47 protein-coding genes (1 of these 47 running past the window's edge) are annotated in these 57,671 nt (G+C 69.5%); 41 read left to right on the top strand and 6 right to left on the bottom strand.

Annotation, left to right across the window (positions count from 1 at the left end; translation table 11 throughout):
* The 8 genes from murD to VGJ96_01880 all read left to right on the top strand — a co-directional run.
* Positions 1-1,152 carry the 3' portion of a UDP-N-acetylmuramoyl-L-alanine--D-glutamate ligase gene (murD, locus tag VGJ96_01915; protein HEY3285858.1) on the top strand. Its footprint begins 222 nt before the window's first position, so only the last 1,152 of its 1,374 coding nucleotides appear in the window; its start codon lies off the left edge, out of view; its stop codon occupies positions 1,150-1,152.
* Between the two features lie 11 nt (positions 1,153-1,163).
* Complete coding sequence (locus tag VGJ96_01910) at positions 1,164-2,354, top strand: putative peptidoglycan glycosyltransferase FtsW (protein HEY3285857.1); 1,191 nt, start codon at positions 1,164-1,166, stop codon at positions 2,352-2,354.
* A complete protein-coding gene (locus VGJ96_01905; GenBank protein ID HEY3285856.1) occupies positions 2,351-3,457 on the top strand; it encodes a UDP-N-acetylglucosamine--N-acetylmuramyl-(pentapeptide) pyrophosphoryl-undecaprenol N-acetylglucosamine transferase in 1,107 nt (368 codons plus the stop codon). Before VGJ96_01910 ends, VGJ96_01905 begins: the two co-directional genes overlap by 4 nt.
* Positions 3,458-3,460: 3 nt before the next feature.
* Entirely contained in the window at positions 3,461-4,837 is a 1,377-nt protein-coding gene (gene murC / locus VGJ96_01900; protein HEY3285855.1) for a UDP-N-acetylmuramate--L-alanine ligase, read from the top strand.
* 46 nt (positions 4,838-4,883) lie between these two features.
* Positions 4,884-5,594 carry an FtsQ-type POTRA domain-containing protein gene (locus VGJ96_01895; protein HEY3285854.1) on the top strand — a complete coding sequence of 237 codons (711 nt, stop codon included), beginning with the start codon at positions 4,884-4,886 and terminating at the stop codon, positions 5,592-5,594.
* Positions 5,591-6,856 carry a cell division protein FtsA gene (ftsA, locus tag VGJ96_01890; protein HEY3285853.1) on the top strand — a complete coding sequence of 422 codons (1,266 nt, stop codon included), beginning with the start codon at positions 5,591-5,593 and terminating at the stop codon, positions 6,854-6,856. The genes VGJ96_01895 and ftsA overlap by 4 nt, the downstream gene beginning before the upstream one ends.
* Before the next feature lie 305 nt (positions 6,857-7,161).
* Complete coding sequence (gene ftsZ / locus VGJ96_01885) at positions 7,162-8,349, top strand: cell division protein FtsZ (GenBank protein HEY3285852.1); 1,188 nt, start codon at positions 7,162-7,164, stop codon at positions 8,347-8,349.
* Positions 8,346-9,614 carry a M23 family metallopeptidase gene (locus VGJ96_01880; protein HEY3285851.1) on the top strand — a complete coding sequence of 423 codons (1,269 nt, stop codon included), beginning with the start codon at positions 8,346-8,348 and terminating at the stop codon, positions 9,612-9,614. The genes ftsZ and VGJ96_01880 overlap by 4 nt, the downstream gene beginning before the upstream one ends.
* 12 nt (positions 9,615-9,626) lie before the next feature.
* Here the strand turns inward: VGJ96_01880 and VGJ96_01875 are convergent, their stop codons facing one another.
* Both VGJ96_01875 and VGJ96_01870 read right to left on the bottom strand, forming a co-directional pair.
* The gene (locus tag VGJ96_01875) at positions 9,627-10,247 is read right to left on the bottom strand and encodes a hypothetical protein (GenBank protein HEY3285850.1); all 621 of its coding nucleotides are present in this window, start codon (positions 10,245-10,247) and stop codon (positions 9,627-9,629) included.
* Complete coding sequence (locus tag VGJ96_01870; protein HEY3285849.1) at positions 10,244-11,815, bottom strand: cytochrome b N-terminal domain-containing protein; 1,572 nt, start codon at positions 11,813-11,815, stop codon at positions 10,244-10,246. The genes VGJ96_01875 and VGJ96_01870 overlap by 4 nt, the downstream gene beginning before the upstream one ends.
* Before the next feature lie 97 nt (positions 11,816-11,912).
* Between VGJ96_01870 and VGJ96_01865 the strand changes: the two genes are divergently transcribed.
* The 7 genes from VGJ96_01865 (at position 11,913) to VGJ96_01835 (ending at position 18,207) form a co-directional block, all read left to right on the top strand.
* Positions 11,913-12,389, top strand: coding sequence for an Rrf2 family transcriptional regulator (locus VGJ96_01865; GenBank protein ID HEY3285848.1), 477 nt, complete (start codon positions 11,913-11,915; stop codon positions 12,387-12,389).
* Between the two features lie 26 nt (positions 12,390-12,415).
* Positions 12,416-12,583 (top strand): hypothetical protein, encoded by a 168-nt coding sequence (locus VGJ96_01860; GenBank protein HEY3285847.1) that lies wholly within the window; start codon positions 12,416-12,418, stop codon positions 12,581-12,583.
* Positions 12,584-12,590: 7 nt separating this feature from the next.
* Entirely contained in the window at positions 12,591-13,196 is a 606-nt protein-coding gene (locus VGJ96_01855; protein ID HEY3285846.1) for a hypothetical protein, read from the top strand.
* Positions 13,193-14,938 (top strand): cbb3-type cytochrome c oxidase subunit I, encoded by a 1,746-nt coding sequence (locus VGJ96_01850; protein ID HEY3285845.1) that lies wholly within the window; start codon positions 13,193-13,195, stop codon positions 14,936-14,938. Before VGJ96_01855 ends, VGJ96_01850 begins: the two co-directional genes overlap by 4 nt.
* Positions 14,939-14,941: 3 nt before the next feature.
* Entirely contained in the window at positions 14,942-15,835 is an 894-nt protein-coding gene (locus tag VGJ96_01845) for an SCO family protein (protein HEY3285844.1), read from the top strand.
* Between the two features lie 55 nt (positions 15,836-15,890).
* Positions 15,891-16,343, top strand: a complete 453-nt coding sequence (locus VGJ96_01840) for a hypothetical protein (GenBank protein ID HEY3285843.1) — start codon at positions 15,891-15,893, stop codon at positions 16,341-16,343.
* 67 nt (positions 16,344-16,410) lie between these two features.
* Complete coding sequence (locus tag VGJ96_01835) at positions 16,411-18,207, top strand: hypothetical protein (GenBank protein ID HEY3285842.1); 1,797 nt, start codon at positions 16,411-16,413, stop codon at positions 18,205-18,207.
* 3 nt (positions 18,208-18,210) lie between these two features.
* On the opposite strand, the gene VGJ96_01830 is transcribed toward VGJ96_01835, so the two are convergent.
* Positions 18,211-19,326, bottom strand: coding sequence for a glycosyl hydrolase 53 family protein (locus VGJ96_01830; protein ID HEY3285841.1), 1,116 nt, complete (start codon positions 19,324-19,326; stop codon positions 18,211-18,213).
* Positions 19,327-19,576: 250 nt separating this feature from the next.
* Between VGJ96_01830 and VGJ96_01825 the strand changes: the two genes are divergently transcribed.
* Genes VGJ96_01825 through VGJ96_01800 form a run of 6 tightly spaced genes read left to right on the top strand, consistent with a single transcriptional unit; the run spans position 19,577 to position 25,486 of the window.
* Positions 19,577-21,439 carry an NAD(P)H-dependent oxidoreductase subunit E gene (locus tag VGJ96_01825; GenBank protein HEY3285840.1) on the top strand — a complete coding sequence of 621 codons (1,863 nt, stop codon included), beginning with the start codon at positions 19,577-19,579 and terminating at the stop codon, positions 21,437-21,439.
* Positions 21,440-21,449: 10 nt separating this feature from the next.
* Entirely contained in the window at positions 21,450-22,190 is a 741-nt protein-coding gene (locus tag VGJ96_01820; GenBank protein HEY3285839.1) for a 2Fe-2S iron-sulfur cluster-binding protein, read from the top strand.
* A complete protein-coding gene (locus VGJ96_01815) occupies positions 22,183-22,725 on the top strand; it encodes a hypothetical protein (protein ID HEY3285838.1) in 543 nt (180 codons plus the stop codon). The genes VGJ96_01820 and VGJ96_01815 overlap by 8 nt, the downstream gene beginning before the upstream one ends.
* 13 nt (positions 22,726-22,738) lie before the next feature.
* Positions 22,739-24,235: a Ni/Fe hydrogenase subunit alpha gene (locus VGJ96_01810; protein HEY3285837.1), complete on the top strand. Its 1,497-nt coding sequence runs from the start codon at positions 22,739-22,741 to the stop codon at positions 24,233-24,235.
* Positions 24,232-24,723, top strand: coding sequence for a hydrogenase maturation protease (locus VGJ96_01805; GenBank protein ID HEY3285836.1), 492 nt, complete (start codon positions 24,232-24,234; stop codon positions 24,721-24,723). The genes VGJ96_01810 and VGJ96_01805 overlap by 4 nt, the downstream gene beginning before the upstream one ends.
* Positions 24,724-24,769: 46 nt before the next feature.
* Positions 24,770-25,486: a sulfite exporter TauE/SafE family protein gene (locus tag VGJ96_01800; protein ID HEY3285835.1), complete on the top strand. Its 717-nt coding sequence runs from the start codon at positions 24,770-24,772 to the stop codon at positions 25,484-25,486.
* A 9-nt stretch (positions 25,487-25,495) separates the two neighbouring features.
* Here VGJ96_01800 and VGJ96_01795 read toward each other — a convergent pair whose 3' ends face one another.
* Positions 25,496-27,100, bottom strand: coding sequence for a hypothetical protein (locus VGJ96_01795; protein ID HEY3285834.1), 1,605 nt, complete (start codon positions 27,098-27,100; stop codon positions 25,496-25,498).
* Between the two features lie 197 nt (positions 27,101-27,297).
* On the opposite strand from VGJ96_01795, the gene VGJ96_01790 reads away from it, so the two are divergent.
* Positions 27,298-28,548, top strand: a complete 1,251-nt coding sequence (locus tag VGJ96_01790; GenBank protein HEY3285833.1) for a nucleoside permease — start codon at positions 27,298-27,300, stop codon at positions 28,546-28,548.
* 162 nt (positions 28,549-28,710) lie between these two features.
* Here the strand turns inward: VGJ96_01790 and VGJ96_01785 are convergent, their stop codons facing one another.
* A complete protein-coding gene (locus tag VGJ96_01785; GenBank protein HEY3285832.1) occupies positions 28,711-29,775 on the bottom strand; it encodes a 4Fe-4S binding protein in 1,065 nt (354 codons plus the stop codon).
* A 455-nt stretch (positions 29,776-30,230) separates the two neighbouring features.
* Here VGJ96_01785 and ilvD point away from each other — a divergent pair, with 455 nt between their 5' ends.
* From ilvD to VGJ96_01725, 12 genes are all read left to right on the top strand, one after another.
* On the top strand, positions 30,231-32,000 hold the full coding sequence (gene ilvD, locus VGJ96_01780) for a dihydroxy-acid dehydratase (protein ID HEY3285831.1): 1,770 nt from the start codon (positions 30,231-30,233) through the stop codon (positions 31,998-32,000).
* Positions 31,997-33,697 (top strand): biosynthetic-type acetolactate synthase large subunit, encoded by a 1,701-nt coding sequence (ilvB, locus tag VGJ96_01775; protein ID HEY3285830.1) that lies wholly within the window; start codon positions 31,997-31,999, stop codon positions 33,695-33,697. Before ilvD ends, ilvB begins: the two co-directional genes overlap by 4 nt.
* A 40-nt stretch (positions 33,698-33,737) precedes the next feature.
* Positions 33,738-34,274, top strand: a complete 537-nt coding sequence (ilvN, locus tag VGJ96_01770) for an acetolactate synthase small subunit (protein ID HEY3285829.1) — start codon at positions 33,738-33,740, stop codon at positions 34,272-34,274.
* Entirely contained in the window at positions 34,271-35,296 is a 1,026-nt protein-coding gene (gene ilvC, locus VGJ96_01765; protein HEY3285828.1) for a ketol-acid reductoisomerase, read from the top strand. Before ilvN ends, ilvC begins: the two co-directional genes overlap by 4 nt.
* The gene (locus VGJ96_01760; GenBank protein HEY3285827.1) at positions 35,293-36,957 is read left to right on the top strand and encodes a 2-isopropylmalate synthase; all 1,665 of its coding nucleotides are present in this window, start codon (positions 35,293-35,295) and stop codon (positions 36,955-36,957) included. The genes ilvC and VGJ96_01760 overlap by 4 nt, the downstream gene beginning before the upstream one ends.
* Positions 36,954-38,405 (top strand): 3-isopropylmalate dehydratase large subunit, encoded by a 1,452-nt coding sequence (leuC, locus tag VGJ96_01755; GenBank protein ID HEY3285826.1) that lies wholly within the window; start codon positions 36,954-36,956, stop codon positions 38,403-38,405. The genes VGJ96_01760 and leuC overlap by 4 nt, the downstream gene beginning before the upstream one ends.
* Entirely contained in the window at positions 38,402-39,049 is a 648-nt protein-coding gene (leuD, locus tag VGJ96_01750; protein ID HEY3285825.1) for a 3-isopropylmalate dehydratase small subunit, read from the top strand. The genes leuC and leuD overlap by 4 nt, the downstream gene beginning before the upstream one ends.
* On the top strand, positions 39,046-40,134 hold the full coding sequence (leuB, locus tag VGJ96_01745) for a 3-isopropylmalate dehydrogenase (GenBank protein ID HEY3285824.1): 1,089 nt from the start codon (positions 39,046-39,048) through the stop codon (positions 40,132-40,134). Before leuD ends, leuB begins: the two co-directional genes overlap by 4 nt.
* Positions 40,135-40,334: 200 nt before the next feature.
* Entirely contained in the window at positions 40,335-41,249 is a 915-nt protein-coding gene (ftsY, locus tag VGJ96_01740; GenBank protein HEY3285823.1) for a signal recognition particle-docking protein FtsY, read from the top strand.
* Positions 41,246-43,333, top strand: coding sequence for an ATP-dependent DNA helicase RecG (gene recG, locus VGJ96_01735; protein HEY3285822.1), 2,088 nt, complete (start codon positions 41,246-41,248; stop codon positions 43,331-43,333). The genes ftsY and recG overlap by 4 nt, the downstream gene beginning before the upstream one ends.
* A gap of 293 nt (positions 43,334-43,626) precedes the next feature.
* A complete protein-coding gene (locus tag VGJ96_01730; protein HEY3285821.1) occupies positions 43,627-46,212 on the top strand; it encodes a sodium-translocating pyrophosphatase in 2,586 nt (861 codons plus the stop codon).
* A 170-nt stretch (positions 46,213-46,382) separates the two neighbouring features.
* Positions 46,383-48,863 carry an ATP-binding protein gene (locus tag VGJ96_01725; protein HEY3285820.1) on the top strand — a complete coding sequence of 827 codons (2,481 nt, stop codon included), beginning with the start codon at positions 46,383-46,385 and terminating at the stop codon, positions 48,861-48,863.
* 60 nt (positions 48,864-48,923) lie between these two features.
* On the opposite strand, the gene VGJ96_01720 is transcribed toward VGJ96_01725, so the two are convergent.
* The gene (locus tag VGJ96_01720; GenBank protein ID HEY3285819.1) at positions 48,924-49,337 is read right to left on the bottom strand and encodes a hypothetical protein; all 414 of its coding nucleotides are present in this window, start codon (positions 49,335-49,337) and stop codon (positions 48,924-48,926) included.
* 149 nt (positions 49,338-49,486) lie between these two features.
* On the opposite strand from VGJ96_01720, the gene VGJ96_01715 reads away from it, so the two are divergent.
* From VGJ96_01715 to VGJ96_01685, 7 genes are all read left to right on the top strand, one after another.
* The gene (locus tag VGJ96_01715; GenBank protein ID HEY3285818.1) at positions 49,487-50,794 is read left to right on the top strand and encodes a PQQ-dependent sugar dehydrogenase; all 1,308 of its coding nucleotides are present in this window, start codon (positions 49,487-49,489) and stop codon (positions 50,792-50,794) included.
* A 4-nt stretch (positions 50,795-50,798) separates the two neighbouring features.
* Positions 50,799-52,100 (top strand): asparagine--tRNA ligase, encoded by a 1,302-nt coding sequence (gene asnS, locus VGJ96_01710; GenBank protein HEY3285817.1) that lies wholly within the window; start codon positions 50,799-50,801, stop codon positions 52,098-52,100.
* A gap of 34 nt (positions 52,101-52,134) precedes the next feature.
* Positions 52,135-53,091 (top strand): deoxyribose-phosphate aldolase, encoded by a 957-nt coding sequence (gene deoC / locus VGJ96_01705; GenBank protein HEY3285816.1) that lies wholly within the window; start codon positions 52,135-52,137, stop codon positions 53,089-53,091.
* Positions 53,092-53,096: 5 nt separating this feature from the next.
* Positions 53,097-55,484, top strand: a complete 2,388-nt coding sequence (locus tag VGJ96_01700; GenBank protein HEY3285815.1) for an aldehyde dehydrogenase family protein — start codon at positions 53,097-53,099, stop codon at positions 55,482-55,484.
* An 83-nt stretch (positions 55,485-55,567) separates the two neighbouring features.
* Positions 55,568-56,452: an acyl-CoA thioesterase II gene (gene tesB, locus VGJ96_01695; protein HEY3285814.1), complete on the top strand. Its 885-nt coding sequence runs from the start codon at positions 55,568-55,570 to the stop codon at positions 56,450-56,452.
* 77 nt (positions 56,453-56,529) lie between these two features.
* Complete coding sequence (locus tag VGJ96_01690) at positions 56,530-57,006, top strand: hypothetical protein (protein ID HEY3285813.1); 477 nt, start codon at positions 56,530-56,532, stop codon at positions 57,004-57,006.
* Positions 57,003-57,614 carry a hypothetical protein gene (locus VGJ96_01685; protein HEY3285812.1) on the top strand — a complete coding sequence of 204 codons (612 nt, stop codon included), beginning with the start codon at positions 57,003-57,005 and terminating at the stop codon, positions 57,612-57,614. The genes VGJ96_01690 and VGJ96_01685 overlap by 4 nt, the downstream gene beginning before the upstream one ends.
* Positions 57,615-57,671: the final 57 nt, after the last annotated feature.

Here is a 57,671-nt window from a genome sequence, read left to right as displayed (position 1 = left end):
GTGGTGGCGAGCCCCGGTGTGTCGCCCGAGGCGCCGCCGCTCGCGGCCGCGCGGGAAGCCGGCGTGCAGGTGGTGGGCGAAATGGAAGTCGCGCTTCACGCGCTGCGCGGCGTGCCGTACATCGCGATCACGGGAACCAACGGCAAGAGCACGGTGACCGCGCTGGTGGCGCACCTGCTCGCCGCGCTGGGGCACCGGGCGGTGGCCGCGGGCAACATCGGCCGGGCGCTCAGCGACGTCGCGCTGTCGGGCGATCGCCCCGAGTGGATTGCGCTGGAAGTCTCGTCGTTCCAGCTGCACGACACGCCGAGTCTGCGCCCCACGGTGGGGGTGCTCACGAACCTCAGTCCCGACCACCTCGACCGGTATCCGTCGGTCGAGGCGTATTACGCCGACAAGGCGCTGCTGTACCGCAATGCGGCGCCCGACTCGCGGTGGGTGGTGAACGCCGATGATCCGCTGGCGCGCGCGCTCGCCAGCAGCGTGGCCGGACGGCAATGGGCGTTCTCGCGACGCGACGCGTCGGCGACGGCGCACTGCGATGCCGAACGGGACGCGCTCATCGTGCTGGGCGCGCCGCTCGTGACGCGCGCAGAACTCCCGTTGCTCGGATGGCACAACGTCGAGAACACGCTGGCCGCCCTGCTGGCGGTGCTTGTGGCCGATCCGGCGCACCAGGCGGAGTCGTCGCGCGGCACGCTGGCCGCGGCGGTGCGGGGGTTCCGCGGCCTTCCGCACCGGCTCGAACTGGTGGCCGACGTGAACGGCGTGCGGTGGATCAACGACTCGAAGGCGACCAATGTGTCGTCGGCGCGCGTGGCGATCGAGGCCATGGACCGGCCGACGGTGGTCCTGCTGGGCGGGAAGCACAAGGGCGAGCCCTACACGTCGCTGCTCGAGCCGCTGCGGGCGCACGCCAAGCTGGTGATTGCCTACGGGGCGGCCGAGCCGCTCGTCGTCGACGACCTGCAGGGGCACGTGCCCCTCGAGCGCGGCGGATCGTCCTTTGAGTACGTCATGCAACGCGCGCGCGCGGCGGCCTCGCCGGGCGACGCGGTGTTGCTCGCCCCTGCCTGTTCGAGCTTCGACATGTTCACCAACTACGAGGCGCGCGGCGACACCTTCCGCCAGCTGGCGCAGGCGCTCGCGTGAGCGCGTCCGCAATGCCCCGCGCCTCGGCCACGGGCGGCTCGCGCGAGCGCTGGCGCACGAGCGTCGAGGCGCGCGCGCTCCTGATGTGCACCGCGGCGCTGCTCGCCTTCGGGCTGGCGACGCTCTACAGCGCGAGTGCCATGGTCGCCATGCAATCCGGCTTCGCGAGCACGCACTTCCTCACGCGCCAGCTGACCGGGATCGCGGTGGGGGCGGTGCTTTTCGTGCTCGCGGCCAAGCAGGACGCCGAGTGGTGGCGCACCGTGGCCTGGCCGCTGATGCTCGGCGCGCTGTTCCTGATGCTGCTGTGCGTGCTGCCGTTCACCCGCAGCATCGCGCCGCCGATCCACGGGTCGCGCCGGTTCCTCTTTGGCGGCTCGATCCAGCCGTCGGAGTACGCCAAGCTCGCGGTCATCGCCTGGACCGCGATGCTGACCGTGAAGAAGGGTGACCAGCTGCGGCGGCTCACCAAGGGAATGCTCCCGATTCTCATCGTGGTCGGGGCGCTCGCGGTGCTCGCGGCGCTCGAGCCGGACCTGTCGGTCGCGGTCTACTACCTGCTGTTGATGGGTGTCATCCTGTTCGCGGGCGGCGTGCGCATCGGGCATTTCGTCTTTCTCGGCGTCCTCGCCGTCCCCGTCCTCTGGAGCCAGGTCCAACGGCTCCAGTATGTGCTCGAGCGCCTGCTGGGCTTCACCGACGCGAGCGCCGTGCATCGCGAGGTCAACTTCCAGCTGCAGCAATCGCTCATCGCGGTGGGATCGGGCGGCCTGTTCGGCGTGGGCTACGGCGAGGGCAGGCAGCAGTACGGTTTCCTGCCGTTGCCGTACAATGACTTCATCGGCGGCAACATCGGCGAGGAGTGGGGCTTCATCGGCCTGACCGGCGTCACGCTGCTCTTCGCGGGGTACTGCTGGCTTGGTTTCCGCATCGCGGCGCAGGCGCGCACGCCGTTCCAGCGCCTGCTGGCGATCGGCATCACGTTCACGATGGTGACCACCGCCTATCTCCATCTGGGCGTCGCCATCGGCCTCCTGCCGACGACGGGACTCACGCTGCCATTCATCTCGTACGGCCGCTCCAACCTGCTGCTCTCGCTCCTGATGACCGGCATCCTCGTGAACATCGGGAGCACCAGGGAGCGGGTGTATGGCGAGGCGGCGACCGATCCGATGCGCATGGCGCCCGGGATGGCGGGGTGACCAGCGTCTGGTTCGCGGGCGGTGGCACGGGCGGGCACCTGTACCCGGGGCTCGCGATCGCGCGCGCCCTCGTGCGGTTGCGTCCCGACGTGCAGCCGCACTTCATTGGCGCGCAACGCGGCATCGAGCGGGACGTGCTACCCTCGACCGAGTTCCCGCACACATTGCTTGACCTGCATCCGCTGTACCGGCCGCGCGTCTGGCAGAACTGGCGCACGCTGCGCGGCGCGCTCGGCGCGTGGGGCGCCCTGCGCCAGCTCCGGCGCGAGCAGCAGCCGCGCCTGGTGGTCGGTACGGGTGGCTACGCCTCCGGCGTCACGATGCTCTTTGCGTGGCGTCACGACGTTCCCGTGGTGCAGCACATGGGCGATGCCTATCCGGGCCTGACCGCGCGCCTCAGCGCGCGTTTCACGCGCGAGGCCTACCTGGGCTTTCCCGAAGCGGCGGCGACGCTGCCCAAGGGGCGCTGCGAGTATCTCGACACCGGCAATCCGATTGCGCCGCCGCCCGACATTCACCCCGACGCGCGGCGCGCGCGCGAACGCTGGGGGTTTCCGGCAAGCGCCCGCGTGCTCCTCGTCTTCGGCGGCAGCCAGGGGGCGCGCGCGCTGAACAAGGCGATGGCCGCCTGGGTTGATGCGGGCCTGCCGCGGGATCTCTGCGTGCTGTGGGCCACGGGGAAGGGGCAGTACGAATCGTTTGCGCAGTACGACCGCGCCGATGTGCGCGTGGTGCGCTACCTCGATCCCATCGCCGAGGCGTACGCGGCCTGCGACCTGGCGCTGGTGCGCGCGGGGATGATGGGAACGAGCGAACTCTCGGCGTGGGGCATCCCGATGATTCTCGTGCCGCTGCCGACCGCGGCGGCGGACCATCAGACGAAGAACGCGGAAGCCATCGCGCGGGCCGGGGCCGGCGTGCACCTGCCGCAGTCGGAGCTGACCGTGGAGCGGCTCGACGCCACCGTGCGCGGCCTCCTTGGCGATGCGGCGCGGCTGCGCACGATGTCCGCGGCGGCGCGTGCCCGGGGCCGCCCGCACGCGGCCGACGAGATCGCACGCCGCATCAGCGCATTGCTGGGTGTGCCAGCGGAGGCGAGGTAACGCATGGCCTTGATTGACCGCTCGGACGATCGGCCGGTGCACTTCATCGGCGTGGCCGGCGCCGGAATGAGCGCGCTCGCGGAACTGCTCGTGCGACGCGGGATGCGCGTCTCCGGCTGCGACCAGAACGCCGCTGGCGTTGCCGACCTCGAGCATGCCGGCGTGCAGGTGATGGCCGGCCATGATCCGTCGCACCTGGCCGGCGTCCGCGCCGCCGTGTACACGAGCGCGATGCCGAAGGAGCATCCGGAATTGGTGCGCGCGCGCGAACTCGGCGTGCCGCTGGTGCGTCGCGCCGAGGCGCTGGCCGAGTGTTGCGCGGGCGGCACGCTCATTGGCATCGCCGGGACGCACGGCAAGAGCACGACGACGGTGATGACCACCGAGGCCCTCGCCGCCGCCGGGCTCTCGCCCACCGGCGTCGTGGGCGCGCGCGTGACCGCGTGGGGCGGCAACCTGAAATACGGCGGCGAATCGGCATTTGTCGTCGAGGCCGACGAGTACGACCGCTCGTTCCTCGCGCTGTGGCCGCAGGTGGCGGTGGTGACGAATGTCGAGGCCGACCACCTCGACATCTATGCCGACCTCGACGACATCACGCGCACTTTCACCGAGTTTGTCGGCCGCGCGCGATGGGTGGTGCTGTGCGCCGACGATCCCGGCGCCAACGCGCTTCCTTCGCCGGCCACGGCGGAAGTGATCCGCTACGGGATCACCGGTGCCGACGCCCGGCTGCGCGCGGTGAATCTGCGCGTTGTCGACGGCGGGACGACGTTCGACGTCGTCTTCGACGGCAAGGCTCTGGGGACCGTCGCCCTGTCGCTGCCGGGAGAGCACAACGTGCGCAACGCGCTCGCGGCCCTTGCCGTCGGCATCGGCACGTACGGGCTGAAGGTCGCGCAGATGGCGCCCGGGCTCGCCACGCTGGCCGGCGCCGAGCGGCGCTTTCAGCGGCTGGGTACGGTGCGGGGCGTGGAGATCATCGACGACTACGCGCACCATCCCACCGAAATCCGTGCGACACTTGCCGCTGCCCGGGCCGCATTTGGCGGGCGTCGCCTGGTGGCCTGCTTCCAGCCGCACCTGTTCAGCCGCACGCGCGACTTCGCCCGCGAGTTTGGCGAGGCGCTGGCCGCCGCCGACGCGCTCTTCCTGTGCGACGTCTATCCCGCGCGCGAAAAGCCGCTGCCCGGCGTCACGGCGCAGCTCATCGCGGATGCCGCCGCCAAGGCTGGCCACGCGCCGACCTGGATGGGGGCGCGCACCGACGCCGCCGAGGCGCTGGCCAAGTTCGTGCGGGCGGGCGACGTCGTGCTGACCATCGGGGCGGGGGACATCACCAGGACTGGACCGGAACTGTCAGCGAAGCTGCTCGGCTAGGCCGCGCGGTGTTTCCGCGGGGTGGCCCGGTTCGTCTATAGTTGTCATGGCCGAAGCCGCCGCAGCGCCGTCCACGTTCCGCGTTTACGCGCGGCGCGCCCTGCTTGTCGCAGGGGGGTTGGCCGTCGTCGCGCTTCCGTTCGCCGTGCGCGAAGGCGCCCGTCGCATGGCCTTCTTCCGGGCGCGCAAGGTCGAGATCGAGGGGACGCGTTACATCGCCCCCGACCAGATCGTATCGCGGATGAAGGTGGACACCGCGGCGTCCATCTGGGACGACGCGGACGTCTGGGAACGTCGGATCGGTTCGCATCCGCAGGTGCGCGACGTGCGCATCACGCGGCGGCTGCCGGGCACGCTGGTGGTGCACATCGCGGAAGTCCCGCCGGTGGCCTTCGTGCCGAGCGGGGCGGGGCTGATGCCGTACGACGCGTCGGGGCGGTCACTGCCGATCGATCCCACGGCCGTCGACCTCGACCTCCCCGTGATGCCATCGCGTGACGTGGCGGCGTTGCGGCTGCTGGGCGATGTCCGGGACGCCGAGCCGCAGTTGTACGCGCGCATCAGCGAGGTGCGCCGCCTCCCGCGCGGCGAACTCGCCATGCAGGTGGATTCACTGAACGTACTCGGCGGCCGCGATCTCACCGCGGCGCGCCTGTCGGACATCCTGCCGGTCGAACGCGACCTCGCGCGCCGTGGGCGCCGCGCGGTCGAGATCGACCTGCGCTACCGTGACCAGGTCATCGCCAGACTCCCATGAACCTCGACCGTCTCGTCGCTGGACTCGACATCGGCTCGGCCAAGACCACCGCGGTCATCGCGGAAGTCGTGGGCGACCTGCCCAAGCATCCCACGGTCAACATCCTCGGCGTCGGCCAGGCGCGCACCACCGGCATGCGCCGCGGCGTGGTGGCCGACATCGAGGAGACGACGCGCTGCATCAACAAGGCGCTGGCCGACGCCGAGCAGATGGCGGGCGCCCGGGTGGACAACGTGTTCTGCGGCATCGCCGGCGAGCACGTGCAGGCGGTGACGAGCAAGGGGATTGCCTCGGTGACCGGCGCCGAGATCTCGCGCAATGACGTGGAACGCGCCAACGCCGTCGCGCGGGCGCAACCCATCGCGCAGGACCGCGAGCTGATCCACGCGATCCCGCAGGAGTACACCGTCGACCGGAACCTCGGAATTCGCGATCCCATCGGGATGATCGGCACGCGGCTCGAGACCGAGATGTACCTGGTCACGATCGGGTCGTCGCCCGCGATGAACCTGCGGAAGAGTGTGGAGCGGGCCGGGTACAAGGTGCAGGAACTGGTGCTGGAGCCGCTCGCGGCCGCGCTCAGCGTGCTCACCGAGGACGAGAAGGAACTGGGCGTCGCGCTGGTCGAAGTGGGGGCCGGCACGACGGACCTGGCAGTCTTTCACGAGGGGAAGATCCGTCACCTCGGCACCATCGGGTACGGCGGCAACAACGTCTCGAGCGACATCGTGCACGGGCTGGGCGTGACGCAGACCGACGCCGAGCGCCTGAAGGAGGCGTACGGCTGCGCGTACGAGCCGATGGTGCAGCACGGCGAGATCATCCGGCTGCCGAGCACGGTGGCGCAGGGTGACCGGCAGATTCCGCGCGAACTGCTGGCGCACATCATCCACCAGCGCACGAGCGAGATCTACGAACTCGCGGTGCGGGACATCGAGGACGCCGGCTTCCTCAAGCGGCTCGCGGCCGGCGTGGTGGTGACGGGCGGCGTGGGGGCGATGCCGGGCATGGCCGAGCTGGCGAGCGAGGTGTTCGGCATCGGCGCGCGCATTGGCGTGCCGGGCGAGTTTCTCGGCGGGCTGGCCGACAGCGTGCAGGCGCCGCGCTACGCGACGGCGGTGGGGCTGGTGCAGTACGCGGCCGGCCGGGTGGCGCAGGGCCAGATCTCAGGGAAGGGGAAGCGGCTGAGCATGAGCGACGCGGCGCCGACGTTTGCGGGACTGGCGGGGCGGTTTAAGACCTACTTGCAAGACTTCTTCTAAGAGATACAACAGAGAAGCAACAGACAAACAACAGAGAGACAACAGTTGGGGAAGGGGGGCCGCGGGCGTGGCGCGCAGGGGGCGCGACGCCAGCGGTCCCCTGTTGTTTCTCTGTTGTTTCTCTGTTGTTTGTCTGTTGTATCTCTGGAGAACATCACAAATGTGCGCCACGCCATCTATTGGTGGATTCCGCTCTATTGCCTTTTCTCGCCTTCATTCGTCCAATCATTGGTGCGATACGCGCTTGCGCGTATATTTCCGCGTCCGATCTCGCCCCCTGTACTTCGCTTCGGAGTTGACCTCGCATGCCACTGAACTTCGAACTCGAGACAAGCGCGCCGACCGGCGGCGCCCGCATGAAGGTGGTGGGCGTGGGCGGCGGTGGCGGCAATGCCGTCAATCGCATGATCGAGGAGCAGCTGGAAGGCGTTGAGTTCATCTCCGTCAACACCGACGCCCAGGCGCTGCTCAACTCGAAGTCGGACGTCAAGATCCAGATCGGCAAGAAACTCACCCGCGGACTCGGCGCCGGCGCGCGTCCCGAGATCGGCCGCCAGGCCATCGAGGAGAACCGCGACGAAGTCGCCCGCGTGATGAGCAACAGCGACCTCGTCTTCGTCACCTGCGGCATGGGCGGCGGCACGGGCACCGGCGCGGCGCCCGTCGTCGCGGAACTGGCGCGCGAATCGGGCTCGCTCGTCGTCGGCATCGTCACCAAGCCGTTCCTCTTCGAGGGGCGCAAGCGCATGCGCCAGGCCGAAGAGGGCATCGAGGAGCTCCGCAAGTTCGTCGACACGATGATCGTCGTCCCCAATGAGCGCCTCCTCGCGGTGGTCGGCAAGAACATCCCGTTCCAGGACGCCCTCAAGAAGGCCGATGAAGTGCTGCTGCGCGCCACCGAGGGCATCTCGGGCCTCGTGACGAAGTGCGGCATCATCAACGTGGACTTCGCCGACGTGCGCACCGTCATGAAGGACGGCGGCGCCGCCATCATGGGCACCGGCGTGGGCTCGGGCGAGAATCGCGCGGTCGAGGCGGCGCAGATCGCGCTCTCGAGCCCGCTGCTCGACAACGTCTCCATCGCCGGCGCCACCGGCGTGCTGGTGAACATCACGGGCGGCGACGGCGAACTCAGCTTCACCGACTTCACCACCGTCGGCCAGATCGTGCAGGAAGCGGTGGGCGAGGAGTCGAACATCATCATCGGCGCCGGCGTCGAGCCGGCCATGGTGGGCCAGGTGCGGGTCACGGTGGTCGCCACGGGCTTCGAGCGCGCCAGCGCCGGCCAGCAGCGTTCCATCGGCCGCGCGGGTGCCACGCCGGTCATTCCGATCTCCGAAGCGGGCACGCGCGCGCGTCCGGTCATCGGGGGCGCCTATCAGGGCGGCTCCGCGGTGCCGGCGCAGCGCGCGCGGCCGGCCGCTGAACCGCGCCGGATTGAGGATCTCAGCGACATGGAGATCCCGACGTTCATCCGGAGACAGATGGATTGACGCGGTTTGCGCGGCGGGCCGCCATCGCAGCGGTGGCGGTGGCAGGCGCCGCGCTGGCGCTGATGTACCTCCCGCGAGTCGACCTCGCGGGCCGCAACCCGGCCGAACGTCTCGGCCTCGATCGTTGGCATGCGAGCGACACCCTCGGCCGAGGGGAGTCGCTCGCGGCGCTCTTGGAGCGCCGCGGCCTCGCCTCCGCCGACGCGGCCGCGGCGGTGCAGTCGCTCGAGGGGCTGGTGGACTATCGGCGCATCCCCGCCGGCCTCAAGGTCGAGGTGCATGGCGACAGCGCGAGCGCGAGGGCCACCGACGTCGAACTCCTGCTCAGCGACGACCGGATCATCCGCCTGCACCGCGACGGCGAACTGTGGACCGGCACCGAAACGTCGATCCCGTGGGTGACCGACACGGTGGTCGTGCGCGGGATCGTCCGCTCGAACCTGTACGATGCGCTGGACACGGCGGGCGCCGGCCTGCTCTCGAAGGGGGCGCGCATCTCGCTGGCGTGGGAAGTGGCCGACATCTACGAATACCGCGTGGACATGTCGCGTGAGCTGCAGGACGGCGATCGCGTGCGCGTCCTGTTCGAGCGCAGCACGAATCCCTCAAACGTCAATCGCATCGGTCGCATACTTGCCGCCGGGCTGGAGCGGGGCGGGCAGGAGATCACGGCGGTGCGCTTCGTCCATCCGGACGGCAAGGCCGAGTATTTCGATGAGAAGGGCAAGTCGTTGCGCGCCAGTTTTCTGCGGGCGCCGCTCTCGTTTCGTCGCATCTCGAGCGTCTTCGGGCGGCGCAAGCATCCCATCCTCGGCATCTGGCGCGCCCATCAGGGGACCGACTATTCGGCCGCCTCCGGCACGCCGGTTCGCACCATTGGTGATGGCGTCGTGATCTTCGCCGGCCACAAGGGCGGCTACGGCAACGTGCTCGAGATCCGGCACCGCAACGGCTTTGTCTCGCGCTACGGTCACCTGAAGGGGTTCGCGAAGGGCATCGCGCGCGGCCATTCGGTGACGCAGGGTGAAACGGTGGCCTACGTCGGCGCCACGGGGTTGGCGACCGGTCCCCACCTGCATTTCGAGGTGCTGGTCAACGGCGTGCAGCGCGATCCGCGGAAAGCGCTGCGCCAGTCGGCGGCGGCGGCGCTGGTCGGCGCCGAGCGCCAGCAGTTTGATCGGATGGCGGCCGTGGTGCTTCCGGAGCTCGACCGTCAACCCGGTCCGGTGCCGGCGGCCCCGCGCGTGCCGCCCACGTCACCATAGTCGCGCGCCTGGTTACCGGGCGCCGTTTCGCAATTCGAGTCGGCGCACGGTGCTCGCGTAGGTCACGAGCACGACGCGACCGGCGGCGACGGCGATGGTCGAATCGATGGCGAGGTCGCTCGGCACGGCCTCGGCCCGCCGCACGCGCCGCTCCTGTCCCTCGCGCGTCTCCCGATCGGCGGCCGCCGTGCCCGTGGACGTGTCACCGGCCGCGGCCGTATCGGGCGGCGCGGCGGCGTCAATACGCCGCAACGCGATTGAGAGATTCCGACGACCGGGCGCCAGATCGTACTCCCGGAGCAGATGCATCGGCCGGTCCTGTCGGAGCCCACCGCCGTGCACCGTGTCCGAGGCCACGAGGCGGCCGTCGATGCGCACCGTGAGGAGGTATCGAGCGAACTTCCCTTCGCACTCCCAGCGCAGGCGCATGTGCTGAGGACGCGCCGCGAGCTCGGCATCGCTCAGGCGCCGGCAATGCTCGAGTCGTTCGGGGCGGGCGGACCAGGAGAGGCGCAGTCGCGCGCCGTCGGCCGACGCCGCGCCGAGCGGGGCGAGCGAGGCGGCACGCAGCGCCAGCAGCGCGGCCGCCACGGCGAGAACGCCTGGAAGCCGGCGCAGGAGGACGGCGCTCATCGATCCTCCCGGGCGAGCGGCACCGGTTCGCATTCCGCGCCCACGGGTTCATCAACGGCGCGCGGCACCGTCACCGGGCGTGCGCGCAGCCTCGTCGCGAACTGCGACCAGCGCTCGAGGGTTCCCTGCAAGTCCCCGGGGGCCATGACGCCGGTGCCGACCCTCGCGCGGTCGACGCGCGCCTGCAGCTCGGCCTCGCGTTCGTTGAACAGCCGCTCGTGCAGCCACTTCGGCCCCTCGCGCCCGCGGCAGTCGCGTGGGGCGCAGGTGAAGACCATCACGCCAGGCGTGCCGTCGCGCAGCATCAACTCGATCACCGAACTGTGCAGGTTGCCGGCGCAGGGGACCAGCTGGACCTCGGCCCCCTGCGCGCGCAACGGCGCGAGATGCGCCGGCGCGGCGTGCTCACAACAGATCGCGACCGGGCGCCGCTCCCGCATCCCGGGGACGGCGATGGCCGCGCGCAGGCGGGCGAGCTGGTCGCGCCCCGTCCGCTCGGCCGGGCCCACGCCCATCGGGGCGCACGATCCGGCACAGATGCCGCACGACACGCAGTGCGACGCGTCCACGCGGGCGACCATCGCCGACTGCGCACCGCGCGCCCCCTCGCGCGGCACCATCGCGATGGCCTCCCACGGGCAGTCCAGCGGGCACTGGTTGCAGCCCGTGCAGAGATGCTCGTCCACGACGCTGGGGGCCCACGCCACCTCGCGCGGGCGGGCGGTGAACCAGGGCACGAGAAAGGCGGCGAGAAACGTCCCGACGGCGCCAGCCCACGCCAGCCACGGCGGTAGCGCCGCCGCCCACGGGAGCCAGAACGCATAGAACAGGTCCAGCGGAATGGACGGCGGCAGGCCGAGCAGGTCGGCCTGCGGCGCCAGCGGCGTCGGGCGAAGGATCGCGAGCGCCGTGAGCGCGCCGCTGACTGCGTAGAGCAGCGGCCGTGGTGGGATGATGACCGGCCGGGCGAGGCGCGACAGATGAATCCACAGGCCAGCCGCGGCGCCCAGCGGCAGTGCGACGTGCAGGAACAGGTTGAGGAAGAAGAAGGCGGCCGGCACCGGCTCGTCGCCGGCGAAGATGCGGCGCACCGGTTCGCTGATGACCGGGAGCGCGTCGATCAGGCGCGCGCCACTCACGGCGAGCTGCGCGCCGAAGCTGTCCCAGACCATCACGTAGCCGGTCCATCCGCTGATGAAGAGCACGGTCAGCAGGACCACGCCGGACGTCCACGCGAGCGCGCGCGGCCCCCAGGAACGGGCCTGCGCAAAGAGTCGCCACGCGTGCAGCGCGACGGCGACGATGATGGCGTCGGAGGCGAAGCGGTGCAGCGACCGGATCCACCGGCCGAGGAACGGATCGGCCTGCAGCCGCTGGACGGACTCCCACGGCGCCCCCACCCGATAGAAGACGAGCAGGTACAGTCCGGTGGCGATCAGCACGCCGAGCAGCGCGGCGGCAATGGTGCCGGTCTGGTGCAGCGGGTTGTGCCGCCAGCCGAAGAGCCGGGTGGCGGCGGCGTCAGCGGCGCGAAGCGGCCGCAGGGCGAGGTGTTCGAGTGCGCGCACGGGTGACCCTCTTGCGGGATATTTATCATATGCACATGATAAACACAACAACACGGCGCACCGGCGCCGCCGGCCTGGCCAGGGGAGGGCACCACCGATGTGGATTTCGGGAACGTCGCAGTATGCCATTCGCGCCGTCGTGTACGTGGCCCGGCACGGCGTCGCGGCGCCCGTGCGCGTGGGCCCCACGGCCGCGGCGCTCGACGTCCCGCGGAACTACCTGTCCAAGACGCTGCACGTGCTGGCGCGCGCCGGGGTGCTGAAAAGCGAGCGCGGCCCGCACGGCGGCTTCCAGCTGGCGGTCCCCGCCGGCCGGCTGACGCTCGCCCAGGTCACCGCGCCGTTCGAGGACGTCGCCACGCGTCACTGCCTGCTCGGCCGCGCCCACTGCGGCGGCGCGCGCGCCTGCGCCGCGCACGCCGGCTGGTCGGCCGTCTCCACCTCGCTGCAGACCTACTTCGCCCGCACGACCATCGCCGACCTGCTGGGGGATTCACGCGACCCCGCGGCCTCCCCGGCCTCCCTGGCGCGGCCGCGCGCCACCGCGCGTCGCGCCCCGGCGCGCGGCCGCTGATCCCACCCCCGTTCACCGAGGGACCCATGGCAGACTCGCCGCCACTAGGCGCGCCCGCATCGCCGCCGCTGTTCCAGCGGCTGTTCGACAACGTCTTCCTGTTGCTGGCGCTCGGCATCGTGGTGATGCTCGTCGTCTACACCGGCTGGGGCCTGTGGGAGATCCTCACGATGCCCGCCGCCACGCTTCCATGAGGTCCTCATGCTGACCAAGGTGCATTCGGGGCTGGATCCGGTGCCGGGCGTCTGGTGGAAGCCGGCGCACAAGGCCGAGAAGGTGTGGGTGGCGATCGCGTTCGCCTGGTGCATGGTGCTCTTCGCCATGATGCCGCTCTGGCACTGGAAGGGCGGGCAGAACCCTTCGGGCATCCGGCGGCGCGTCGATCCGGTGAAGTACTACCAGCGCTCCGTCGAATTCGCCAAGCAGTACAAGATCGGCGAGGACCGCGGCATTCCCATCGTGGCGCCGCCGCCGGGCGCGGAGGTCTACCTGACGGGGATGACCTTCCAGTGGTTCCCCATCCTGCAGCTGCAGGCCGGATCGACCTACCGCCTGCACATGTCGTCGCTCGACGTCAATCACGGCTTCAGCCTGTACCCGATGAACGTGAACTTCCAGGTCGTGCCGGGCTACGACTACGCGCTGCAGGTCACGCCCACCGCGGCGGGGGACTTCCGCATCATCTGCAACGAGTTCTGCGGCATCGGCCACCACACGATGGTGGGACGCGTCATCGTCGTCGATGCCGCCGGCAAGACGGTCGCCGACAATTCCCATGCGGTCATCCGTGACCGGGAGGCCAAGTGAGCACCGCCGCGACCTTCCCGCACCGCGTCTGTCCGGCCACCGGCCGGGTCATCGCCGCCGCGGCCGAACCGCTGATCAAGGTCAACGCGGTCGTCGCCATCGTCTCGCTGCTCGTCGGCGCGATCGCCGCGCTGCTGCTGGTGCTGACGCGCTGGCAGGCCGTGCACCTGCTGCCGGCGGTGTGGTACTACCGCATCCTCGGCGTGCACGGCATGAACATGCTGATCTTCTTCATCATCTACTTCGAGATGGCCGTGCTCTGGTTCACGAGCACGGTGCTGCTGAACGCGCGTCCCGCCAACCCGAAGCTCGGCTGGTTCAGCTTCGGGCTGATGCTCTCGGGCACGCTGATGGTGGAGTGGGTGCAGTGGACCGGACGGGCGGACGTGCTGTTCACGTCGTACCCGCCGCTCAAGGCGCATCCGGGGCTCTATCTCGGCGTCATCCTCTTCGCCGTGGGCGCGCTGACCGTCACCGGGCTCTTCTTTGCCACGCTGGTGATCGCCAAGCGCGAGAAGACGTATGAAGGCTCGGTGCCGCTCGTCGTGTACGGCGCGGTCACGGCCGCCATCATCGCGGTCATCACGCTGCTGCACGGCGCGATGATCTACATCCCGACCTTCCTGTGGAGCATCGGCCTGATCAAGAGCATCGATCCGGAGATCTACCGCATGCTCTGGTGGGCGCTCGGCCATTCGTCGCAGCAGATCAACGTGGCGGCGATGGTCGCGGTCTGGTACATGCTGAGCGGCCTCACCATCGGCGGCGTGGTGCTCAACGAGAAGGTGAGCCGCTCGGCCTTCGTGCTGTACGTGCTCTTCATCTCGATGGCGTCGGCGCACCACCTGCTGGTGGACCCCGGCTTCGGACCGGCGTGGAAGATCGTGAACACGTCGTACTTCATGTACATGGCCGTGCTCGCGTCCATGATCCACGGCTTCACGGTGCCGGCCGGCATGGAGCTCGGCATGCGCCTGCGCGGCTACACGGACGGGCTGTTTGGCTGGCTGCGGCGCGCGCCGTGGGGCGATCCCGGCTTCAGCTCGCTCGTCTTCAGCGTCGTGGTCTTCGGCTTCGTGGGCGGCATCACCGGCGTGACCATCGGCACGGAGCAGATCAACATCATCGCGCACAACACCCTGCGCATTCCGGGGCACTTCCACGCGACGGTGGTGAGCGGAACGGCGATGGCGTTCATGGGCGCCACGTACTACCTGCTGCCGCTAATCTTCCGGCGGAAGGTGGCGTTCTGGGGGCTGGCCAGGATGCAGCCGTACCTCTTCTCCATCGGCATGCTGCTGCTCTCCATGGGCATGACGTTCGCCGGCAGCTTCGGGGTCCCGCGGCGCCACTGGGACATCTCGTTCGCGCAGGCGCCATTTGACGTGCAGTTCAACCCCGCGGTGGACATCGTCCTCGCGGTCATGGGCATTGGCGGCATTCTCGCGGTGACCGGGGCGCTGGCTTTCATCGCCATCGCCGTGAAGTCGGTCTTCTTTGGCGAGGCGATCACCACGTGGCCGCTCGGCAAGGACATCGCCGGCATTCCGCAGGGGCTGACCACGCCGCCGGTGCATGCGGCGAACGTGGATGAGCTGAACGACGCCTTGCACGCCGAGTCGCGCGGTATCGCGGGCGCGACGCCGGGAACGCTGGTGCTGGTCGGCATCTTCCTGCTGGCCTTCGTGGTGTACTATTTCACGAACTGGAAGCTCCTCAGCTTCCTCTGGAAGGTGGGGTAGGGCATGACGGACGCGCGGGCGCGGGGCGGCGCGGCGCTGGCCGCCCTCGGGGGCATCCTTGCCATCACGGCATCGTGGTGGGCGCTCGCGTTGTGGCCGGTGGGTGCGGCGGTTCCGGAGTGGGTGCTGCGCACCCGCGCGGCCTGCTTCGGCGCGACGCCCACCGGCCTGCCCGACGCGGGGGGATGGGTGCTGCTGATCGGCGAGCCGATTGGCATGGTGGGGTTCCTGCTTGCCGTCTGGGGGCACACGTTGCGTGCGGACCTGAAGCGCCTGCGCGCGTCATTTGCCGGCCAGGCGCTCATTGCCGGAACGCTGGTGCTGTGTACGTACGGTGTGGGCGCCGCGGTGCAGCGCGTGCGCACGGCGCGGGGACACCCGGCGGCGGCGCTGTTTGCGCCGGCGCCGTTCGCGGGGACGATGGCCGACGCGCGCTACGTCGAGCCGGCCCCTCCGATGCCGCTCGTGGACCAGCACGGCCAGCGTTTCTCGCTGGACGCCCTGCGCGGCCGCCGAGTGATGGTGACGTTCGCGTTCGCGCACTGCCAGACGGTCTGTCCCACGGTGGTGCGCGACCTGCAGGCGGCGCGGCGCGAGGCGAAAGCCGCGGACGCCGCGCTGGTCGTGGTGACGCTCGATCCGTGGCGCGACGTGCCGAGCCGGCTCGGCACCATCGCCGCACAATGGCAGCTGGGTGCGGACGACCGCGTGCTCAGCGGCCCGGTGGACGACGTGCTGCGCGTGATTGACGCCTGGAAGGTGGCCCACGCGCGGGATCCGCAAACGGGCGACGTGACGCACGCGTCGGCGGTGGTGCTGGTGGATCGTGCGGGGCGCGTGCAGTACCGGATGGCTGGCGACTGGCAGCGCACCGCGGCGCTGCTGGGCACGCTCTGAGACTCACGGGGGCAAGATGACGACAGGGAATCGGTGGCGGCGAGACGGACTGATCGTGGGGTTCATCGCCTATGCCGCAGTGGCGGCCTTCTACAGCGCATTTGACCTGCTGGCGAGCCGCGGCACGTTGTTCACGGTCAACGTGCTCGGCCAGGCGTTGTTCAAGGGGCTGCGGGATCCCTCCGTGCTGCAGTTTCCCATGGCCGTCGACCTGACGTCAGTGTTCTGGTACAATGCCGTGCACCTGGCCCTGTCGCTGGCCATCGGCCTGGTGGTGCTGGCCCTCGTGGAGTTCGCGGAACGGGATCCCGGACGCGCCGGCCTGATGGCGGGCGCGATCGCGACCGGGTTCGCAGTGACGGTGGCCATCGTCGGACGACTGACCGAGCCGATGCGCGAGGTGCTCCCCTGGTGGTCCATCGTCGTGGCCAATGGCGCCGCGACGCTCTGCGCGGCCATCTATCTGCTGCGGCGACGGCCGGGACTCTGGCGCCGAATGTTCGGCTAGCGCGGACGCGGTCGGGCGGATCGACGCGCCGGGTGAGCGCTCTGGCCGGGCGCTACGTTTATCTGCCATGATCTCCTGGCTGATCGCAGGCACCGCGGGCGTCGCGGCGGCGCTGGCCCTCTATGGGCGTCGGCTGCCCGCCGACGCGTACGGTCGCGGGCTGGCCGCGCTGCGTGGCGTCGCGGTGCTCCTCGTCGTCGCCATCCTGCTGGACGCGCCGATCGGCCTGCGCGCGGCGTTGCGCCCGCTCGTCGCCCTCGACGTGTCCGCGAGCTGGCAGCAGGGAGGCGCGGCGCGCTATGCGGAGGCGGTCTCGCGCGCGACGGGCACGGCCGGCGACCTCATCCTGTTCGGCGACTCGCTACGCGATGGGCCGCCGCCCAGGCAGCCCGCGGACGGGGCGTCGCGCGTGGGACCGGCAGTGGACCGCGCCGCCGCGCTTGGGCGACCGCTGCAGGTGATCACCGATGGGCAGGTGACGGACCCCGAGGGGCTGGCCGCACTCCCGGCGGGCTCGACGGTGGAGGTGCTGCCGGCGCCGGTCACCGTGGATGCGGCGGTGCGGTCGCTCGAGCTTCCCGCAACGGCGTCGCCCGGCGATTCCCTCGAACTTCGCGCGCTCGTCGTGAGTGCGGGCGCGCCGGTGCCGGCGGTGAACATGGCCGCGCGACTTGCCGACGGCACGATGCTGGCATCCGCGCCGCTGGGCGCGCTCGGCGCGTGGAGCGAACGCGAGTGGCGGGTGCGCATTCGGGTGCCGGAGCGCCGCGAGGCGCTCGTCGTGCGCGTGTCGGCCACCACTGCGGGAGACCGACAGCCCGGCAATGACACACTGACCACGGTGCTCGAGGCGCGCGGCGGTCCCGCCGCGGTCTTTGCGTCCACCACGCCCGATGAAGACTCGCGTTTCGCGCTCGCGCTGATGCGCGGCGCGCTGGCCTTTGGCGTGCGCGGATTCCTGCGCGTGGCACCGGGGCAGTGGCGCGAGGACGGAACGCTCACGCGCGTCGAGGAGAGCGTCGTGCGCGCCGCGCTCGCCGGCGCGCCGATGGCCGTGCTCCACGGCGACACCGCGTTGTTCGGACCACCGCGGGCCCTGACGCGGGGGGCGCTGGCCCTCGTCGTGCCGCCGCACGACGACGACGGCGAGTACTTCACGGAACGGGCGGGAGCCTCACCGCTGGCGCCAGCGCTGAGCGGCGTGCCGTGGGATTCGCTCCCGCCCATCACGGTCGGTCCCGCGCCCGTTGGCACGTCGTGGGGCGCGCTGAACGCGCGACGCGGGCGCCGGTTCGACGAGCGCGTGGTGGTGGGCGGCTACGACGCGCCACGGCGCATCGCGGTGCTCCCGGTGCGCGGGCTCTGGCGCTGGCAGTTTCGCGGCGGCCGCTCGGCCGATGCCTTCGCCGCGCTCTGGGGCGGCGTCTTCGACTGGCTGGCCGAAGGCGGCGCGGACGAGCGGGCGGTGCTCGCGGCCTCACCCTGGCTGCGCGAAGGTGAACCGGTCACGTGGCGGCGCGGCGCTTCGCGCGATTCGGTGATTACGGTCCAGCTGCGACGCGACGGAAGCGCGACGGATGTCATGACGACGCTGCGCTTTGGTGACGCCGGTGGCGTCGCGACGTCACCACCACTGCCATCGGGCATCTGGCGCGCGACGATTCCCGGCGGCACGTCCATCTTTGCAGTGAACGCCTCCGCGGAATCGCTGCCTCGGCGTCCGCTGGTCTCGCGCGCTGCCGTCGGCGGTGTCCGCGCGAGCGGCCAGCGGCCAAGCGTGCGCGAAACCTGGTGGGTCTACGCGATCGTGCTGGCGCTGCTCTGCGCCGAGTGGTTCATGCGGCGACGGGTCGGTCTGCGATAGTCGCTACGGTTTCGGCAGCTTCCCGCGCGTGAACCGGTCGAACACCTCGATCACCGGCAATGCGTTGCCCGCATCGTCAAACATCCCGCGCGAGCGGATCGGACTGGGCTCCACGGCCGGCTCCCACCACATCACGCCCTTGCCGAGACCGTTCGGCGCGGCCATCACGAGGCGGTTGACCTCCTCGAGAAACTCGCGCTGGCCCGCGGGCGACTCCGCAAACGGCGCGCGTTTGCCGATGTACTCGGCGGGGCGGAAGTTGTATGCCGCTTCGACGACGATGATCGGCTTGCGGTACGTCTCGGCCATGAACGCGAGGTTCTCGCGCAGGTCCAGCAGCGTGCCGTGCCACCACGGGTAGTACGACTGGCCAATCACGTCGAAGTGCACGCCGCGCCGGATGGCGTTGTCGAACCACCACCGGGTCTTCGCGACATCGCCGCCCTTGTCGATGTGCAGCATGATGAGCGGCATCGGCGCGCCGCCGCGGCCGGCTTCCACGCCGCGGATGCCGGCCTTGAGCAACTCGGCGAGCGTGTCCCACTGCTCGGGAAGCTTGCCGGCGGGGAACATCATTCCCGGGGCGATCTCATTACCGACCTGCACCATGTCGGGCATCGCGCCGCCCTCGCGCAGCGCCGCAATGGTCTCGCGGGTGTAGGCCTCGACCGCCGCGACGAGCTGCGGCGTGGTGAGCCGCTCCCACGCCTTCGGCATGATCTGCTTGTCGCCGTCGGCCCACGTGTCGGAATAGTGGTAATCGAGCAGGAACTTGTAGCCCATGGCCTTCGCGCGCCGGGCGAGCGCCAGCGTGTACGGCAGGTCGTTCGGCAGCGGCCACGGACTGTTGGCGACGGTGTGGAAGAGGCGCAGCCGGATCCAGTTGTAACCGTGATCGCGGAAGAGCTGCAGGCCGCTCTTCACGACGCCAGAGTCCCGGAACTGCACGCCGCGGGCCTCCGCCTGCGCGAGGAACGAGAGATCCGCGCCGATCGCATAGTCCAGCGTGCGCGCGGCGTCACGCGACGCCGGCGTCTGGGCCGCCAGCGGCGCGCCCGGCGTGAGCGCCGCGAGGAGCGGCACCGCGATGATCGAGAGGATGCGTGCTGTAGGGCGCATGAGGGCAGGAGGAAGGGCGATCGCTGAACGCGCGCGTCTGGCGCTCTCCGACAACGGAGTATGAACCGGGATCCGGCAGGGCGCCACTCGGCGCAAACATACGTGTCGGGGAGGCGTGAAGCGGGCGTGATGTCCTCGCCGACTCAACTTGAGGTTGCGCCCTACACACGTCCTCCGGACCGGCGCATAGGTTGGCGATACCGGTGCTCCACGAGCGAGCGCCGATGGCCGACCGGCCAGGGAGTGGCACATGTGGCGCGAGGAAGCGCCCCCCGCCATGGATGAGTTGCGGGGGATTCTCGAGTCTCACGAACGTGATCCGGGCGAGTTGCTGCAGATACTCATCAAGGCGCAGCACGCCTATCACTACATACCCGACGAGGCGGTGGCGCTCATCGCCGATCACCTGCGGGTGACCCGCGCGCACGTGCGCGGCCTCGTCGGATTCTATTCCTTCCTGAGTGACACGTACCTGGGCGAGTACGTCGTCTACCTCAGCGACAACATCACCGACCGGATGCAGGGGAGCACGGGGCTCGCCACGTACCTCTGCAACCGGCTCAACGTCACGCTCGGACAGACACGCCAGGACGGGCGCGTCAGCGTGCACTTCACCTCGTGCACGGGGATGTGCGATCAGGGGCCGGCCGGGCTCGTCAACGGCGTGGCCGTGACGCGGCTGACGCGCCTCCGCATGGACCTGATCGCCGAGCTGATCAACGCCCGCCAGCCGCTGGACGCCTGGCCGCGGGAGCTGTTCCTGGTGGAAGATAACTTCCGCCGGTCGGACGTGATGTTCCGCCGCGCGTTCGATCCCGGCGCCGCGCTCAAGGCGGCGATGCTGCGTGGCGGCGACGAGACGCTCAAGGAGATCCAGCACGAGGAATCGGTGGACCCGTCGTCGGGACACGCCCGGCGGCAAGGGGCCGACGAGACGCTCAAGGAGCTGTATCGCTCCGACCTCCGGGGTCGCGGCGGCGCCGGATTCAAGGCGGCCATCAAGTGGGAGACGTGCCGCGACATCTCCGCGCTCGAACGCTACGTCGTGTGCAACGCCGACGAGGGAGAGCCGGGGACGTTCAAGGACCGCGTGCTCCTCACGACGTACACGGACGTGGTCTTCGAGGGGATGACGATCTGCGGGTACGTCATCGGGGCGTCGCGCGGCATCCTGTACATCCGCCAGGAGTACTGGTACCTGAAGTCGCACCTCGAAGCGGTGCTCGCGCGCCGGCGCGAGGCGGACCTGCTGGGGCGCAACATCCTCGGCAGCGGCTTTGCGTTCGACATCGACATCCATTGGGGGGCGGGCGCGTACATCGCGGGCATGGAGACGGCGCTCATCGAGTCCATCGAGGGACGCCGCGCCAAGCCGCGCAAGCGCTGGCCGCTGCCCGTGGTGGCCGGCCTGAACCGACGCCCCACGGTGGTGAACAACGTCGAGACGTTCGCGGCGGCGGCGAACATCGCGCTCAAGGGTGGCGCCTGGTTCGCGGGGCACGGGACGTCGCATTCCGCCGGCACCAAGCTCTTCTGCGTCTCCGGCGACTGCGAGCGTCCCGGAATCTACGAGTATCCCTACGGCGTCAGCGTGCGCGAAGTGCTGCGCGACTGCGGCGGCCTCGACGCGCAGGCGGTGCAGATCAGCGGCCCGTCCGGCGTGACGATCTCGCGGCTGGAGTTCGACCGCAATCTCGCCTTCGAGGACCTCTCGACCGTCGGCACCTGCATGATCTTCGGGCCGCAGCGCGACATGTTCGAGGTCGTGCGCAACTTCGCACACTTCTTCCGGCACGAGAGCTGCGGGCTGTGCACGCCCTGCCGCGTGGGCACCAGCCTCCTCGCGGCGCTGGTGGAAAAGGTGGCGGCGGGGAAGGGCAGCCCGATGGACGTCGCGGAAGTGCAGCGCATCAGCCAGCTGCTCAAGACGACGGCGCATTGCGGGCTCGGCCAGACGGCGCCCAACCACCTGATCGACAGCCTGCTGAAGTTCCGTGGCGACTGGGACAAGCGGATGATGACCACCGAGTTCGTGCCGGCGTTTGATCTCGACGCCGCGTTGCACGAGGCTCGGCAGCTCACCGGCCGCGACGACGCCCTGGCGCACCTGTGAGGACGAGGCCATGAGTCCCGACAGCAAGAAGACCTTCCGCCTCGACGGCCGGGAGATCCCGTTCCGCGAGGGGCAGACGGTGTTCGACGCGGCGATGGCGGCCGGCGTCTACATCCCGCATCTCTGCCACAACCCCGACTTCGAACCGCACAGCAGCTGCCGCCTGTGCACGGTCATCGTGAACGGCCGCCCGTTTGCGTCGTGCACGCAGCCGGCCGTGGCCGGGCAGGATGTGCGCAGCGACACGCCGGAGCTCAACGAGATGCGGCGCGATCTCACCGACATGCTGCTGGTCGAGGGGAACCACTACTGCCCCGCCTGCGAGAAGAGCGGCAGCTGCCGCCTGCAGGCGACCGCCTACGCGCTCGGGCTGCAGGACAGCCACTTTCCGCAGCTCTTCCCGCATCGCGACGTGGACGCATCGCACCCCGACATCATCCTCGACCGCGACCGCTGCATCCTCTGCGGGCTCTGCGTGCGCATCAGCCGGAGCGTGGACAAGAAGAACGTCTTCACGATGACGGGGCGGGGGATCGCCACCACCATCGTGGTGGACTCGCCGTCCGGACTGCTCGCCGACAGCAAGGTCTCGCGCGACGACGAGGCCGTGCAGCATTGCCCGGTGGGCGCGCTGATGATGAAGGGCGAGGCCTTCAAGGTGCCCATCGGCCAGCGTCCGTACGACCGGGCGCCGATCAACGAGGACAGCGTGGCGCGGTTCCGGGCCCGGGAGGCGGCGCTCCATGGCTAGCAAGCGCAAGATCGCCACCTGCTCGCTCGCCGGGTGCTTCGGCTGCCACATGTCGCTCCTCGACATCGACGAGCGCCTGCTCGAGCTGCTCGAACTCGCCGATTTCGACCGCAGCCCCATCAACGACATCAAGGCCATCCACGGGGTGGTGGACATCGGGCTCATCGAGGGCGGCGTGTGCAACGTCGAGAACGTGCATCTGCTCCATCATTTCCGCGACCATTGCCGCATCCTGGTGGCGGTGGGCGAGTGCGCGATGACCGGCGGCATCCCGTCGATGCGCAATCACCACAGCCTCAAGTCCTGCCTCGAGGAATCGTACATCCGCGGCGTCGGCGTCGAGAACGCGCACATCCCCGACGATCCCGAGCTGCCGCTGTTGCTCAACAAGGTGTATCCGCTCCACGAAGTGGTGCGGGTGGACTACTATGTGCCCGGCTGCCCGCCCTCGGCGGACGCCCTGTGGCACGTCCTCAGCGCGCTGGTCACCGGACGCGATCCGCACCTGCCGCCCGCGCTGCTGAAGTACGACTGACCGGAGACGTTCCGTGACCCACCTGCTGGAAACCGCCGCCCATCCCCGCACCCTGCGCCGCATCGCCATCGAGCCGATCACGCGCGTCGAGGGGCATGGGAAGGTCACGCTGCTCCTCGACGAACAGAATCGCGTGCACCAGGCGCGGCTGCACATCGTCGAGTTCCGTGGCTTCGAGAAGTTCATCCAGGGCCGCCCGTTCTGGGAGGTGCCCGTGCTGGTGCAGCGGCTCTGCGGCATCTGCCCGGTCAGTCACCACCTGGCGGCGGGCAAGGCCGTGGACATGCTGGTGGGCGCGCGGCAGCTGACCCCGACCGCCGAGAAGCTGCGCCGCCTGATGCACAAGGGACAGCTGCTGCAGTCGCATGCCCTGCACTTCTTCCACCTCGCCAGCCCGGACCTCCTCTTCGGCTTCGACTCGGAGCCGGAGCGTCGCAACGTCATCGGCGTCATCGGCGAGCATCCCGATCTCGCCGTGCGCGGCGTCAAGCTGCGCAAGTACGGCCAGGAGGTCATCCGGGCCGTGGCGGGCAAGCGCATTCACGGCTCGGCGTGCATTCCCGGCGGGATGAACAAGGCGCTGACCATCGAGGAGCGCGACACCCTGCGGCGTGACATCACGCAGTGCATCCGCTGGAGCCAGGAGGCGGTGCGCACCTGCCGCGACGTCCTCGAGGCCAGCGTGCACGCGCCCATCTTCGGCGTCTTCCCCTCGAACTTCCTGAGCCTCGTGCGCAACGACGGCGCGCTCGACTTCTACGACGGGGGCCTGCGCGCGCTGGACGCGCAGGGCGCGACGATCTTCGACCACGTGGATTACACGCGCTACAACCGCTACATCCACGAGGAAGTGAAGTCCTGGTCGTACATGAAGTTCCCGTTCATCATCAACCTCGGCGACGAGGACGGCTGGTACCGCGTGGGGCCGCTGGCCCGGATGAACACCTGCGACTTCCTCGACACGGTGTTCGCGGAGCACGAGCGCCAGCTGTTCCGCCAGGCGGCCAACGGCGGCATGCAGCATGCGACGCTCGCCTACCACTGGGCGCGACTCATCGAGATGCTGCACGCGGCCGAGGGGATCGAGCGCCTGCTCGACGATCCCGACATCATCGGCACCGACCTGGTGGTGAAGGGCGAGCGCGCCCTCGAGGGCGTGGGCGTCATCGAGGCGCCGCGCGGGACGCTCTTCCATCACTACAAGGTGGATGAGAACGACGTCGTGGTGCGCGCCAACCTGATCGTCAGCACGACCAACAACAACCAGGCGATGAACGAGGCCGTGCGCACCGTCGCGGCCAGCTACCTCGACGGCCAGAAGCTGACCGAGGGATTGCTGAACCACATCGAAGTGGCGGTGCGCGCCTTCGACCCGTGCCTGTCGTGCGCCACCCACGCGCTGGGCCGCATGCCGCTGCAGGTGGAACTCGTGAACTGCGAGGGACAGGTCATCGACCGCCTGGTGAAGGGCGCGGATGGCGCGTGTACGCCGGAGGCCCGCGCGCCGTGACGGCGCACGTGGTGCTCCTCGGCTGCGGCAATCCGAGCCGCGGCGACGACGCCCTGGGGCCGGCGCTGCTGGCGCGCGTGCGGCAGTGGCTCGAGGAGCGCCCCGACGTCGACGTGCGCGTCGTCGAGGACTTCCAGCTGCAGGTCGAGCACGCCCTCGACGTCGTGGACGCCGACCTCGTGCTCTTCGTCGACGCCGACGCATCGGCGCACGCTCCCTTCTGCCTGCGGCGCACCAAGGAGGAGCGCGACAGCTCGTACACCTCGCACGAGCTCAGTCCGGAGGCAGTGCTGCACGTCGCGCACGAGATCACGGGGCGCACGCCACCGCCGGCGTGGGTGCTCGGCGTGCGCGGCGAGTCCTTCGAGCTGGGCGAGGAAATGAGCACCAACGCGCTCGGACATCTCGAAGTCGCGTGGGACGAGCTGCTCGAGCTCCTCAACGACCCGCGGCCCGGTGTGTGGGACGCGCGCGCCGCCGGGTGGTAGCGCGTCGCGGGACGCGGCTGGGCGCGCGCCGGTGTAAGTTGCGCACGTGACAATTCTCGGGTGGGTGACGGCCACGCTCATCGTGGCGGTGGGCGCGGCGGTGCAGGGCTCCGTCGGGTTCGGGCTTGGCGTCATCGGCGCGCCCATCCTGATTCTCATCGAGCCGCGGCTGGTCCCCGCGCCCATCCTGCTCGACGCCTTCCTGCTCACGCTGCTGGTCACCATCCGCGAATGGAAGCATGTGCGCGTGGCCGACCTCGGCTGGTCGGTGCCGGGCCGCCTGCTGGGCACGGGACTGGCGGTCTGGGTGCTCAAGGCCGTTCCCGAGACGCGCCTGCAGTTCACGATGGGGCTCTTCATGCTCCTGGCCGTCGGCATGACCATGGTGGGCCCGCGGGTGCGCGTCGGCCGCCGCAGCCTGTTCGGCGCGGGCACGCTCGCCGGCGTCATGTCCACGATCACGTCAATGGGTGGACCGCCGATGGCATTGTTGTACCAGCACGAGGAGGGCGGGCGTCTGCGCGGGACACTGGCCGCGTTCTTCTCCCTGGGCGTCGTGCTCTCGCTCGGCGGACTCTACCTCGTGGGCCGGTTCGGCTGGACCGAGGTGAGGCTCGCCGGGCAGTTGCTCCCCGGCGTCCTCCTCGGCTTTGCCCTCTCCGCGTGGACGGCGTCGCGCCTGGACAAGCGCCAGACGCGCGCCGTCGTGCTCACCACCTCGGCGCTGGCCGGTGTGGTGGTGGTGCTGAAGGGCCTGCTGTAGCGGATCGCGCTATCGTCCCGGCACCGACGCGTCAATGAACGTGCGCAGGCCGGCGCGCAGCTTCTTCATCGAGGCGGCGTCGATGTACATCATGTGGCCCGCGGTGAAGTGCTCGACCTGGATGCGGTTTCTCCGCACGCTGTTCTCCACCGTCATGTGGTCGAGTGTGTACTGCACCGCCCAGTACGGCGTGGCCATGTCGTAGTAGCCCATCGCGACATACAGGTGCATGTCGGGGTTCTTCGCGAAGGCGCGCTCGAGGCTCGGCACGACGTTGGGAAACGTCCCCTCGTCGTAGCGCCAGCGGCCGACGCCGCCGCCCAGGATGTAGTAGAGGTCGTCGCTCTTGAAGTTGAGCTCGCGCCGCACGTAGTCGTTGAGCACCGGCGTGAACGAGTTGCGGATGCTCGCGTCGCTCGGGTCGAAGTTCGTGCGCCCGCCGAGCGGGTCCTGCATGTATGCGGTGAGCCGGCTGTCGAGCCGCCCGCTCATGCGGCGCTGGTCGCGCAGCAGCTCGACGCTGAACCGGCCGAGTTCGAGGCGCAGGTCGGCGTCATTCACCAGCTGCTCCGTCATGCCGGTAAAGCGGGCGATCTTGCTCACGACGGCCTGCTTCTCCGCGGCGGGGAGGGCGTCGCCCTTCATCAGCGCCGCGGCGTACTCGCCGCTGGCGAACTGCTCGGCCTGCCGCGCGAACTCCTCCAGCGAAAGCCGCTGCAAGTCGGGTGCGACGCGCTTGTGGTAGTAGGCCGTCATCGCGAACGAGGGGAAGAAGCCCACGTAGGCGATGTCATTGCCGCGGCTCGGCCGTGAGTTCTCGAAGTTGAGAACGGCGCTCAGCAGGATCACGCCGTTGAGCGCGATGCCATTGTCCGTCAGGTAGCCCGCCAGGTGCGCCGCACGCGTGGTGCCGTAGCTCTCGCCGGCGATGAACTTGGGGCTCGTCCAGCGGCCATTGCGCGTGAGGTACAGGCGGATGAACTCCGCCACCGAGCGCATGTCCTCATCGAGGCCCCAGAACTTCGGGCCGTTGGCCGCGGACGTGGCGCGGCTGAAGCCGGTGCCAACCGGGTCGAGAAAGACGAGGTCGGCCTGGTCGAGCAGGGTATTCGGATTGTCCACGTAGCTGGCCGGCGGCGGCGGGTTGGTGCCGTCGGGGTTCAGCTTCACGACCTTGGGCCCGAACGCGCCCATGTGCAGCCAGACGGTCGCCGAACCCGGGCCGCCGTTGAAGATGAAGGCGATGGGCCGCGTGGACGGCTCGGCGCCGTCCTTCGTGTATGCCACGAAGAAGATGTTGCCCTCGGTCTCGCCGCCCTGCGGGTTGCGGATGGGCATCATCGCCGCCGTGGCCGTATACCGGAAGTCTCCCGCGCCGCGCAGCGTGTGGCGCGTGACGGCGGAGATCTCCTCTTCGGCACGGCGCGGTGCCGGCGCCGCGGCACGGGCCGCCGCCGAGTCAGGGCGCGCCGCGGCCGCGTCGCTGGCGGGCGCTCCGGGCGCGGTGGGTGCACCGGCGGCGGTCCCCGGCGCGCCGCCGCGCCCTCCCGTGCGTGCGCCACCCTGCGAGAGGACAGGAGTCGCGACCAGCAGGAGCAGAGGGAGATAGCGCATGGCAACGAGCCTCGTGAAAGGGAGGGGCGCCGGAGGGCGGTGAGAACGGAACACTGAACGATGGGCTACGACCGGCGCCGGCGGAATGTTGGATGGCGCGCGTGCCGTGCACTCGCCGCCACGTCCGCCCGATCGCGCCGTCGCGCGCTATATTCTCGCGGTTCCTGTGTCGGCAGACGATCCCGGAGGATCATCGCATGAGCATCAAGCTGCGCCTCACCGTCCTGAACTTCCTGCAGTTCTTCGTGTGGGGAGCCTGGCTCATCTCGCTGGGCGGCTACATGATCGTCACGCTCGGCTTCACGGGCGGCGAGGTCGGCAGCGTCTACGCCACCATGGGCATCGCCTCGCTCTTCATGCCGGGATTGCTTGGCATCGTCGCCGACCGCTGGCTGAACGCCGAGAAGGTGTACGGCCTCTGCCACCTGATTGGCGCCGGATTGCTGCTTTGGGCCTCGACCGTGAAGGATTATCGCATTCTATACGTGATCATGCTGTTCAACGCGATGGTGTACATGCCAACGATCGCGCTGGGCAACACGGTGTCGTACAAGGTGCTCGAGCAGAAGGGGCTGGACGTCATCACGAACTTCCCGCCGATTCGCGTCTGGGGCACCATCGGCTTCATCGCCGCCATGTGGATGGTGGACATCGCGGGCTGGACCAAGAGTTCGATGCAGCTGTACATCAGCGCGGCGTCCGCGGCCTTCCTCGGCCTGTACGCGTTCACGCTGCCGGCCTGCCCGCCGACGCCGGCGACCAATGAGAAGCGCAGCATGGTCTCGGCGCTGGGACTCGACGCCTTCGTGCTGCTCAAGCGGGGCCAGACCGCCGTCTTCTTCATCTTTGCGATGCTGCTCGGCGCGGCGCTGCAGATCACCAACGCGTTCGGCGGGGCCTTCCTCGACGACTTCAAGACGAACTTCCCCGGCACGTTCGGCGTCCTGCATCCCAACCTGCTCCTGTCGATCTCGCAGATCTCCGAGACACTGTTCATCCTGACCATTCCGTTCTTCCTGCGCCGCTTCGGCATCAAGACCGTGATGCTCATCAGCATGGTGGCGTGGGTCTTCCGCTTCGGATTGTTCGCCATCGGCGATCCGGGCGCCGGCCTGTGGATGCTGGTGCTCAGCATGATCATCTACGGCATGGCCTTCGACTTCTTCAACATCTCCGGTTCGCTGTATGTTGACCGCGAATCGGACAGCACCATCCGCGCGAGCGCACAGGGGCTGTTCATGATCATGACCAATGGCCTCGGCGCGTTCATCGGCGGCACGGTGAGCGGCTGGGTCGTGGACTACTTCACGGCGGACGGCGTGAAGGATTGGCGCAGCATCTGGTTTGCGTTTGCCGCGTACGCGCTGGTGCTCGCGGTGAGCTTCCCGTTCCTGTTCAAGTACCAGCACCCGAAGGGCGAGGCGTTGCCGGCGCACGGGCAGCACTGAACGGCAGACGGCAGACGGGAGACGGGAGACGGAAGACGGGAGATCGCGAACCGAAGGGCGACGCCGACGGACGGCTGCGGTACCGACGCGAGGCCCCGGCGAAATGCCGGGGCCTCGCCCGCTTCATCCGTCACGGCGCCGCCGGTGCGCCAGCGCGCGGCGCTACGGAGTCTCCATTCCCGGGTGCCCGTAGTCGCTCGACCGGATGTTCTGGATGCGTTCCACGTACTCGCGGTCGCCGATCTGGTTGTTCCACGTGCTGGTGGCCCTCGCACCCACGTAGCCCGCGAGAAAGAGCCCCACGACGGCGGCCGCGTAAGCCATCGGGCTCACGGTGCGCCGGCCGATCTGCACCACCAGCGCGCCCTTCGCCGGGCAGACGGCCACGCAGTCGAGGCATCCGGTGCAATCGACGCTGCGGATGGCGGGGCGCGACGAGACCGGGAGCCGCGCCATGCACGCCTTGTCGCACAGGCCGCACGACACGCAGGCGTCGGCGTTGCGGCGCACGCGCGTCGGTGAGGCCCACGAGAAGAGCCCGAGCAGCGCGCCGTAGGGACAGAGATACCGGCACCACAGTCCCTGAATGAAGACCGAGCCGATGACGAGCATCGCCATGATGACCAGCCCCGTCGTGCTCATCTGCGTGAAGAACAGTCCCATCTTGACGTCGGCCACCTTGTTGTACGGCGACGTCAGGAATTCAGTGAGCGAGGCCCGCCCCATCGTGATCACCGAGAGCACGAAGAAGCCCATCAGGATGTACTTCAGGCTCCGCAGCGGAATGTCCAGCCATTTCCACGGGCGGAAGTTGCGCCCAAAGGCGCTGCGGCCGAGGCGCGAGAGCAGTTCCGAGAGAAATCCGACCGGGCAGATCCACGAACAGAACGCCTTCCGGACGAGCAGCGCGACGGCGATGGCCACGAGCACGAGCACCGTGGCGGCCGGATGAATGACGTTGAGGCTGCCCTGGTAGAACCAGTCGAGCACGCCCATCAGCCCGGAGATCGGGAGAAAGGCTTCCACGCCCGCCGGGCGGGCGGGAAGGGGAAGCGTACCCGCCTGCGCGGCCCGCACGAAGCGCGCGAACTGCACGCCGAGGACGATGCAGGTCAGGGCGAAGACGCCTTGCACCGCCAGGCGCACGCGGTACTTGCGTTCGGCTTTCTTGCCGAATCGGCCGGCGAGCCAGGCGTGCACAGCGAGCGCCGGAGTGGCGTCCGTCATCGCCCGACGTCCTAGCGGACGCGAAAGTGGCAGATCAGATGACGATTTGACCATGACCCCAAGCTATGCGGCGCCGACCGCCGCGGAGTCAGGGGCAAGGAGGGACCTCGGCGCGGGAACTCCGCACAGCGCTCGGTGTGACCGGCATATCCGGACATATCTGTAGGGGGTTGTGCCGATGCCGATTGTCGAGTAAAATGCGCGATATGCACCTGACCTTTGCGCTCCTTCGACTTATTAGCCTCGCGCTCAGCACCGCGTTTATCGCGCTGCTGCTTAGCGTCGGGGGAAGGGAGCGCGCGCGCCTGACTGTGACCTAGGCGCCACACGCACCCCTCCCGCGTAGATCGGGAGGGTCGACTTCGGGTGCACCGAGGCTCTCTCCTGACCGGAGAGGGCCTTTTTCGTTTCCCCTGTCGCGATCGACGCGACACCGCCCCCAAGCCAGACTGCGCATGAAATCGGACATCGTCAAACGAGGACGCGATCGGGCCCCGCACCGTGCACTCTTGCGCGCCACAGGCCAGATCCAGGACGCCAGCGACTTCGACAAGCCGTTCATCGCGGTCTGCAATTCGTACGTGGACATCGTCCCGGGGCACGTGCACCTGCAGGCCTTTGGCCGGGCCGTCAAGGAGGCCGTGCGCGCGGCGGGCGGGGTGCCGTTCGAGTTCAATACCATCGGCGTCGACGACGGCATCGTGATGGGGCACGCCGGCATGCACTACTCGCTTCCGTCGCGTGAACTCATCGCCGATTGCGTGGAGACGATGGTCGCGGCGCACCAGTTCGACGGCCTCATCTGCATTCCGAACTGCGACAAGATCGTCCCCGGCATGCTGATGGGCGCGGCGCGCGTGAATATCCCGACGATCTTCATCTCCGGCGGCCCCATGCAGGCGGGCGCTGACCGCGCGGGGCGCGCCATCGACCTGGTCTCGGTCTTCGAAGGGGTCGGCCAGCATGCGGCGGGGACCATCGACGACGCGCGACTCGAGGAACTCGAGACGTTCGCCTGCCCGACCTGCGGCAGCTGCAGCGGCATGTTCACCGCCAACTCGATGAACTGCCTGTGCGAGGCGCTGGGCATCGCCCTGCCGGGCAACGGCTCGCTGCTCGCCACCGACCCGGGCCGACTCGACCTCGCCCGCCGCGCGGCCCGTGAAGTGGTGCGCATGGTGCGCGATGGCACGCGCTTCCTCGACATCGTCACACCCGCGGCCATCGACAACGCGGTGGCGCTCGACGTCGCGATGGGCGGCTCCACCAACACGGTGCTGCACGTGCTCGCGCTCGCCGCCGAGGCGGACGTCCCGTACTCGCTGGCGCGCATCAACGAGGTGGCGGAGCGGGTGCCGCAACTGGCCAAGGTGTCGCCAGCGTGGGATGGCGCGCGGCAGTGGCACCTGCAGGACGTCCACGCGGCCGGCGGTGTGCCGGCCATCATGGCCGAACTGGCATCGCGCCCGGGGCTGCTGGCGACCGACGTGCCCACCGTGACCGGCCGGACGCTGCGGGAGAACCTGGAGACGGCGAGCAACGCGAATCCGGCCTGCATTCGGACCATCGCGGCGCCACACGCCGCGCGCGGCGCCCTGTGCGCACTCTTCGGCAACCTCGCCCCCGACGGCGCGGTGATCAAGGTCGGTGCCGTGGACCAGCACGAGATGCGGTTTCGCGGGCCCGCGCGCGTGTTTGAAAGCGAGGAGCAGGCGCTCGCTGCCGCGGAGTCGGGCGGCATCGCGGCGGGTGACGTCGTCGTCGTGCGCAACGAAGGACCGCGCGGCGGGCCCGGGATGCGCGAGATGCTCGCCCTCACGTCGTTCCTCAAGGGGATGCCGCTCGGCGGATCGGTGGCCCTGATCACCGACGGTCGCTTCTCCGGTGGCACGCGCGGACTCTGCATCGGGCACGTCTCGCCGGAGGCCGCGGAAGGCGGCGCCATTGGCCTGTTGCACGACGGTGATGTCATCGACATCGACCTCGCCGGGCGTCGGCTCGACGTGATGCTCACCGAGGATGAACTCGCGTTCCGGCGCGCCGAATGGACGGCGCCGGCGCCGCGCATCACGCGCGGGTGGCTGGCGCGGTACGTGCGCATGGTGACGAACGCCGCGCGGGGCGCGGTGCTGGAACCGGCGCCATGGCGGCCGGCGACTCGGACGCCGGTCGCGCCCGCGACATCGGCCGCGGCACCCATGGTTACCCACCGGGTGCACGCATGACGTCCCCGCAGCGTACCGGCGCCCAGATCCTGTGCGAAGCCCTCCTGCGCGAGGGCGTCGACGTGATCTTCGGGATTCCAGGCGGCGCGATCATGCCGTTCTATCACGCGCTCTGGGAATACCGCGACCGCCTGCGGCACGTGCTGTGCCGGCACGAGCAGGGGGCCGGCCATGCCGCCGAAGGATACGCGCGGGCGAGCGGACGCGTGGGCGTCTGCGTGGCCACCAGCGGGCCGGGGGCCACGAACCTGGTGACCGCCATCGCGGATGCCTGGATGGACGGCACGCCGATGGTGGCCATCACGGGGCAGGTGTCGAGCGCCCTGCTTGGCACCGATGCGTTCCAGGAAGTCGACATCACCGGCATCACCGTGCCGATCACCAAGCACAACTACCTCGTGCGGGATGCCGCGACCCTGCCACGCGTCATCGCGGAGGCGTTCCAGATTGCGCGATCGGGACGCCCCGGGCCGGTGCTGGTGGACGTCACGAAGGACGCGCAGCAGGCGACGGTCGCGCCGCGGTGGGAGGACGCGCCGCTGGCGGCGACGGTGCGCACCGACGCCGCCGCGCGCGAGGAGGCGATGGCCGCGGCCGCCGACCTGCTGGCCGGCGCGCGACGGCCGCTGCTGCTCGCCGGTGGCGGCGTCATCCAGGCCGGCGCTTCGGCCGAGCTGCTCGCCTTCGCCGAGCACGCATCCATTCCGGTGGTCACGACGCTGCACGGCATCGGCGTCCTGCCCGAGAATCATCCGCTCGCGCTCGGCATGCCGGGCATGCACGGATGGGTGCACGTGAACCGGGCCATCCAGATGTGCGACGTGCTCGTCAGCCTCGGCAGCCGCTTTGACGATCGCGTCACGGGCAAGGCCGCGCATTTCGCGCCGCGGGCGCGCATCGTGCACGTCGACGTCGATCCTACCCAGATCGGCAAGGTCGTGCGCGCCGACATCGGCATCGTGGGTGATGTGCGCGAGGTGCTGCGCGGCTGGCTCGCGAGCGTGCCCGCGCTCGATACCCGTGTCTGGCGTGACGAAGTCCGGGCGCTCGCCGCCGAGCACCGGCCGCGTCAGGTGTACGCGCGCCGGGTGCGCACGGCTCCGCTGATGCCGCACGACGTCTTCGATGCGCTGAATGACGCCTTCCGCGACCGCGACGACTGGCGCGTGGTGACGGACGTCGGCCAGCACCAGATGTGGGCGGCGCAGCTGCTCGACTGGCGCACGCCGCGCTCGCACATCACCAGCGGCGGCGCCGGCACCATGGGCTTTGCCCTCCCCGCCGCGCTCGGCGCCGCGCTCGCCGCCCCCGAGTCGACCATCTGGGTCGTCTGCGGCGACGGTGGTTTTCAGATGACCAACCAGGAAATGGCCACCCTGCTGCAGGAGGGCGTGCGCAATGTGAAGATCGCCGTCGTGAACAACGGCTATCTGGGCATGGTGCGCCAGTGGCAGGAGCTGTTCGAGCAACGCCGGTACAGCAACACCCGGCTCAGCGGCCCCGACTTCGCGCGGCTCGCCGAGGCGTACGGCATTCGCGGCCGCACGGTGACGCGCGCCGAGGACGCCCCCGCCGCCATCGCCGACGCCTGGCGGCACGACGGCTGCGCGCTCGTCGACTTCCGCGTCGAGGGCGAGGCCAACGTCTTCCCCATTGTCCCCGCCGGCCGCGCCATCGGCGAGATGCGCGTCTCCTGACTTCGCTCCCCGTCGTCGTTCCCCTTCACGTGGTATCGCCATGCACCGACACACCCTCAACGTTCTCGTGCAGGATCACCCCGGCGCCCTCCACCGCGCGGTGTCGCTGCTGCGCCGGCGTTCCTACAACATCTCGTCGCTCGCCGTGGGCCGCTCCGAGCGCGACGACGCCAGCCGGATGACGCTCGTCGTGGATGCCGCCGACGCGCGACAGGTCGTGCGCCAGCTCGCCTCGCTCATCGAGGTGCTCGCGGTGCACGACGTCACCGGCAGCGGAGCCGTGCAGCGCGAGACCGTGCTGGCGCGGGTCGGCGCGCCTGGCGATCACCTGGCCGCGGTGGTCAGCCTGGCGCTCGACTTCGGCGCCCGCGTCGTGGACGTCGGCGACGCGGTGGCGATCGTCGAGCTCACCGACGTGCCGGAGCGCGTGGACGGATTCATCGCGCACCTGCAGCCGTTCGGCATCGTGGAACTGCGGCGCAGCGGCACGCTGGCCATGACCCGCGGCGGCACCGCCGACGGCGTCCCATATCCCCAAGCACAGGCCGATGGATCGGCCGGAGAGGACATGCAATGACCGCCCGCATCTATTACGATCGCGATGCCGACCAGTCGCGCCTGGCCGGCCGCCGCGTGGCCATCGTGGGATTTGGCAGCCAGGGGCATGCGCACGCGCTCAACCTGCGCGACAGCGGCGTGGACGTCGTCGTCGGCCTCCCGCCGCGGTCGAGGAGCCGCGAGGCGGCGGAAAGAGCCGGGCTCCGCGTGCTGACGGCGCGCGACGCGGCCGCCGAGTCGAATATCGTGATGGTGCTCGCGCCCGACACGGCGCAGGCGAAGCTGTTTGACGACGAACTGTGCGCCGCGCTCACGCCGGGCAAGACGCTGATGTTCGCGCACGGCTTCAACGTGCACTACGGGCTCATCACGCCGCCGGCGGGCGTGAACGTGTCGCTGGTGGCGCCCAAGTCGCCGGGCCACCGGGTGCGCGAGCTGTTCACCGAAGGCGGCGGGACGCCCGGACTCGTGGCGGTGGCGCAGGACGCCAGCGGCGACGCGATGGCGGACGCCCTCGCCTACGCGATGGCCATCGGCTGCACGCGCGCCGGGGTGATCGCCACGACCTTTCGCGAGGAGACGGAAACCGATCTCTTCGGCGAACAGGCCGTCCTGTGCGGCGGCGTGTCACACCTGGTGAAGGCGGGCTTCGAGACGCTGGTCGAGGCGGGCTACCAGCCCGAGATGGCGTACTTCGAATGCCTGCACGAGCTGAAGCTCATCGTGGACTTGATGTACCAGGGCGGGCTGAACTACATGCGCTACTCGGTGAGCGACACGGCCGAGTACGGCGACTACGTGGCCGGTCCGCAGGTCATCACCGGCGAGACCCGCGACGCGATGCGCGCGCTGCTGGGCCGCATTCGCGACGGCTCGTTCGCCGCCGACTGGGTGCGCGAGAATCGCGACGGACGTCCGTGGTTCAACGCCGCGCGCGGTCGCGACACCGAACACCCGCTCGAGCGGGTGGGCGCCGACCTGCGCGCCATGATGCCCTTTGTCCAGCCCAAGGTGGCGCGACCGGGAGTCGTCGGCACATGACACCCACTCACGAAGGGATCGACCACGCGCCGGTGCTGATCTTCGACACCACGCTGCGGGACGGTGAACAGGCGCCGGGGTGCACCATGACGCCGGCCGAGAAGCTCCAGGTGGCGGGCGCGCTCGCCCGCCTGGGCGTGGACGTCATCGAAGCGGGATTCCCCGCCGCGTCGCCGGGCGATTGGCAGGCGGTGCACGAGATCGCCGGACGCATTGGCGGTCGCGCCGACGCGCCGGTGATCTGCGCGCTGGCCCGGGCCACTCCACGCGACATCGCCCAGGCGGCGTCGGCGATCCTGCCGGCGCGCCGCCGGCGCATCCACACTTTCATCGCCACGTCGGACCTGCACATCCAGCACAAGCTGCAGAGCACGCGCGCCGAGGTGCTCACGCGCGCCGCCGAGATGGTGCGCCTGGCGCGCTCGCTCAGCGACGACGTGGAGTTCTCGCCCGAGGATGCGACGCGCAGCGATCCCGTCTTCCTGCACGAGGTGCTCGCCGCCGCCGTGGAGGCGGGCGCCACGACGCTGAACATCCCCGACACCGTCGGCTTCACCACCCCGGAGGAGTACTTCGCCCTCATTGCCTCCATCCGCGAGCAGGTGGTGCGGGACCGGCCGATCGTCCTGTCCACGCATTGTCACGACGACCTCGGACTGGCCGTCGCCAACTCGCTGGCCGGCGTGCGCGCCGGGGCGCGGCAGGTGGAGTGCACGGTGAACGGCCTCGGTGAGCGCGCCGGAAACGCCGCGCTCGAGGAAGTGGTGATGGCGATCGCAACGCGCCCGACGGTCTACGGTGCGCAGACGGGCATTCGATGCAGCGAGATCGGCGCTGCGTCACGAATCGTGTCCCGTTGCACCGGGATGCGCGTCCCGCCCAACAAGGCCGTCGTCGGCGCCAATGCCTTTGCGCACGAGGCGGGCATCCATCAAGACGGGATCCTGAAGCACCGCCAGACCTACGAAATCCTCGATGCCGCGCAGCTCGGACTGGAAGGGGCGCGACTGGTGCTCGGCAAGCACTCGGGCCGCCATGCCCTCAAGCGTCACCTGGCGACTTTGGGCTACACGCTCGACGCGGCGGAAGTCGAGGCCGTCTTCGCGCGCTTCAAGGAAGTGGCCGACCGCAAGAAGGTGGTCGACGACCGCGAGCTCGAGGCAATTGTCGCCGGCGAGATTGCGAGGGCCACGACGGGCTTTGCGCTGGAGCTGGTGCAGGTGTCGTGCGGCACGCACGCCATTCCGACGGCGACCGTGCGGCTCAAGGGTCCTGGCGGCGAAGCCCTCGTGGCCGCGAGCGAGGGAGATGGACCGGTCGATGCAGTCTGTCGCGCCATTGAAGAGTGCACGGGCGACCGTGCCGAACTCGTGGAGTTCTCCGTGGACGCGGCGGCGGAAGGAACCAACGCCGTCGGCGGCGTCACCATCCGGCTGCGCGAGCGCGCCGCCGTGGCGTCGGCCTTGGCCGCCGCCGAGGGACGCGAGTCGGTGCCGTCGGCGCCGCCGTCACTCGCGCGGGTGGTGACGGGTTTTGGGGTGCATACGGACATCATCGTTGCGGCCGCCGAAGCGTATGTCTCGGCGGTCAACGCGCTCACGCGTGCGCGATTGGCGGCGTCGGCCACGCCGTCGCCCGATGCCCTGGAGGTGGGCGCGTGAGGACGCTCTTCGAAAAGGTGTGGGACGCTCACGTGGTGCGGCGGCCGGCGATGGCCGTGGCCCAGGCCGACGGCGCCGACGAATCGGCCGCCGAGCGCGCCGCGGCGATGCCGTCGACGTTGTATGTCGACCTGCACCTCGTGCATGAGGTCACGTCGCCGCAGGCGTTCGCCGAACTGGCCGCGCGCGGCCTGCGCGTACGCCGCCCCGATCGCACGATGGCCACGATGGACCACAGCACGCCGACCACGGCGCTCCCCGACGGCGGCCTTCCGGTCATCGGCGACGGCGCGGCCGCGCAGTTGCGTCGGCTCGAGGAGAACTGTGCGCGCTTCGGCGTGCCGCTTCTCGGCTGGGGTGACGCGCGGCGGGGCATCGTGCATGTCATCGGTCCCGAATTGGGCCTCACGCAACCGGGCATGACCGTCGTCTGCGGCGACAGTCACACCAGCACGCACGGGGCGTTCGGCGCGCTCGCCTTCGGCATCGGCACGTCCGAAGTCGGCCATGTGCTGGCTACGCAATGCCTGCTGCAACAGCGACCGCGCACCATGGAGGTGCGCGTGGACGGCACGCTCGCGCCGGGCGTCACGGCCAAGGACATCGTGCTCGCCATCATTGCGCGCATCGGCGTGGGTGGCGGCACGGGGCACGTCATCGAGTACACCGGGAGCGCCATCCGCGCGCTCGCAATGGAAGGACGCATGACGATCTGCAACATGAGCATCGAGGCCGGCGCGCGGGCAGGGATGATTGCGCCCGATGACACGACCTTCGAATACCTATCCGGACGCCCTTATGCGCCCTCCGCGTCGCAGTGGGACGATGCGCTCCGCCGCTGGCAATCGTTTGGGGGCGACGAAGGCGCACGCTATGATCGCAGCGTCACGCTCGCCGCGTCCGATCTTGCTCCAATGATCACGTGGGGTACGAATCCCGGGATGAGCATCCCCGTGGACGGCGTGGTGCCGACGCCGAACGGACACAGCGACCGTGCGGCGATGGAGCGCGCGCTCACCTATATGGGTCTCGAGCCGGGCAAGCCGCTGATGGGCCGCCCCGTGGACGTCGTCTTCCTCGGCAGCTGCACCAACGCGCGGCTCGGTGACCTGCGCGATGCCGCCGGGGTGCTCCGGGGCCGGAAGGTGGCGCCCAACGTGCGCATGCTCGTGGTGCCCGGATCGCAGGCCGTCAAGCGCGCGGCGGAATCGGAGGGGCTCGACGCCGTCTTTCGCGCGGCGGGCGCGGAGTGGCGCGAGAGCGGCTGTTCGATGTGCCTCGGCATGAACGACGACACGGTCGGCGCGGGGCAGTACGCGGTGAGCACCAGCAATCGCAACTTCGAGGGCCGGCAGGGGAAGGGAGCACGCACGCTGCTCGCGAGTCCGCTCACGGCCGCCGCCTCCGCCGTGGCAGGCGCCGTGGCTGACCCCAGGAGGATCGCGTGACGCTCAAGCCCTTTGGCCTGCTCGACAGCGCGGCCGTGTGGTTGCCGCGCGACGACGTGGACACCGATCAGATCATTCCCGCGCGCTTCCTCACCACGACCGAACGCACCGGTCTGGGGCGCCACCTCTTTGCCGACTGGCGGTACGACGCGCACGGCGAGCCGCGGTCCGATTTTCCGTTGAATGCCGTCGATGCCGCGCAGACGCAGGTGCTCGTCGCCGGGCGCAACTTCGGCTGCGGCTCGTCGCGCGAGCACGCGCCGTGGGCCCTGCTCGACTGGGGCTTCCGCGCGGTCATCGCGCCGTCGTTCGCCGACATCTTCCGCAGCAACGCGCTCAAGAACGGGTTGCTCACCATCTGCCTGCCCGGCGACGCGCACGCCGAATTCGTGCAGGCGCTCGGCGGCGCATCCGCGGGCCGCGACGCCACGCGACTGCAAATCGATCTCGCCAACGACGTGATCGCGATCGGCGACATCTTCTGCGCCCGCTTCGAGACGGAACCGTTCGCCAAGCGCTGCCTGCTGGACGGGGTGGACGAACTGGGCTACCTGCTGGCGCAGGCGGCCGACATCGCGGCCTTCGAGGCGTCGCACGTCTCCTTCACGCCGACCACGGGTGCGGTCGCCGAGGGGGCCTCGTGAGGGCGCGCATTGCGGTGCTGGCTGGGGATGGCGTCGGTCCGGAGGTGACAGCCGAGGCGGTGCGCGTGCTCGAGCGCGTTGCCGCCCGATTCGGGCACGAATTCGCGTTCGTGGAATGCCTCGTCGGTGGCGCCGGCATCGATGCCGCCGGCGATCCGCTGCCCGCTCGCACGCGCGCGCAAGTCGCGGACGCCGACGCGGTGCTGCTCGGCGCGGTGGGTGGTCCCCGATGGAGCGATCCCTCGGCACCGGTGCGCCCGGAGCAGGGACTGCTGGCGCTCCGCGCGGCCATGAAGGTGTTCGCCAACCTGCGACCGGTGACGACGCGCGACGCGCTGGTCGACGCCGCACCGCTGCGACCCGAGTTGTTGCGCGGAGTCGACGTGCTATTTGTGCGCGAACTCACCGGCGGCCTCTACTTTGGCGAGAAGACGCTCGCGCCGGGTCCGGACGGCGAGACCGCGACCGACCTCTGCTCGTACACCACCGGCGAGATCGAGCGCGTGGCGCGGGTGGCCGGGCGGCTGGCGCGCACGCGCGGTCGCCGGGTGACCTCGGTGGACAAGGCCAACGTGCTCGAGACCTCTCGATTGTGGCGACGCACCGTCACGCGCGTGATGCGCGACGAATTCCCGGACGTCGTGCTCGAGCACGCCCTGGTCGATTCGTTCGCGATGCAACTGCTGAGAGCGCCCGCGTCGTACGACGTCGTGGTCACCGAGAACCTGTTCGGCGACATCCTCACCGACGAGGCGGCGGTGCTCGCCGGGTCGATCGGGCTCCTGCCGTCGGCCTCGCTGGGCCTGCCGCGCGCCGACGGCCGCACCCCCGGGTTGTACGAGCCGATTCACGGCTCCGCGCCGGACATCGCGGGTACGGGCAAGGCCAATCCCGTGGGCGCCATACTCTCCGCGGCCATGTTGCTGCGGCATTCGCTCGACGCAGAGCAAGAGGCGTCGGCGGTGGAGCAGGCCGTCCGCACGGTGCTGGAAGACGGATGGCGCACGCCCGATCTGCTGTTGAGCGGCCGTGGCCCGGCTTGCACCACCGCGGAGCTTGGCGCGGAGATCTGTCGCCGGCTCTAGTCGGCCCCGCGCCCGCTCCTCTCTGATCTCGCCCCGGGGCGCCCGTCGCGCCGTCGCGCCGCGCCCCACACGCCACGTCGCGTGATCGCGCGCGCCGGTGGTTTGTCGCGCCGCCCGCCGCGCGTACCTTTATCGTGAATCGTATTCCGCCTTCGCGATCCTGAATCGGAATCCGCATTCCATATCCTCAATCAACCCCAATGCCGCTCTTCAAGCCCACGCGCAGCCTGTGGCAGCGCCTCAAGGACGTCGCCCTGCTCGATGTGGGCGTCCTCGCGCGCGGGGGAGTGAACGCGGGCTCCATCGAGCAGCTCGAGACGCTCCTTCTCGAGGCCGACTTCGGCGTGCCGGTGACGATGCGGCTGGTCGCGGAAGTGGAACGCCAGGCAAAGCGCGGCGCCATCAAGACCGAGGCGGAGTTTCTTGCGGCGCTCGAGGTGGGGATCGTCGCCGCGCTCACCGCCGGCAATGGCGATCCGGCCTTCGTCCTCCCCGACAGCACGCCGGCGGTCGTCCTCGTCCTCGGCGTCAATGGCGCCGGCAAGACGACGTTCATCGGCAAGCTGGCAACGCGCCTGCGGGGCCAGGGAAAGCGCGTGATGGTCGCGGCGGGTGATACGTTCCGTGCCGGCGCCATCGACCAGCTGCGGGTCTGGGCCGAGCGCAGCGAAAGCGATTTCATCGGCGCGCAGTCGGGCGGTGACCCGGCCGCGGTCGCCTTCACGGCCATCGACGCGGCGGTGATGCGCGGCGTGGACGTCGTGATCATCGATACCGCCGGGCGCCTGCACACGAGCGCAGGGCTGATGGAGGAACTGCGCAAGGTGGCGCGCGTGATCGCCAAGCGCCTCCCAGGCGCGCCGCACGAGTCGCTGCTCGTGCTCGACGGCACCATCGGCCAGAACGCGGTGGTGCAAGCCAAGAGCTTCGCCGAGGCGGTGCCGCTCACCGGCCTCGTGGTCACCAAGCTCGACGGCACGGCGCGCGGCGGCGTCGTGGTCGCGGTGCACGAGGCCATCAACGTTCCGGTCAAGTTCGTCGGTGTCGGCGAGCAGGCGGGGGACCTCGCGGACTTCGACGCCGCCACCTTCGCGCACGACCTCGTGGAGGGGTGACGCCCGCCAACCGCCCGCCCACCCGGGTGCTCGACACCCCGATCACCTTCCTCAAGGGAGTGGGGGAGCGGCGTGCCGAGGCCTTCCGCCGGCTGGGCGTGCTCAATGCGCGCGACCTGCTGTTCCATATTCCGCATCGGTACGAGGACGCGTCCACCGTGCGTCGCATCAGCACGCTCCGCATCGGCGAAGACGCCACTGTCATTGGGAGCGTGATCAGCAAGGGGATCCTCCCCACGCGAAAGGGGCTGCGGATCTTCCAGGCGGTCGTGCAGGATCCGAGCGGCCTCATCGAAGTCTCCTGGCCGGGTCAGCCGTTCCTCGATCGCTCGATCAACAAGGGCGACGTGCTCCTCCTCAGCGGCACCGTGCGCTTCTATCACGGGCGCCAGCTGATGCCGCGCGAGTGGGTGAACCTCGGCGCCGACGACACCGGGACCGCCGAAGGACGCGTACTGGCGGTCTATCCCGCCACCGAGGGACTCTCGTTCAAGCAGATCCGCGTCATCATCGAGAAGCATCTCGATGCGCTCATCCCGGCCTGCGAGGAATTCCTCCCTGGCGACCTGCTGCGCCAGACGGGGCTGCCTGGGATCCAGGAGGCGCTGCGACGCGTGCATCGGCCATCGAGCGTGGCCGAGGCGATCAGCGGACGCGACCGGTTGGCGTACGACGAACTTCTGTGCGTGCAATTGTTGCAGCGCCGGGCCAACGCCATCGCCCGTCAGGCGCGGCAGGGCATCGCGTTCGAGAACAGGCGCGACCTCACGAGCCGGCTGAAAGCGTCGCTCCCGTGGGAGCTCACCGGGGCGCAGGTGCGCGCCACGCGCGAGATCGTCACCGACATGACGAGCCCGCTGCGCATGCACCGGCTCCTCCAGGGCGACGTCGGGAGCGGCAAGACGATTGTGGCGCTGTTCGCCTGCTGCCTCGCGATGGAGAACGGTTACCAGGCGGCGGTGATGGCGCCCACCGAACTGCTGGCCGAACAGCACTTCCGCACCTTCAGCACGCTCCTCGCACCGCTCGGCGTGGAGCCGGTGCTCGTGGTGGGGTCGATGAGCGCCAAGGCGCGCAAGGCGGCCGCCGCCCGGCTCGCCGAGGCCGGCCCGGTGCTCGTGGTCGGCACGCACGCGCTCGTGCAGGAGGGGACGCGCTTTGCCAACCTCGGGCTCGCCGTCATCGACGAGCAGCATCGCTTTGGCGTGGAACAGCGCGCCACGCTTGGCGAAAAGGGGCGGGCGCCCGACATCCTGCTGATGTCGGCCACGCCGATCCCGCGCTCGCTGGCGCTGACGCTGTACGGCGACCTCGACGTGAGTGTGCTCGACGAACGCCCCCCGGGACGACAGCCCATCACGACGGCGCTGCGCGCCGAGACGGGGCGCGACCGCGTGATGGAGTTTGTCGAGGTGCAGATCGCGGCCGGCCGCCAGGCGTATCTCGTCTACCCGATCATTGAAGAGTCCGACAAGATCGCGCTGAAGGCGGCGACGACGGCCTTCGAGGCGCTGGTCGCCGGTCCCTTCAAGCACCGGCGCGTCGCGCTCCTGCACGGCCGGCTGTCGAGCGACGAGAAGGACGCAATCATGCGTTCGTTCCGCGATGGCGGCATCGACCTGCTGGTGAGCACGACGGTCATCGAGGTCGGCATCGACGTGCCGAATGCGACGGTGATGGTCATCGAGCACCCGGAGCGCTTCGGGTTGTCGCAGCTCCACCAGCTCCGCGGCCGGGTAGGGCGGGGGGCCGAGGAGTCGTTCTGCATCCTGCTGGGGGACGTGGGGCCGGAGTCGCGCGAACGGCTGCGCCACGTCATCGAGACGGAGGACGGCTTCGCGATTGCGCGCGCCGACCTGCGCTTGCGCGGGATGGGCGATCTCTTCGGCAAGCAGCAGAGCGGCCTGCCGGCCTTCAAGATTGCGGACCCGGTGCGGGACGAAGAACTGAGCGAGATGGCGCGCGCCGCGGCGGAGCGGCTGCTGGCCGCGGACCCCGCGTTGCAGGCGCCGGCGAACCGTGCGTTGCAGCGGACGCTGACGGCGAGGTACGGGAGGGCGATGGAGCTGTTTCGGGTGGGTTGAGACGGAACGGGGAGGGGGTAGAGGCCAAGCGAGGAGCGAAGAGTCATGGAACGAGGAGGGAGATCCTGGGCGCGCAGGAGACCTCCCTCCTCGTTCCGCACCCCCTCGCTCCTCGCCAGGCCTCTACCCCCTCCCCGTTCCGTCAATCTTCCGTCGTCCAGCTTCCGCCAAAGCCTTGGTATCCCTTATGTTTCTTTGCTGTGCCGGAAATGCTTCTCCATCCGGCACTTGCGGGGACTCCGGTCCCCTCGCCAATCCCCACCCGCACTCTGAACCGTCCCTGGAGGACCATGATGCGTAGCTGGCTCGCTACGGACCTGATGGCGCGTGTGTTGCCCGCCCGTCGATTCCGCGCGCTGGCGGCCTTTGCCGCCGTCTTCATGCTTGCCCTGCCGCTGTCGGCGCAGGCCCCCGCGGCGGAGCCGCAGGGCGCGCCGACCGCGGGGCCGACCACCGCGCCGATCGCCGCTCCCGCGGCCGACGCCCAGGTGCCGGCCGCTCCGGTCGTGGAGCACAAGCCCGGCGGCGAGGCCAACCTCGTCCTCCCCGACATGAAGAGCGTCACCTTCGTCGGCGGTCTGAACGGCTACTCGCTGCTCGCCCTTGGCCTCCTCTTCTGCGCCGCCGGCCTCCTCTTCGGCCTGATGATCTACACGCAGCTGAAGAACATGCCGGTGCACCGCTCGATGAAGGAGATCTCGGAACTGATCTACGAGACCTGCAAGACGTACCTCGTCACGCAGGGCAAGTTCATCATGATCCTCGAGGCGTTCATCGCCGTCGTGATCATCCTCTACTTCGGCGTCCTGCTGAAGTTCGAGGCGTTCAAGGTCGCCATCATCCTCGCCTTCAGCCTCGTCGGCATCGCCGGCAGCTACGGCGTGGCCTGGTTCGGCATCCGCGTCAACACTTTCGCGAACTCGCGCACGGCCTTCGCCGCCCTCAAGGGCAAGCCGTACCCGCTGCATTCGATCCCGCTCCGCGCCGGCATGAGCATCGGCATGCTGCTCATCAGCGTCGAGCTGCTGATCATGCTCTGCATCCTGCTGTTCATTCCGCGCGAGTACTCGGGCCCGTGCTTCATCGGCTTCGCCATCGGTGAGTCGCTCGGCGCCGCGGCGCTGCGTATCGCCGGCGGCATCTTCACCAAGATCGCCGACATCGGCTCCGACCTGATGAAGATCGTCTTCAAGATCAAGGAAGACGACGCCCGCAACCCCGGCGTGATCGCCGACTGCGTGGGCGACAACGCCGGCGACTCGGTGGGCCCGAGCGCCGACGGCTTCGAGACCTACGGCGTGACCGGCGTCGCGCTGATCACGTTCATCCTGCTCGCCGTGCACGACCCGGTGGTGCAGGTGCAGCTGCTCGTCTGGATCTTCGTGATGCGCATCATGATGCTCGTCTCGAGCGCGGGCTCGTTCTTCCTTAACGACTTCTGGGCGAAGGGCAAGTACGGCAACTCGGACGAGATGAACTTCGAGCACCCGCTCACCACGCTCGTCTGGCTGACCTCGATCGTGTCGATCGCGCTGACCTTCGTCGTCTCGAAGGTCATGATCCCGGATCTCGGCGGCAACACGAACCTCTGGTGGCAGCTCGCGGCCATCATCTCGTGCGGCACGCTCGCCGGCGCCGTCATCCCGGAACTCGTCAAGGTCTTCACCTCGGTCGATTCCAAGCACGTCCGCGAGGTCGTCACGTCGTCCGATGAGGGCGGCGCGTCGCTCAACATCCTGTCGGGCCTCGTGGCCGGCAACTTCTCGGCGTACTGGCTCGGCATCAGCATCGTCGCCCTGATGAGCACGGCGTTCTGGGTCAGCGGCCTGGGCCTCGGCCAGGTCCTTAACGGCCAGCCGCTCATGCTCGCTCCCGCGGTCTTCGCGTTCGGCCTCGTGGCGTTCGGCTTCCTCGGCATGGGGCCCGTGACCATCGCCGTCGACTCGTACGGCCCGGTGACGGACAACGCGCAGTCGGTCTACGAGCTCTCGCTCATCGAGGCGGTCCCGCACATCGAGGCGGAAGTCAAGCAGGACTATGGCTTCGACGTGAACTTCGCGCGCGCCAAGCACCTGCTCGAGGAGAACGACGGCGCGGGCAACACCTTCAAGGCGACGGCCAAGCCGGTGCTCATCGGCACGGCGGTGGTGGGCGCCACCACCATGATCTTCTCGATCATGATGGGACTCACGAGCGGCCTGACGGTCAACACGGACAAGCTGTCGCTGCTGCACGCGCCCTTCGTGCTCGGCCTGATCACCGGCGGCGCCATGATCTACTGGTTCACCGGCGCCTCCATGCAGGCCGTGACCACGGGCGCGCACCGCGCCGTCGAGTTCATCAAGAAGAACATCAAGCTCGAGGGGGCCGAGAAGGCGTCGGTCGAGGACAGCAAGACCGTCGTGCGCATCTGCACGGAGTACGCGCAGAAGGGCATGTTCAACATCTTCCTCACGGTCTTCTTCGCTACGCTCGCCTTCGCGTTCATCGAGCCGTTCTTCTTCATCGGCTACCTGATGTCGATCGCGATCTTCGGCCTGTACCAGGCCATCTTCATGGCCAATGCGGGCGGCGCGTGGGACAATGCCAAGAAGGTCGTCGAGACGACCATGAAGGCCAAGGGCACGCCGCTGCACGACGCGACGGTCGTCGGCGACACCGTGGGCGATCCGTTCAAGGACACGTCGTCGGTGGCGCTCAACCCGGTCATCAAGTTCACCACGCTCTTCGGCCTGCTGGCCGTGGAGCTCGCGGTGAGCATGAGCGCCGAGCGCGGCAACGGGCTCACGACCGGCCTGGCCGTCGTCTTCTTCCTGATTTCCGCGTTCTTCGTGCGCAAGTCGTTCTACGGCATGCGCATCGGGCAGTCGTCGAACTGACGCAGTCGAGCACCTTGTAATGGAGAAGGCCCGCCAGGCGTTTGGCGGGCCTTCTCGTTTCGGCCCGTCGCGCGGTAAGCTTGATGCCATCGGGGCGGCCCGGATTGTCCACGGGGCGCGCCGCCTGCGTCGAACCGACGCTGGTTCGAAGACCTGTCCTGGAGCCGGATGTGCGCTGGCTGCGCAATAGGGGAAGCGCCTGGAGTCTGGTTGCGATCGCGTTCGCGGTCACGGCCGCGCTTGGCGCGATCGTCGACCAGACGAACGTACGGGTGCGGCAGGCGGAGGAGCGGGATCTCGCCCGGGCGGCCCTCCGTCCCTACGCCGACAACGTGGCGGCCGCGATTGAACGGCGCGTGGCCCAGGTCAGCGGCATCCGCGCCTTCGTGCAGTCGCGGCGGGACTTCGCGACGCTGGCCCACGAGTTCGATTCCTTTGGCGCGGGTCTCGTCGTCGCCGGGAGCACCTTGCGGGCCATCGAACTCGTGCGCGGCGATCGCATCGAACTGATCTACCCGGCGGCGGGCAACGAGGCGGCGCTCCACCTCGACCTGCGCAACGACCCGCGTCAGGAAGTGGTGCGGGATTTCCTGCGCGCCGCCGCCACCGACAGCATCGTGCTCAGCGGTCCGCTGCCGCTGAAGCAGGGACAGAGCGGGCTGATCATCCGGCAACGCGTGCGCGCCCCTTTCCTGAGCGGCGGCGGGGATCAGGTGGCGCTGGTCGTGGATACGCGGGCGCTGCTCGCGGAAGCGGGTCTCACCGACGTGCCGTCTACCATCGCGCTCGCGCTCTACGATCGCGGCGGCCGGCTCGTCTCGACGACGGGCGCCCCGGTGCCGCAGAACCCCGAGCGGCTCGTCGTGAACGTGCGGGACGGCAGGTGGGAGCTGCGCGGTGGCCCCGCCGCGGGCTGGGCCGCGACCGAAGGACTGCACGTGCTGCCGCTGCGGCTCGCCATCACCTTCATCACGCTGCTGGTGACGGCGCTCGTCTTCCTGGTGGCGGGGCGCGAGGAGCGGCTGTCGCGCGCCGTGGAAGCGCGCACGGCCAGCCTGCGTGACCTGGTGGAGGAGCACCGCGAGACGATCGCCCGGCAGAACGAGGCGGAACGGGCGCTCGCCGCGAGCGAGGAGCGCCTGCGGCTGGCGCTCTCCGCCTCGCGCACCACGACATTCACGGTGGACCTGCCGAGTGGTCGCATGGAGTGGCTGCACGACGGCCCGTCCGTCATCGGCCTGCGCGAGGCGGACCAGCCCACGGCCAGCGTTGGCCAGGCGTCGCAGTTCATCGATCCCCGCGATCGGGCGATGGTGACCGCCGCCTACGCCGAGGCGTGCCGCGCGGCGGGCAAGGGGGCGCTGGAAGTTCGCACGATCGGCGCCGATCAGGTCTCTCGCTGGATTGGCCTGACGTGGCTCTCGCAGGCGGGTGACCACGGTGTGGTGCATCGCATCGTCGGGACGGTCACCGATATCACGTCGCGCAAGCAGCTGGAGGAGCAGTTCCTGCACTCCCAGAAGATGCAGGCGCTGGGCGCGCTCGCCGGCGGGGTCGCGCACGACTTCAACAACCTGCTCACCGTGATCGTCGGCGCCGGGCAGCTCGCGCGCATGCGGCTGGCGGAGGGCGCGCCGCCGGAGGCGCTCGAGGAGGAGATCGACGAGCTGCTCTCGGCGGGCGGGCGCGCCGCGCTGCTCACGTCGCAGCTGCTCACGTTCAGCCGGCGCCAGATCGTGCAGGCGCAGCATCTCGACGCCGCCGAACTGGTGCGCAGCATGGGGACGATGTTGCGGCGCCTCGTCGGCGAACGGATTCGGGTGGAGACGGCGCTGCCCAAGGAAGCGGTGCCGCTCTTCGCCGACCAGGGGCAGATCACGCAAGTGGTCATGAACCTGGCGGTCAACGCGCGCGATGCGATGCCCGAGGGTGGCGTCCTGCGCATCGGCCTCCGTTGCGCCGGCCGGCCCAGCGGACCGCCGCTCCCCGAGGAATCGCTGCACGGCGAGCGCTTCGCCGTGCTCTCCATCAGCGACACCGGGTGCGGCATCGACCCGTCGATTCGCGCCCAGATCTTCGATCCCTTCTTCACGACCAAGCCGGTTGGCGAAGGAACCGGACTCGGCCTCTCGACGGTCTACGGGATCGTCATGCGGCTCGCGGGGACGCTGCGCGTGTCGTCCGAGTCCGGGAAGGGAACCACCATCGAGGTCTACCTTCCGCTCGCGGCGGCTCCCCCCGCGCCGCAGACGCTGGCGCAGGCGCTCGCCGGGGCGCCGCGTGCGGTCGGTCGCACCGTGCTGCTCGTCGAGGATGATGTCGCGCTGCGGCAGGTCGCCGAGCGCATTTTGAAGGGAGACGGCTATCGCGTGCTCTGCGCATCGGACGGAGAAGATGCGCTGCGGGTGTCACGGGCGTTCGTCGGCAGCATCGACCTGCTCGTCGCCGACGTCGTCATGCCGCGCATGGGTGGAATGGAACTGGCGGCCGTGCTGCTCTCGGAGCGTCCGGCCTTGCGGGTGCTTCTGATGTCCGGCTACGCACGCTCCTCGGCGGCGCCAGCCGTGCTGGCGAACGTCCCGTTCGTCGCGAAGCCGTTTCGTCCCGCCGAACTGCTCGCGGCCGCAAGGACTGCCATCGCCACGCCGTGAGGCGCGGGGCGTGCGGGGCGTGCGGGGCGTGCGCTGGGAGCGCGCGGAACGCGCGCGCCGCTACCGGCAGAGCCAGGCCGTCCCTTCCACGCGCTGGCGCGCCTTCCGGTTGGTCGTCGAGTCGGTGATCGTCACGAAGACCGGGCGGGCGGCGTCCTCCTGGACCGGCGTGGAGCACTCGAGATCGTCCTTCTTGAACGCGATCTTGCCGTCCTTGTCGGCAAGAATCCGCCCGAGGTCGAGCTCGGTGGCCGTGCCGGGCAGCGAGGTCGTCGTGATGAACACCGGGCCCTCGGGGGTGAACTTCTTCCCCGTGATCGTGATCTTCACGCGGTTCCGCCCCAGCTGCTCGGCCTCGACGCCAATGGAAAGCTTGTCCTGTGGCGGCGCGGTGCGCCGGGCGGCTGCAGTGCCGGTCATCGCGGCCACGGCGAGAGCGGCGACGGCGAGGGTGCCGATTCGTGCGGAAGACATCATTGAGGTTACTCCGGCCGGTAATTGAAGATCTCGGTGCCGCGCCGCTCATACTATATTGATTGCGTCTGCGGGCAAGGGCCGATGGGTCCGGTCCGTGACGAGGTTGTCCCCCGGATTTCGCCTCCCTGATCAGCCCCGAGTCCGCCATGCGCCTCTCCTTTGCCCCGCGATTCCTGTGCATCGCCGCCCTCACGGCGGCGCCTGCGCTGCTGTCGGCGCAGTCGACCAAGCTTGCGTGCGACGCGGGCCTGACCGTGCCGGCCGGATTCTGCGCGCAGGTCGTCGCGGATCGTCTCGGTGCGCCGCGCCACGTGGTGGTGGCCGCCAACGGCGACGTGCTCATCAACGCCAATCCGGCGCGTGGCGGCGCCGAGAGCGGAACTGGCACCGGACCCGGTGGGGGCGTGATCCTGCTGCGCGACACCGATGGTGACGGGCGCGCCGACCTGGTGCGCCGGCTTGGCGGAAGTGGCGGCACCGGCATCGCCCTTGGTGGCGGATTCCTGTGGGCGACGGACCGCAACAATGTCGTGCGATACCGCTACGCGGTGGGCGACACGATGCTGGGGACGGCGGACACGATTCTCGTGGACCTCCCGACCGGCGGCCACAACGCCTACAACTTCGTGGTGCACGGCAGCGTGCTGTACCTCAACGTCGGATCGCGCACCAACTCGTGCCAGGAGCGCGACCGGCAGCCGAATTCCAAGGGCGTGGATCCCTGCGTCGAGCTCGAGACGCGCGCCGGCATCTGGACGTTCGATGCCAACCGTCCGCGGCAGACGCTGGCGAGCGGCCGTCGCTTCGCGACGGGCATCCGCAACGCCGTCGGCCTCGCGTGGAACGAGCCGGCGGACGAACTCTGGACGATGATGCACGGACGCGATCAGCTGGCGATGAACTGGGGCTTCAGCGACGACTACAACGCCGAAAATCCCGGCGAGGAGCTGCTGCAACTCCGGCTGGGCGACGATTTCGGCTGGCCTTATTGCTACTACTCCACGGAGCTCAAGAAGCTGGTGCTCGCGCCAGAGTACGGCGGGGACGGCAAGCAGGTGGGCCGTTGCGCGGCGAAGAAGGGGCCGGTCTACGCCTTCCCGGGCCACTGGGCCCCGAATGCGCTGCTCTTCTACACGGGCAAGTCGTTCCCGTCGGAGTATCGCCACGGCGCGTTCGTCGTCTTCCACGGATCGTGGAACCGCGCGCCGCTGGTGCAGGACGGCTTCCGCGTCTCGTTCGTGCCGCTGGCCCGCGGGCGGGCGGCCGGCGCGGCGCGCACCTTCGCCGACGGTTTTGCCTCCGAGGCGTTCAAGGGCAACCGCACCGCGGGACCGCCGCCGGCGGGCGCCCGCAATCACCGGCCGACGGGCATCGCGCAGGCGCCCGACGGATCGATCTACATTACCGACGATCTCAGTGGGACCGTCTACCGAATCCGTTACCAGGGGAAGTAATCGCGTGAGCCAGACGTTTGCCCGCATCGGAGAACTTGCGAAGTACACCGGCCAGGCCGTGACCGTGCGCGGGTGGGTGAGCCACCTGCGGTCGAGCGGCAAGGTCGCCTTCATCGTGATGCGCGACGGGAGCGGCGTCCTGCAGTGCGTCCTCGTGAAGAAGCAGATGCCCGAGAACGATTGGGCGCGCTTCGCCGAACTGACGCTCGAGACGAGCGTGGCCGTGACGGGCGAAGTGCGCGCCGACGATCGCGCACCGGGCGGATTCGAGCTCGGCGTGACGGCGCTCGGCATTGTCGGCGCTTCGCCGCTCGACTATCCCATCCAGCCCAAGGAGCACGGCATCGACTTCCTGCTCGACAACCGGCACCTCTGGCTGCGGTCGCCGCGCCAGGCGGCCATTGCGCGAGTGCGGCACGAGGTGGAGCAGGGGATCCACGACTTCTTCTACGAACGCGGCTTCCTGCGCGTCGACACGCCGATTCTCACGGCCGCCATCGGCGAGCGCGCCGGCCTGTTCGAGACGGAGTACTTCGACGAAGGGACGGCCTACCTGGCGCAGACGGGCCAGCTGTACGGCGAGGCGGCGGCCGCCGCCTTTGGACGCATCTACACCTTCGGCCCCACGTTCCGCGCCGAGAAGAGCAAGACGCGCCGCCACCTCACCGAGTTCTGGATGATCGAACCCGAGATGGCGTGGTATGACCAGGCGATGAACCAGGACCTGCAGGAGGAGTTCGTCAGCTATCTCGTGCAGCGCTGCCTCACGCGGCGCGCGGCCGAACTGAAGGAGCTGGAACGCGACACGTCGAAGCTGGAGACGGTGAACGGCGGCTTTCCGCGCATTCCGTATACCGAGGCGGTGGAGATCCTCCGGAAGAAAGGGAGCGACATCAAGTGGGGCGACGACCTGGGTGCCGAAGACGAAGCGCTGCTGGTGGCCGACTACGACCGCCCCGTCTTCGTGTGCAACTACCCGAAGGAGGCGAAGGCCTTCTACATGAAGGAGAATCCGGACGATCCGCGCACCGTGCTCTGTGCCGACCTGCTGGCGCACGAGGGGTACGGCGAGATCATCGGCGGGTCGCAGCGCGAGGACGATTACGACAAGATGGTGGCCCGCATCACGCACGAAGGGCTGCCGATGGACGCGTACGGCTGGTATCTCGACCTGCGCAAGTACGGCACGTTCGTGCACTCGGGTTTCGGCCTCGGGCTCGAGCGCACCGTCGCCTGGATCTGCGGCGTGCAGCACATCCGCGAGTGCATTGCCTTCCCGCGGATGATGCATCGCGTGCGGCCGTGAGCCCGGATCGTCGCGCAAACGCCGGCGTGGCGTCGTGAGCGCGATCACGCGCAACCCGGGCGAGCCGCTCGACCTCGAGCGCGTGCGCGCCATTCGCGTGAACCGCAGCGCGGCCGAGCGGCGCGCGGCGACCATCGGCACGCGCCGCACGGTGAAGAAGCAGTGGCAGGCCGCCTGGCTGCTGCGCGCCATCACGCTCATCGACCTCACGACGCTGAGCGGCGACGACACGCCCGGCAACGTGAAGCGGCTTTGCGCCAAGGCGCGGCACCCGCTGCGCCCCGATCTCGAGGAAGCGCTCGGCGTGGCGTCGCTGCGTCCCACCGTCGGTGCGGTGTGCGTGTACCACGAGATGGTGCCCACGGCCGTGGCCGCGCTCGAGGGGAGCGGCATCCCGGTGGCCGCGGTGAGCACCGGCTTTCCCGCCGGGCTGTCGCCGTTCAAGCAGCGCGTCGAGGAGATCGGCGCTTCGGTGCAGGCCGGCGCGCGCGAGATCGACGTCGTCATCACGCGCGGCTTCGTCCTCACGGGCCAGTGGGAGAAGCTCTACGACGAGGTGCGCGCCTTCCGCGAAGCCTGCGGCGAGGCGCACCTCAAGGTGATCCTCGCCACCGGCGAACTGGCCACGCTCACCAACGTGGCGCGCGCGAGCTGGGTGGCGATGCAGGCCGGCGCCGATTTCATCAAGACGTCCACCGGCAAGGAGAGCGTCAACGCCACGCTCCCCGTCTCGCTGGCGATGGTGCGGCAGATCCGCGAGTACCGCGAGCGCACTGGCTTCCAGATCGGCTACAAGCCGGCCGGCGGCATTCGCACGGCGAAGCAGGCGCTCGAGTTCCTGATGCTGATGAATGAGGAGCTCGGCCGCGAATGGCTCGAGCCCACCCTGTTCCGTTTTGGCGCCAGCAGCCTGCTCACCGACCTCGAGCGCCAGCTCGAGATGTTCGTGACCGGGCGCTATGCCGCGGCGCACCACCACCCGATGCCCTGACGACCATGGCGACCGTAGCCGAGCTGTTCCAGACGATGGAGTACGGCCCCGCCCCCGAGGCCGACGCACCGGCGCGCGCCTGGCTGGCCGCGCACGACGGCACCTTCGGGCACTTCATTGGCGGTTCGTGGACGAGAGCGGGGAAGACGTTCGACACCGTTGATCCCTCGACGGGAACGCGCCTCGCGCGCGTGACGCAGGGGACGGCGAAGGACGTGGCTGCCGCCGTGGCGGCTGCGCGCAAGGCCTATCCGGCCTGGAGCAAGCTCACGCCGCACGCCCGCGCGCGGCACCTGTACGCCCTCGCCCGCATGGTGCAGAAGCATGCGCGGCTGTTCGCGGTGCTCGAGACGCTCGACAATGGCAAGCCCATTCGCGAGTCGCGCGACGTGGATGTGCCGCTCGTGGCGCGTCACTTCTATCATCACGCCGGGTGGGCGCAACTGGCCGACACCGAGTTCGCCGGCTACGGACCCGTGGGGGTCGTCGGGCAGATCATCCCCTGGAACTTCCCGCTGCTGATGCTCTCGTGGAAAGTGGCGCCGGCGCTCGCCGCCGGAAACACGGTCGTGCTGAAGCCGGCCGAGTTCACGCCGCTCACCGCGCTGCTCTTCGCGGAGTTCGCGCGGCAGGCGGGACTCCCGGCGGGCGTGCTGAATGTCATCACCGGTGACGGCGAGACCGGCGCCGCGCTGGTGAATCACCCCAAGGTGGACAAGATCGCCTTCACCGGCTCCACCGAAGTGGGGAAGATCATCCGCCGGGCGACGGCCGGGAGCGGCAAGAAGCTCTCGCTCGAACTCGGCGGCAAGAGTCCGTTCGTCGTCTTCGAGGATGCCGATCTCGATGGCGTCGTCGAGGGGGTCGTGGATGCCATCTGGTTCAACCAGGGGCAGGTCTGCTGCGCCGGCTCGCGCCTGCTCGTGCAAGAGGGCATCGCCGAGAAGCTGTACGGCAAGCTGCGCGCGCGGATGGAGAAGCTTCGTCTCGGACCGCCGCTCGACAAGACCATCGACATGGGCGCCGTGGTGGCGCCGGTCCAGCTCGAGCGCATCCGCGCGCTGGTGGAGCAGGGGAAGCAGGAAGGAGCAACGGTCTGGCAGCCGGCACGGCCGGTGCCAACGTCAGGCTCGTTCTATCCGCCCACGCTCTGCACCGACGTCTTTCCGTCGAGCACCATCGCGCAGGTGGAGATCTTCGGCCCGGTGCTGGTGGCGATGACGTTCCGCACGCCGGAAGAGGCCGTGGCGCTCGCGAACAACACGCCGTACGGCCTCGCCGCCTCGGTCTGGACCGAGAACATCAACCTCGCGCTCGACATCGCGCCGAAGATCAAGGCCGGCGTGGTCTGGGTGAACGCCACGAACCTCTTCGACGCCGCGGCCGGTTTCGGCGGCTATCGCGAGAGCGGCTTCGGGCGCGAGGGTGGGCGCGAAGGAATGTGGGAGTACATGCGCAGACGGAAGACGGGAGACGGGAGACGGGAGGCCCGTCGTTCGACTTCGTCCGTCACCCGTCTTCCGTCTTCCGTCACGCCGTCTTCAGGCGGCGCGGTCGACCGCACCGCCAAGCTCTACATCGCCGGCAAGCAGGCGCGTCCCGACAGCGGCTACTCCCGTGTCGTGACGACGCCCAAGGGGCGCATCCTCGGCGAAGTCGGCGACGGCAATCGCAAGGACATCCGCAACGCGGTCGAAGCGGCGCACGCGGCCAAGGGATGGGCGGCGAGCACGGGACACCTGCGCGCGCAGGTTCTGTACTACATCGGCGAGAACCTCGACGCGCGCCGCGCCGAGTTCGCGGCACGACTGGCGGCGATGACGGGCGGCACGACCGCCGCAGGACGGCGCGAAGTGGACGCGTCGGTGCGCCGCCTCTTCACGTACGCCGCGTGGGCCGACAAGTGGGACGGCGCGGTGCATGGCGTGCCACTGCGCGGGGTGGCGCTGGCGATGCACGAGCCCATCGGCGTCGTTGGCGTGGGAGCATCCGAGGACGCGCCGCTGCTTGGCCTCCTCTCGCTCGTCGCCCCGCTCATCGCGACCGGCAACACGGTCGTCGCGGTGCCAAGCGAGCGGCATCCGCTGGCGGCCACCGATCTCTACCAGGTGTTCGAGACCTCGGACCTGCCGGGCGGCGTGGTGAACATCGTCACCGGGGAGCGCGACGCGCTGGTGAAGGTGCTCGCCGAGCACGAGGATGTCGATGCGGTCTGGTATCGCGGAAGCGCCGCGGGGGTGAAGACGGTGGAGTATGCGTCGGCGGCGAACATGAAGCGCACCTGGTGCGCGAGCGCGTCGCCGGACTGGTACGACGTGGTCGAGGGTGAGGGGCGCGTGTACCTGCGTGAGTCGGTGCAGGTGAAGAACATCTGGATTCCGTACGGGGAGTGAGTCCTGGGCGGTGGTGATGGTGATGGCAGAAGGCGGATGGCAGCTGGCCGATGGCAGTTGGCGGACCGGGGAGGAGACAGCGCATGGGTGACGAGGGACGACATCCGGTGGTGGACGAGCTGCTCGCGCTGCTCGACCTCGAGGCGCTCGAGGTGAACATCTATCGCGGCACCAACCGCGACATCGGCTCGGGGCGGGTGTTCGGCGGGCAGGTCTTCGCGCAGGCGCTCGTGGCGGCCCAGCGCACGGTGGCGGCCGGACGCGACGCGCACTCGGTGCACGGCTATTTCCTGCGGGCCGGCGACCTGAAGGCGCCCATCATCTTCTTCGTGGACCGGCCGCGTGATGGCGGCAGCTTCACCAGCCGGCGCGTCACCGCCATCCAGCACGGCGAGGCGATCTTCCACCTCTCGGCGTCGTTCCACGTCAGCGAACCCGGACTGGAGCACCAGGTGACGATGCCGGACGTGCCGCCACCCGAATCGCTCGTGTCGGAGCTCGACCTCATTCGCGAGCGTGCCGATCGCATCCCGGAGCCCATGCGGGCCGTGCTCACGCAGGATCGACCGATCGACTTCCGCACCGTGCATCCGGTCGATCCGTTCGTCTCGGAGCCGCGCGACCCGGTGCGGTACGTCTGGTTCAAGGCGATGTCGCGGCTCCCCGATGAGCACATCGTCCATCAGGCGGTGCTGGCGTACGCGTCGGATTACGGCCTGCTCCCCACGGCGCTGCATCCGCATGGCGTGGCGTACCGTGACCGCCGCCTGCAGATCGCCTCGCTCGATCATTCGCTCTGGCTGCATCGCCCATTCCGGGCCGATGACTGGCTGCTGTACAGCATGGAAAGCCCGGCGGCAGCCGGCGCGCGGGGCTTCACGCGCGGCGCCATATTCACGCGCAGCGGCGAGTTGGTGGCGTCCGTCGCGCAGGAAGGACTCATTCGCATCCGCACCGATGGCGCGTAGCACGTCGCGGGCAGTCTTGACACTCCTTCGCATTTAGGTCTAGCGTTGTGCGGTTCCCCCTCCAACTGAGGCATGTCATGCAGACGAAGTGGTTCTCAATCCGGTGGCTCGCCCTGACCGCGGCGCTGGTGGCGTCGGCGGGCTGCGCGGCGAAGGCCCCGGTCCGGGTGGCGGCGATTGCCTCCCTCCCCGCCGAAATTGCTGTGCGCGAGTGGCCGTACTGGGTGGACATCCCGATTCAATCGACGAACGCCGATCGCGTGTGGCGGACCGTCATCGACGTCGTCGGTGAACGCGCGGCCATCCGCATCATGGATCGTGAGGGCGGCTACCTGCAGACGGAGTGGCGCTCCAGTGACGTGCGCTTCGGCCAGTACCTGACCGAAGAGCGGATGACCATTCGCATCAAGACGGGCGAAGGACGCATTCGCATGGGGATCGAGTCGCGCTATCGCGGCACCACGTCGCTCACCGCGACGCTCGTCAACACGGCAGAGGCCGGATGGACGTCCGTCTACCGTGAACTGCAACAGCGCCTGGAGAGTGGATCATGATGCGCCGCGTTCTGCTCCTGCTGGCCACTGCCGCGGCGACGGCCGCCGCGCAGAAGCCTGAAGCCGGTGCGCCGGGGACCGTCGTGCTGCCGCAACCGCAGCCGGGCGGACGTCCGACGGCCACCTATTTCACGCTGGGCACCGCGAGCCCTTCCGGCGACCTCAAGGCCGTCGGCAAGACGGGCTACGCGATGGGGCTCGTCATTTCGCGCAGCTTCGGACCGCAGCACTTCATCGGCTGGCGGCTCGACCTGCCGCTCGCCGCGGGGGCCGAGAGCGCCGACGCGACGACGGGATGGACCTACCTCTCCCCCGGCCTTGGCGTCGTGCTCTCCGGACTGCGTGAGCGTTCGTACGTCCTGCCGTATGCATTCGCCTCGCTCACCTGGAACCGCGTCGGCAAGTTCGATACGGTGACCGGCAAGGAGGAGTCGAGCACTGGCATGGGCCAGGCGTTTGGCGCCGGCGTCGAGCTCCCGATCTCGAAGCGCAACCGCATTGGCGTCGAACTCCGCACCGTCGGTGCCGACCTCGATGGTTTCTCCGCGCAGTACACGGGGATCTCCATCGCCTTCATCAGCGGTGGCATCCGGCCGGCGCCGCGCTGAGGCAACGCGCGGTCGCTGAACGACCGGCACCGAACGAGCGGCGGGGGGGGCCCCCCC

Source organism: Gemmatimonadaceae bacterium (assembly GCA_036504815.1).
GTDB lineage: Bacteria > Gemmatimonadota > Gemmatimonadetes > Gemmatimonadales > Gemmatimonadaceae > PNKL01.
Note: the sequence above shows the minus strand (reverse complement) of the source record. Positions and strands in the feature narration are given on the sequence as shown.

What these genes read in the sequence shown, in the direction of transcription:
- ftsA (HEY3285853.1), top strand. Translation starts at nt 5,591, where the DNA reads ATGAACCTCGACCGTCTCGTCGCTGGACTCGACATCGGCTCGGCCAAG.
- VGJ96_01875 (HEY3285850.1), bottom strand. Translation starts at nt 10,247, where the DNA reads ATGAGCGCCGTCCTCCTGCGCCGGCTTCCAGGCGTTCTCGCCGTGGCG.
- VGJ96_01835 (HEY3285842.1), top strand. Translation starts at nt 16,411, where the DNA reads ATGATCTCCTGGCTGATCGCAGGCACCGCGGGCGTCGCGGCGGCGCTG.
- ilvN (HEY3285829.1), top strand. Translation starts at nt 33,738, where the DNA reads ATGCACCGACACACCCTCAACGTTCTCGTGCAGGATCACCCCGGCGCC.
- VGJ96_01720 (HEY3285819.1), bottom strand. Translation starts at nt 49,337, where the DNA reads ATGTCTTCCGCACGAATCGGCACCCTCGCCGTCGCCGCTCTCGCCGTG.
- VGJ96_01690 (HEY3285813.1), top strand. Translation starts at nt 56,530, where the DNA reads ATGCAGACGAAGTGGTTCTCAATCCGGTGGCTCGCCCTGACCGCGGCG.
- VGJ96_01730 (HEY3285821.1), top strand. Translation starts at nt 43,627, where the DNA reads ATGCGTAGCTGGCTCGCTACGGACCTGATGGCGCGTGTGTTGCCCGCC.
- murC (HEY3285855.1), top strand. Translation starts at nt 3,461, where the DNA reads ATGGCCTTGATTGACCGCTCGGACGATCGGCCGGTGCACTTCATCGGC.
- VGJ96_01845 (HEY3285844.1), top strand. Translation starts at nt 14,942, where the DNA reads ATGACGGACGCGCGGGCGCGGGGCGGCGCGGCGCTGGCCGCCCTCGGG.
- VGJ96_01910 (HEY3285857.1), top strand. Translation starts at nt 1,164, where the DNA reads ATGCCCCGCGCCTCGGCCACGGGCGGCTCGCGCGAGCGCTGGCGCACG.
- ftsY (HEY3285823.1), top strand. Translation starts at nt 40,335, where the DNA reads ATGCCGCTCTTCAAGCCCACGCGCAGCCTGTGGCAGCGCCTCAAGGAC.
- VGJ96_01795 (HEY3285834.1), bottom strand. Translation starts at nt 27,100, where the DNA reads ATGCGCTATCTCCCTCTGCTCCTGCTGGTCGCGACTCCTGTCCTCTCG.
- VGJ96_01785 (HEY3285832.1), bottom strand. Translation starts at nt 29,775, where the DNA reads ATGACGGACGCCACTCCGGCGCTCGCTGTGCACGCCTGGCTCGCCGGC.
- VGJ96_01855 (HEY3285846.1), top strand. Translation starts at nt 12,591, where the DNA reads ATGCTGACCAAGGTGCATTCGGGGCTGGATCCGGTGCCGGGCGTCTGG.
- VGJ96_01825 (HEY3285840.1), top strand. Translation starts at nt 19,577, where the DNA reads ATGTGGCGCGAGGAAGCGCCCCCCGCCATGGATGAGTTGCGGGGGATT.
- ilvC (HEY3285828.1), top strand. Translation starts at nt 34,271, where the DNA reads ATGACCGCCCGCATCTATTACGATCGCGATGCCGACCAGTCGCGCCTG.
- tesB (HEY3285814.1), top strand. Translation starts at nt 55,568, where the DNA reads ATGGGTGACGAGGGACGACATCCGGTGGTGGACGAGCTGCTCGCGCTG.
- VGJ96_01685 (HEY3285812.1), top strand. Translation starts at nt 57,003, where the DNA reads ATGATGCGCCGCGTTCTGCTCCTGCTGGCCACTGCCGCGGCGACGGCC.
- ilvB (HEY3285830.1), top strand. Translation starts at nt 31,997, where the DNA reads ATGACGTCCCCGCAGCGTACCGGCGCCCAGATCCTGTGCGAAGCCCTC.
- VGJ96_01700 (HEY3285815.1), top strand. Translation starts at nt 53,097, where the DNA reads ATGGCGACCGTAGCCGAGCTGTTCCAGACGATGGAGTACGGCCCCGCC.
- ftsZ (HEY3285852.1), top strand. Translation starts at nt 7,162, where the DNA reads ATGCCACTGAACTTCGAACTCGAGACAAGCGCGCCGACCGGCGGCGCC.
- VGJ96_01760 (HEY3285827.1), top strand. Translation starts at nt 35,293, where the DNA reads ATGACACCCACTCACGAAGGGATCGACCACGCGCCGGTGCTGATCTTC.
- VGJ96_01790 (HEY3285833.1), top strand. Translation starts at nt 27,298, where the DNA reads ATGAGCATCAAGCTGCGCCTCACCGTCCTGAACTTCCTGCAGTTCTTC.
- VGJ96_01815 (HEY3285838.1), top strand. Translation starts at nt 22,183, where the DNA reads ATGGCTAGCAAGCGCAAGATCGCCACCTGCTCGCTCGCCGGGTGCTTC.
- VGJ96_01865 (HEY3285848.1), top strand. Translation starts at nt 11,913, where the DNA reads ATGTGGATTTCGGGAACGTCGCAGTATGCCATTCGCGCCGTCGTGTAC.
- ilvD (HEY3285831.1), top strand. Translation starts at nt 30,231, where the DNA reads ATGAAATCGGACATCGTCAAACGAGGACGCGATCGGGCCCCGCACCGT.
- VGJ96_01860 (HEY3285847.1), top strand. Translation starts at nt 12,416, where the DNA reads ATGGCAGACTCGCCGCCACTAGGCGCGCCCGCATCGCCGCCGCTGTTC.
- VGJ96_01895 (HEY3285854.1), top strand. Translation starts at nt 4,884, where the DNA reads ATGGCCGAAGCCGCCGCAGCGCCGTCCACGTTCCGCGTTTACGCGCGG.
- VGJ96_01830 (HEY3285841.1), bottom strand. Translation starts at nt 19,326, where the DNA reads ATGCGCCCTACAGCACGCATCCTCTCGATCATCGCGGTGCCGCTCCTC.
- VGJ96_01715 (HEY3285818.1), top strand. Translation starts at nt 49,487, where the DNA reads ATGCGCCTCTCCTTTGCCCCGCGATTCCTGTGCATCGCCGCCCTCACG.
- VGJ96_01820 (HEY3285839.1), top strand. Translation starts at nt 21,450, where the DNA reads ATGAGTCCCGACAGCAAGAAGACCTTCCGCCTCGACGGCCGGGAGATC.